This is a genomic window from Dorea sp. AM10-31 (assembly GCF_003435815.1).
In the GTDB taxonomy this organism is placed as follows: domain Bacteria; phylum Bacillota; class Clostridia; order Lachnospirales; family Lachnospiraceae; genus Dorea_D; species Dorea_D hominis.
In genome coordinates, this window is the sequence record NZ_QTUV01000009.1 from 57,672 (window position 1) to 104,447 (window position 46,776).

Sequence of the window (46,776 nt, forward strand, 5' to 3'; positions counted from 1 at the left end):
AATGGCTCATAAATTAGGAGCGTTCCACCATCTGCCACATGGTGTTGCAAACGCAGTTATTTTAACAGAAGTTATGCGATATAATGCAGCAGAAGTACCGACAAAGATGGGAACATTTTCTCAGTACCAGTATCCACACGCACTTGCCCGCTATGCAGAGCTTGGACGTTTCGCAGGATGCCAGGGAAATACAGATGAAGAAGTATTTGAAAACTTCCTTGCAAAACTGGAAGTACTCAAAGAGAAGATCGGTATCAAGAAGACGATCAAAGACTATGGTATCGATGAGAAATACTTCCTTGATACATTAGATGAGATGACAGAGCAGGCATTTAACGATCAGTGTACAGCAGCTAACCCAAGATATCCACTGATGAAAGAAATCAAAGAAATGTATCTGAAATGCTACTATGGTAAATAAAACTGTAGTAAATAAGAACAAATAACGGTAGTCAGCCGGGATGTGAATTTTGTATGTGATTTCTATAAAATTCATATTCCGGCTTTCTTTACTTTTCAAGGTCGTGCTGTGTTGCTATAATTGACATATACCTGCCGCTGACCGGAGCGTCAGTTTCAACTGTAAGGCTGAGGGACAGCGCCAATTTTATGGCAGAAAGTCAACGCCGGTGAAGTCCTTTACATCCGTTGCCGTTCCTGGCAGGAGGCGACTTCTTATGAACTATCTGTAAAGAAAACAGAGAAGAAGCTGGATACCACAAATTATGAGCACGCCAAAGCTGTGCGCAGTACAACAAAGGTGAGTCGGGATGTAAATTTTGTATGTGATTTCTATAAAATTTACATCTTGACTTTCTTTTTTTGATATGTTATAAATATGACATACATGGTGTGTAACTGAGTAAGCAGGCATTAACTGTGCATAAGTATTTTGATATTTATGTAGGGGTAATGTCTTTTTTTTGCTGTATATATGATACTTTGTTTTTCTTGCATAAACCTCTCTGAAAAGATGCCCACTCGCGCGAAGCGGGGAATTCTCCTATATAAATGTTAAAAACGGATACACTATAACAAGAAACTAAAGGAGAAGAAAAACTATGAAAGACAAAATTTTCGGAGTTTTGCAGAGAGTAGGAAGATCCTTCATGCTTCCGATCGCAATTCTTCCGGTAGCGGGACTGCTGCTCGGGCTTGGTGGATCGTTTACCAATGAAACAATGTTGAAAACGTATGGACTGATGAAGATTATGGGACCGGGTACGGTGCTGAACTTGATCCTGCAGGTTATGAGTGCAGCTGGAAATATTATTTTCACGAATCTGCCGGTGATTTTTGCAATGGGTGTTGCAATCGGTATGGCAAAGAAAGAGAAAGAAGTTGCAGCACTTGCATCTGTAATCTCATTTTTTATCATGCACGCTTCCATCGGGGCGCTGATTACGGCAAACGGTGGAGCAGACGCGATGTTAGAAGGAGCAGTTGCAGATGTATGTGGAATCACTTCCCTGCAGATGGGTGTGTTCGGTGGAATTATCGTAGGGCTTGGAGTTGCGGCGCTGCATAACCGCTTTTATAAGATCGAACTTCCGCAGGTGTTATCATTCTTTGGCGGAACGAGATTTGTACCGATCATTTCCGGTCTGGTCTATGTAGGAGTCGGAATTTTAATGTTCTTTGTATGGCCGGTGATCCAGTCTGGTATTTACCACATCGGAGATCTTGTTTTGAAATCCGGATATGCAGGAACATGGGTTTACGGATTTATGGAGCGTCTGCTGATCCCGTTTGGATTGCATCACGTATTCTACCTTCCATTCTGGCAGACCGGTGTAGGCGGAACATTAGAGGTGGCTGGAAAAACTATCGAAGGTGCGCAGAATATTTTCTTTGCACAGCTTGCAGATCCGTCTGTAAAACATTTTGCAGTATCTGCAACAAGATTTATGAGTGGAAAATTCCCGCTTATGATCTTTGGATTGCCGGGAGCCGCGCTTGCAATGTATAAGACAGCAAAACCGGAAAAGAAGAAAGCAGTTGCAGGTTTATTATTATCCGCAGCATTGACTTCTATGTTGACAGGAATTACAGAGCCATTGGAATTTACATTCTTATTTGTCGCACCGGTGCTGTATGGAATTCACTGCGTATTCGCAGGACTTGCTTATATGCTGATGCACGTCTTTAAAGTCGGTGTTGGAATGACATTCTCCGGTGGACTGATCGATATGTTCCTGTTTGGAATTTTACAGGGAAATGAAAAGACAAACTGGATCTGGATCGTGATCGTCGGAGTTGGATATTTTATCGTTTATTATTTCTTGTTTAGTTTCCTAATCAAGAAAATGGATTTGAAAACACCGGGACGTGACGATGTGGAAGAAGTAAAGCTTTATACGAGAGCAGATGTCAACGCAAGAAAAGAAGGTGCAGCAGCAAATCCAGAGGATGCAGTATCAGAAGGAATTCTTGTAGGACTTGGTGGAAAGAAAAATATTTCTGACGTAGACTGCTGTGCGACAAGACTTCGCTGCACAGTTTATAAACCGGAGCTTGTACAGGATAGCATTTTGAAAGCGACAGGAGCTTCCGGAGTGGTTCATAAAGGAAATGGAGTGCAGATCATTTACGGACCGAAAGTTACAGTGATCAAGTCAAACTTTGAAGACTATTTAGAAACAGCACCGGACGAAGAAATCGTTCCGCAGGCAGAAGAAGTTGCTGTAACAAAAGAAGAAAATACAACTGCAGAAAATGAAACAAAAGAAGTAAAAGAGACAATTATCGTGTCCAGTCCGATCACAGGTCTGGCAGCCGACCTGTCTACTGCACCGGATGAAGGATTTGCCGGACGCATGATGGGAGATGGAGCAGTTGTGACACCGGAAAATGCACAGATTGTTGCGCCGGAGGACGGAGAAGTCGTGTTTGTATTTGATACGAAACATGCAATTGGATTTTTAACTGACAGTGGCTTATCTTTATTGCTTCATATCGGAATTGATACAGTAAGCCTGAACGGTGAAGGCTTCCAGGTATTTGTAGAAAATGGACAGAAAGTGAAAAAGGGCGAAAAACTGATGGAAATTGATATTGATTTTCTGAAAGCACATGCCCCGTCTCTGTGTTCGCCGGTCCTTTGTACAGAACTGGAAGACAGTGATAAAGTAAGACTTCTGGCAGAAGGCGAGATCAAAGCAGGAGAACCATTATTTGCAATAGACAGATATTAAGAAACCCGTTGGAGGATCCAACATTATATAAAGAAAAATGAAAAAAGGAGATTAAACAAATGAAAGAATTTATGTACACAGTAAAAGACGAACAGGGAATCCATGCAAGACCGGCAGGAATGCTTGCGAAAGAGGCAAAAAAATACGAAAGTAAGATTACGATTTACAAAGATGAAAAATCTGCAGAAGTTACAAGATTGATGGCTTTAATGGCACTGGGAATCAAATGCGGACAGGAAGTACGTGTGACAGCAGAAGGACCGGATGAAGAAGCGGCAGCAGATGGAATCAAAGCATTTTTGGAGGCAAATCTGTAAAAGTTTGCAGAATGCAAAAGAGTGGAAAATATCGTTGAGGTAAAAACTATGGCACAGGAATATAAAGGAAAACCGGTATTCAAGGGCATTGCCCTTGGACCGGTTACAGTCCTTAAAAAACAGGATGTACAGGTAAAAAGAGAAAAAGCAGGGGATCCGGAATCGGAGATTAAAAAAGTAGAAGAAGCAGTTGAGACATCGAAAGAACAGCTTCAGCATTTATATGAAAAAGCATTAAGTGAGGTTGGTGAAGCGAGTGCGGCAATTTTTGAAGTGCATCAGATGATGCTGGAAGATGAAGATTATCAGGATGCCATCCGCAATATGATCCGTACAGAAAGAGTCAGTGCTTCTTATGCCGTCGCAGTGACAGGTGATAATTTTGCAGAGATGTTTGCGGCAATGGATGATGATTACATGCAAGCAAGAGCTGCGGATGTCAAAGATATTTCTAATCGTCTGGTTGAGAATTTAAATGGAAACAGCATAGGAATGGAAGCAGGAGAGGAAGCATCTATTATTGTTGCAGATGATCTTACGCCGAGTGAGACCGTGCAGTTGGATAAGGAGAAAATTCTTGGATTTGTAACTGTACATGGCTCTTCCAATTCCCATACGGCAATTCTTGCGAGAATGATGAATATTCCGGCAATGATCGGAACAGAAATGGATCTGGATAAACTGGAAAATGGAATGACCGCTGTCCTGGATGCGTTTGCAGGAACATTTATCACAGAGCCGACAGAAGAACAGTGTGCGGCTGCAAAGGAAAAGATGCAGGAGGAAGAGGAAAAAGAAGCACTTCTGCAAAAATACAAAGGAAAAGAAACCTGTACGAAAAATGGAAAAAAAGTACATCTGTATGCAAATATCGGAAACGTGGGCGATATTCCTTCCGTACTGGAAAATGATGCAGAAGGTGTGGGCCTGTTCCGGAGTGAGTTTTTGTATCTGGGAAGAGAAGATTTTCCGACGGAGGAAGAGCAGTTTCGTGCATACCGTCAGGTATTACAGACAATGGCGGGAAAGAAAGTGATTATCCGTACACTGGACATTGGAGCAGATAAACAGGTGGATTATTTTGGACTGGGTGAAGAAGAAAACCCGGCAATGGGATATCGTGCCATCCGTATCTGCCTGAAACAGCCGGAAATCTTCAAAACACAGCTTCGTGCACTTCTTCGCGCAGCGGTATATGGGAACTTGTCTGTGATGTATCCAATGATTACATCGGAAGAGGAAGTTGCCAAAATCCAGAAAATTGTAAAAGAAGTAGAAAACGAATTGACAAAAAAGGGAGTTCCATATCAGATTCCGGAACAGGGAATTATGATTGAAACACCGGCAGCAGTGATGGTCAGCGACGAACTGGCGCAGATGGTTGATTTCTTCAGTATCGGAACGAATGATCTGACGCAGTATACGATGGCAATCGACCGTCAGAATGCAAAGCTGGATGATTTTTATAATGCCCATCACAAGGCAATTATCCGTATGATCCGAATGGTGACAGAAAATGCGCACAAACATGGAAAATGGGTTGGAATCTGCGGTGAGCTTGGCGCAGATCTGGAATTGACGGATACTTTTATGGAAATTGGCGTGGATGAACTTTCCGTAGCACCGTCTATGGTGTTAAAACTTCGAAAACAGATTTGTGAATATGAAGGATATATGTTAGACTAGGAATAGTGAAGGAAATCTGTCAAAGGCAGATAAAGGTGGGGAAAACATGTATCGTATTAGCAAAGTGTTAAATCACAATGGTGTGATCGTAATTGACCTGAATGATCAGAAAGAATATGTTCTACTCGGGAAGGGAGCAGGATTTGGAAGAAAAATCGGTGAACGGATGGAGAAACCGGAAACCTGCACCGTTTATTCCCTGCAGGAAACATCTTCTAAAGGTGACGCGGCAGATTTGATCAAAAGTGTAGCACCGGAGTATTTTCAGATGGCGAATCAGATCCTGAATGCAGCGGAGGAACAATTTGGAAAAGTAGACAGAAGTATTTTATTCCCGATGGCAGATCATATTGCATTTGCTGTAGAGCGAATTAAACGCGGTGAGCAGATATCGAATCCATTGACGGAAGATATACAGGCTTTATTTTACAGTGAATTTAAGATTGCCTGCATGCTGAAAGAGATGCTGAAAAAGGAAAAAAATATAGAGATCGATGATGATGAAGTCGGTTATGTGGCGCTTCATATTCATTTTGCGTTGGAAGAGGAGTCGGTTTCTGTTTCGATGCAAATGGCGAGAGCTGTGCGAGAGTGTGTATCCCTGATTGAAGAAAAGAAAGGTATCCATATTAATATTATTTCACTGAGTTATAACCGTCTTATGAATCATGTCAAATATATGGTGGCAAGAGCGCTTAACGGAGAATCTTTGAAAATTAACATGAATGATTATGTAGAGTATAAGTTTCCAGAATCCTATGCACTGGCGAAGACTGTCTGTGAGCATATGAGCAAGGCACTCCGGGTAACTCTGGAAGATATGGAGATCGGTTATCTTGCCATGCACATTGAGCGTGTGAGCATGGGTGAGGAATCATAATATAGGAATAATAAAAAGCAGAAGGCAGCCTGTCCGGTGGGCAGGAAGTCCTTCTGCTTTTTGTTATCTCGTCTCTGTTGCCATAGCAGCCGGAGAAAAGTGTCGGTGGCAGGAACTGTGGTGTGCTTGACAAACACAGGCAGGGATAGTAAGATTCATATGGATTAACAGAATGAAAATGGTCGTCTGTACAGATGCAGGAAAATACAGAAGCCCGAACAGATTTTGCAGTGGCTTATTATATTTTTCAAGGAACATGCGGTGAGATTCCGCCACAGACTTTATCCCTACTGTAATCAGGACGAAAGCGTCAGATCCATTGAGAACGAGAGGTTCTTGAGAAGGGACGTGAGTAGGTTGGAACTGCGAGACAGGATACAGGTATCTGGAGATCATAAAAGAGAAGTCCGGAGGCATGAAGACGGAGGCTTATTTTTTATACTTATTTATAATAGTTTATAACAGGTTAGAAGGTCTGATTCTGAATGAGTTTGTTTGTAAGCAGAGGAGGCAGAAATATTGGGGATAAAAAGTAAGAACAAGGTGGAAAAATGATAAAAATAAAACAGAAATTGTGGAAAATCACAGCGATATTGAGCGTTTGTCTGCTGCTGGTAGGATGTGCACAGGAGACACCGGACAGAGCCGGATCTTCAAAGACCAGTGAAGAAAAGATGGACGTATCTGTGGAAATCCGTTGTGATACGGCGATTAAAAAGGGTCTGACAAAACAGAAAAAGTGGAAAGGTGTGCTGCCGAAAGATGGCTGCATGCTGAAAAAGGAAAAAATGCAGGTGAAGAAGGGCAGTTCCGTATTTGATCTGCTCTGCGAAGTGCAGGATGCCAAAGGAATACAGATGGAATATTCCGGCGGCAAAAAGACAGCCTATATTCAGGGAATCGGCAACCTGTATGAACAGGACGGTGGACGTTGGAGCGGTTGGATGTACAGTGTGAACGGCAAATATGCAAAAGTAAGCTGTGGTGAATATACATTAAAAGATGGCGATGAAGTGCAATGGAATTACAGTTGTGATCTTGGTGCTGATCTGAAAGGAACCGATAAAGAGAAAGCAAAAGAGTGGAAGGAAAAGAATGAGTAGTTTTGAAGAATTACACCCGGCATGTTTATTTTCATATTTCGTGGCAGTGATGATACTGTTTTTTCTCTGCCATCATCCGCTGGCAATGGTGCTGGCGTGTGCATGTGCACTGTTTTTTCTATATAATATAGAAGGAAGACGTGCATTTTCGTGGTGTAAATGGATGCTTCCAGTCGTGCTTTTTATAGCGGTTGTCAATCCGCTTCTGAATCACAGAGGTGTGACACGGTTATTCAAACTTGGAAATCAATGGATCACACTGGAAGCGTTTGGGTATGGTTTGACATCGGGCTTGTCGATGGCGGCGATTATTTTATGGTTTGCCTGTTATCAGAAAGTGATGACAAATGATAAATTTCTTTATCTTTTTGGGAAAATTGCTCCATCCAGCGCACTCCTTATTACAATGGCATGGAATTATATCCCGGATCTGACTAAAAAAATGAAAAAGATCCGTGACAGTCAGAAGATGTTAAAAGGAACGGAAGAAGAGCGTGGGTGGAAACAGATACTTTCACGGACAAAGGACGCACTGCAGACAGTTACGGTACTGCTTGGGTGGAGCCTGGAAAATGTAGTGGAGCAGGCGGATTCTATGAAAGCAAGAGGTTACGGACTGCGAAAAAGAACAACATTTCATCTGTTCCGGTTTGAACAAAAAGATATTTTCTTTTCAGGCATAGTGGGTGTAATCGTGATTTTTTGTTTCGTACTTCGGGGCATGGGATGTATGACGATGGAATTTTACCCGCAGATACAAAGTGGAGGAAGCAAAAAAGCAAATATTTTGTTTCTTGTTTTATTTTTGATACTTCTCGGAATCCCGGGACTGATACAATGGAAGGAAGAAAAAGCATGGAACTCTTACGATTTGAAGGGGTAGGTTTTACTTATCCGGAAGCGGAACAAAAAGCGTTAGATGAACTTACCTTTTCGATGGGAGAAGGAGAGTTTCTTGTTGTGTGCGGGGCATCTGGGTGTGGAAAGACAACACTTCTGCGGATGGCGAAGCCACAGATGCAGCCGGCAGGAAAATTTGCAGGAAATATTTATTATAAGAATAAGCCATTGCAGGAGTTTGACGAACAGATCAGTGCATTTCGCATTGGGTATGTGCAGCAGAATCCGGACAATCAGATCGTGACGGATACGGTGTGGCATGAATTGGCATTTGGACTGGAAAATGCGGCATTGCCGGTACAGACGATCCGCCGGCGTGTGAGTGAGATGGCGAGCTTTTTCGGCATGGAGACATTGTTTCACAGAAAGACAGGCGAATTGTCCGGTGGACAGAAGCAGATGTTAAATCTTGCCTCTGTGATGGTGATGAATCCGGAACTTCTGCTCCTGGACGAGCCGACCAGTATGCTGGATCCTCTGGCGGCATCTAATTTATTGCAGATGGTTCACAAGATCAATCGGGAGCTGGGTGTTGCGGTACTTTTGTGCGAACACCGGCTGGAAGAAGTATTTCTGATGGCAGACCGTGTCCTTCTGATGGAAAATGGAAAGAAAAAAGCACTGAAAACACCGCAGAAGCTGGCAGAGATGCTGAGCTTTTCAATGGAAGAGGAGAACGATGAGCATACATCAAGAATCTATGAAGGACTTCCGGCAGCAGTACGGATATTTAAGGAATTAAAGAAAAGAGGAATCTATGACAGTGGGAAGCCGTTGCCACTTACAATCCGGGATGGCAGACTTGCTCTGACGGAGGTGCTGACTGACAGATGTAATAGACAGTCTGATATGAAATATAACGGAACAAGAAAAGCAGATAAAAAAGATTCACACATCGTCCTGCGTGCGAAGGAAGTCTGGTTCCGGTATGAGAGAAGCGGAGTGGACATTTTAAGGAGTCTGGATCTGTCTTTATATAAAGGAGAAATGTTTGCTCTTCTTGGCGGGAACGGAGCCGGGAAAAGCACATTATTAAAAATACTGACCGGAATTATAAAAGAGCGGCGAGGCAGAGTAATCCGGGAAAAGGGAGAACGTATTGCCATGCTCCCGCAAAGTCCGCAAGTACTTTTCCAGTATGATACTGTATGGGAAGAACTTCTGGAAAGTGCCGGACAGGATGTAGAACGTGCGAAAGAAATGGCAGAATTTCTGGAGCTTTCAGATAAGATTTCCATGCATCCATATGACTTAAGCGGAGGTGAGATGCAGAGGGCGGCACTTGGAAAGTTACTGCTTCTGGATGCGAAGATACTGCTTCTGGATGAGCCAACAAAAGGTCTGGATGCATATCTTAAGAAGAAACTTGCAGGCTTACTGAAGAAACTGACACGGGGTGGCATTGCGATTCTCCTTGTAACACACGATCTGGAATTTGCGGCAGCTTATGCCGATCGATGCGGTTTATTGTTTGACGGTCAGGTGATCTCCGAAGGAGAGCCGCACGCATTTTTTGCGGGAAACCGTTTCTACACAACAGCGGCAAACCAGATTGCCGGGAATGAAATTCCGGAGGCGATTACGTGCGAGGAAGTTGTAAGGGCAGTCTTGTAATTACCAGTAAAGAAATAAAAGCAAAGGGAACATAAATCATGGAAAGGAGGGACCAGTATGCAGAAAACAAAACGAAGAAGTGACATAGCAGCGATTTTCACATGCCTGCTTCTGCTTATTTTGCTTGCCGGATATACCTGGATGATGCGTACGCCTTCCTTTCTTTCTGGCAAGGCAGGAAAGCCGTTCCTGAACTGGATCATGCAAAATTCAGATCTGGCGCTGGCAGTGCTGTTTCTGATTCTGACATCGGTACCGTTCTATCTGACATTTGATAAAAGAAAAGCACAGGCAAGAGATCTCGTGCCGGTTGCTCTGATGGCGGCAATGTGCGTAGTGGGAAGAGCAGCATTTTCCATAGTACCACTTCCGAATTTCAAGCCGGTGACGGCGATCGTGATGATCACGGCGATTGCATTTGGTGCGAAAGCAGGATATCTTACCGGTGCGCTTGCGGCGCTTTTGAGTAATTTTCTGTTCGGGCAGGGACCGTGGACACCGTGGCAGATGTTTTCATGGGGGATGATCGGTCTGATGACCGGACTTCTGTACCGGATCGGTGTATTTGGTACAGTAGGACAGGTGCAGACAGATGAACATGGAAAGAGAAAGAAACCAGTCCGGCTGTGTGTGTTCGGATTTTTCTGCGGAATTGCTTATGGCTGGTTTATGAACCTTCAATATATTATCGGATATGTAGATCCGATCAACTGGAAAACAATCGGACTTGCCTATGCGCAGAGTTTGTATTTTGATATCAGTCACGGAGTGTGCACGGCGCTTGTGCTGTATCTGGCAGCAGAACCGTGGACGCGAAAACTAATGAGGATCAGAAGAAAATTTAGTCTGGGAGAGAAATAAATGGATAAGAAACGAATAAAAAAACTGTTGACAGGCATCCTTCCGTTTCTTCTGATTGTTGCACTTTTGTGGATGCTGCCGGGGCGGACTGTGAAACCGAATAATCCGATTTCGGATAAGACAACAAAGTTAAAGACGAATTTCGGAACCGGCGGTCAGTCAGGTAAGAAAAAAGAACAGTTAAAAAATGGAACTGATGACAAAGCGCAGAAGAACGGAAATGGTTCCGGGACGAAGACGCAGGAGATGTCAAAAGAGAACACCACACAGAAGAAACAGAAAAAGACAAAGAAATCTTCTGGTTCAAAAGCGCAGAAACAGAAAGGAAACCAGGAGACAAAGGGTGATAATGGCAAACCGGACGATAAAGTTCCGGGGAAGAATCCGAATGGAGATAATGATGCAGACAGTGGAAAACATAATCTGAAAAAGCCGGATAACGGAGATAATACCGGAAACAAAGACGGAAAACTGGTGACGGATCTTTACAGCCGGACAATCACTTATTCGGAGCTTACAGAAGATAAGCTGGATTTTTATGCGTATTATTCGAAGTCTGATGTAGACGCGAAGATAAAAGTAAATTACAAGCATGAGAATGATACCGGCAACGGAACTTGGCTGAAGTCAGAGAATCAGAAAGATTATCAGGCAACATTAAAGCACGGTAAAAATGTTATTACCATTTACTATACGGATGAAAAAGGAAACCGTGACTGGGCGCAGGCAGTGGTCGATTATGAGGCAGATAAGGCAGATAAAAATAATCCGACAGTAGGAAAGCATCCGCCATTGATAGAGACAAATCTGGATGACGGATTAAATACGATCCATACATCGGAATTTACATTTACAGTCAGTGCGAAAACATGGGAAGAAAAACGTATTTATTCGAATGCAATCCGTGTAATCATGGATGGAAAAGAAGTGACAAATCCGACCGGCAGTGGTGTATATGAATATGAATTACAGTTTAAACGTCCGAATGTGGGCGATACTTCCGACCATGTGATCACAGTGCTTGCGTGGGACAAAGACGGCAATTCCAAGTATGTGGAATATAAGCTTCGCTACCAGTATCATAATAAAGATGAGAAAATCGGAAGCGTTTCGGTTGTTATTGACGCGACAACCGTGGAATGTGGCGTTGTAGAAGAAGGAACGGTAGATGTAAAAGCCGGAGATACGGCGGCAGAAGCGGTGCTGAAAATGCTGGATGATTACGGGTATACTTATAATTCCGGCGGGTCTGTAAAACAGGAATTTTATCTGAGCAGCATTGCCCGCGCGGATGCATTTAAAGGTTGTAAGATTGGAGAACGACTGGAAAAATTGCTGAAGCGTGATGGTATTACGTTTACTTCGCCGGGCTCCAGAGACCGGCTGAGCGAATTTGATTTCACAAGAGGTTCGGGATGGTTGTATTTCATAAACGGAAGTTACTGCCCGGGTAAGGCAATGTCTGCATGGAAGTTAAACGGTGGAGAGAAGATCGTGCTCCGCTATACAGTTGCTTATGGAAAAGACGTTGGTGTGACAGCGACAACAGAAGGAACATTATCCGGTTATTGTGCAGTCTGGAGAGACGGCGAGATTATTGAACAGGGACACAGTTATAAAGAGACATCCCGCGTGGAACCTACAGCGACGAAAGATGGATATGTAGAGTATACATGTAAGCGGTGTGGCGAGACAAAGCGGGAAACACTTCCGGCGACAGGAAACTCTGAGAAACCGGATAGACCAGGTTCTACAGATAAGCCAGATTCATCAGACAAACCGGGTTCCACAGATAAGCCGGGATCCACAGATAAGCCGGGATCCACAGACAAGCCGGGCTCCACAGATAAGCCAGATTCATCAGACAAACCAGGTTCCACAGATAAGCCGGATTCATCGGATAAGACGCAGCCGACAGATAAAGAAGAAACAACTGCAGATACACTAAAGTGAGAAAATGAAAAAACCAACAATTTCTGATACGCCAGACAAAATAGGGGAAACAGAAAATTAAGAGATCACAGAGAATAAAAGTCTCTGCCAGGGAGAAGAAGATGAGAAAATATGGAAAACGCCTGCTTGCAGGAATCCTTGCATTTACACTTGCTGTTGGAGGTGCCGGATGTGCAAAGGAAGAGACGCAGGTAAAAAAAGATTTGAAATCGCAGATTGCACAGAGCGCGGAAAGTCTGGATACATTTTACGAATCACAAGAAAAATCTGTCCTGCTGGATGAAAGTACGCTCCCGGCGGGAGACGGAACGAGCGACTGGACGGCGGTTGCGCTGACATTCTCGGGAAAAGCAGACAGCAAAGTGCAGGCGGCATATTTGAATCGGTTACAGAAGTATGTCGAAAAAGCATATGAGCGGGGCGGCGGTTTAAGTAAAGTAAAGGCAACCGAATATCACCGGATCGCACTTACGATGCTGGCGCTTGACGGGAATCCGGAAAAAGTGAAAAACGCATCCGGGAAAGTGATCGATCTTGTTGCGGACGGAACCTGGAATTTTACGAAAGGCGATCCGGGAATCCAGGGCGCAAATGGACTGTGCTATGCATTGCTTATGCTGGATGCCGGAGATTATAACAATCCAAAGAAGCCGGAGCTTAGAAAGAAGTTTATAACAGAGCTTCTGGAGTATCAAAAAGAAAGTGGTGGTTTTTGTATCGACAACAGTCTGGATCCGGAAGTAGATATAACAGCTATGGCGGTGCAGGCACTTGCACCTTATTATAAAGAAGACAAATGCAAGAAGGAAAAACTGGATGCGCAGAAGATGAAAGAAAGTATCGATGCAGCAGTAAAATGGCTTGCTGCGCAGGAGTCTGACGATGCAGAATTTCTATATGATAATATTGCAAGTTCTGAATCCATTTCCCAGGTGATCCTTGCACTGTGCGCACTAGAAAGAGATCCGGGAAAAGATGAGACATTTACGAAAAAAGAAAGCACACTGCTGGACGCGCTTGCAAAGTTCCGTAAAGAGGATGGCATATATATGCATGAAAAAGCGGACGAAGAAGGAAGTGCGATGGCAACGTATCAGGCAATGATCGCTTTGGAAGCGGTACAGAAATTGCGGACAGAGAAGAAATGGATTTTTGATTTTAAATAAAATGCAGAAGGATAGCAGGGAGAAAGGAACAGATATGCACGATAAAATAGTACAGATACAGGAAGAAGTGAAAAAAGCCATTGTCGGAAAAGATGATGTCATAGAGAAAGTTCTGATCGCAGTACTGGCACAGGGACATGTGCTGTTGGAGGATGTGCCGGGAACCGGAAAAACAACACTTGCGACAGCATTTGCGAAGGCGCTTGGCCTGGATAATAAGCGTATCCAGTTTACACCGGACACGATGCCGTCAGATATTGTCGGATTTTCTGCTTATGATATGCAGACAGGAGAATTGCAGTATAAACCGGGCGCGATCATGACAAATCTCCTGCTGGCAGACGAGATCAACCGTACGTCCAGCAAGACACAGGCAGCGCTTCTGGAAGCAATGGAGGAAAAACAGGTGACAGTGGACGGCGTCACGAGAAAACTGGAAGAACCATTTATTGTTCTTGCGACCCAGAATCCGGTCGGTACAGCGGGTACTCAGAAACTGCCGAATGCACAGCTTGACCGTTTCCTGATGAAACTAAAAATGGGATACCCGGATCGTGCCGGGCAGATTGAGATGATGAAAGACAGACATCACGCCAATCCGCTGGATGATGTACAGCCGGCAGTGGATATTCCGGAACTTCTCAGACTGATCGGAGAGGTGCAGAACGTCTATGTGGATGATCTGATTTACAATTATATTTCAGAACTTGTTGAAGCGACGAGGACACAGGAAAATATTCAGCTTGGCTTAAGTCCGAGAGCGGCGCTTGCAGTATGCCGGAGCGCGAAAGCATGTGCATTTATCAAAGGACGGGATTATGTGATACCGGCAGATGTGCTGGAAATCTTTGCACCGGTATGTGTGCACAGACTGTTGCTTTCTGCCAAAGCCAGACTGCATGAACAGTCTGCGGAGTTTGTCTTAAAAGAACTGACAGAACAGATTCCGGGACCGGAGATAAAGGAGTCAGTGATTCGATGAGAAAACAAAGGATCAAAGGAATGATCAGCTGGATATTTGTGCAGGCGGTACTTGGAACAGTTGTATTTTTTCGTGACAGTGCCATAGCATTTTATTGCGTGGTGTTCTGGTTTCTGATTCCGTTTATAAGTACAGCTTTGAATCTGTACATAAGAAAGAATCTGAAAATGGAGATTTTCTGCCCGGCGTCTGCCGAAAAAGGAAAAGAACAGTCTGCGGATATTTTTGTTGAAAACAGAGGAAAACTTCCGGTATTTCATAGTTTTGTCAGAGTACAGATGAAAAACAGGCTGACGAAAGAAATGACGGAACAGGATATTGAGATTCCGACAGTGACAGAGAAACAGACAAAAGAAAGTTTTTCCTTTCGCTCAGATTATTGCGGTTATCTGACGATGAAGATAACCGGAGTTTTTCTGATTGACTGGCTTGGTTTTCTTGCTGTCCGCTGTAAAGAGAGCGGGACACAGTCTGTGGCAAAAACGGTTGTACTGCCGGATACATTTGTACCGCAGATAGTTTTAGAGCCGGCAGCCGGAAGTACAGAGGATGCCGAAGAATGGTCGCCGTTCCGGAAAGGAAACGATCAGACCGAGACGTATGCGCTCCGCGATTATGCACCCGGTGACAGCCTGCGGCAGATCCACTGGAAATTATCATCAAAGAGAGGGCAGCTTATCATAAGAGAGCCGAGCCTTCCGGAAATAAAAACATTGCTTTTGTTCTGGAATAAGGAAGGACAGGCAGAAGCAGGAGAAATGGATACGATGGCAGAAGTTGTTTCATCTGCTGCTCAGATGATCTGGGAAATGGGTGAGACATTTACACTTGGATGGCAGCAGAATGAGGAGAGCTGTTATATGCCGGTCGGAACAGAGGAAGAACTGCAGCGGGCGATCGCGCAGATGTTAAAAGGAGAATTTCCGGTGGAAGAGCAGACGCAGAATACATATGCGAAAGTGATTTGTTTTGGACTGGAAAATCAGGAAGAAGGAAATCTTCCGGATGAGCTGAAGGAAGCGCAGGTGACAGAGGTGCTCTGCGCCAGAGAACCGAAACGAAGAATTGCGGAACCGGGCAGGATCATCTACTGCGCCGGAACTTACAGAGAAGATCTGATAAGAATGGAATTATAAAGAACAGATCACAAAGAAGAGATTATAAGAAACAGTCTGTAAAGAACAGCGTGTAAAATGCAGGAAGGATGTTATATTGGCAGGACTTTATATCACAAAGAAAAAACAGAATAAGAAAGCCATTTCTGACAACTGGTGGTTCGCAGGGCTCAGCATAATCCTGCTTCTTACAGCGCTGGTAAAGAGAAAGGCTGTGAAAAATGGTTTCAGCAGACAGGGAAATGTCTGGAGAGCATTTCTCACAGGAAAGACAGGGAAAATCTGGCTGGATTATCCGGTGCATGGAAAAGCAGGAAGTGTACTGGCAGCAGTTCTTCTTGCAGTACTTCTCGGAATGTTGCTTTTTGTTCTTGTGAAAAAGAAAAGAACAGGAATGCTCCTTGTGGTCTGGACAATCTGGATGGCAGGATATGGAATCGGATTTTTCCGGAAAAGATGGGGACTGTTTGCAGGAACACTCTTTCTTGCCATATATTTTGCGTGTCGTTCCGGTATGGCAGGAGATAGTTTACAAAAAAGATTCTGGAAGAACAGGATAGCACTTGCAGGTGCGTTGGTGCTGATAGCCGGCATCTGCCTCGCAGGGAGTGGAATCGTAAAAGAAATCCTGGAACGTATAGGTGCAGATACGCTCAATGCCGGACATGCAAGGTTGGAACTTGCAGGAAAAATGCATGCCATGCGTTACGATCATGGAGAGACTGCGCTGACAGAGGGTGTGCTTACGGATGTAAAACAGCGGACACAGAGTAAAAAGACAGCGCTTCTTGTCACGATGGAGCATCCGCAGAAACTTTATCTCAGACAGATGACCGGGGAAATCTATACAGGGAGTTCCTGGGAGCCACTGGATGCGAAAGATCGAAAAGAAGGAAAGGCTTTATTTTACTGGATGCACAGATCGGGCCTCTATGGACAGAACGTAACGGGCGAGGCACTTGGACTTTCCGGTAAGAAAAAAACAGCGTCCGTGATAGTTGAAAATGTATCGGCATGCGAGAAAAACAGGTATTTACCATATGGTTTGAAAGCAGGAACCACTTTTGTGGAAGATGTAATCGGAGATACAGAAAATCCGGCGCAGACCGGAAAAGAGAAACTGACATACTACACCGGAAGTACGGCGGACTGGTACAAACAGGCAGTCTGGATTGAAAAACACCAGAAGGAGCAAAAAGTACAGCAGTATCTTAAGAAGGAAGAGGCATACCGGAAATTTGTCTATGCAAAAGATCTCCGCCTTACGAACACGGCGATCGGCGTGATGGAAGAACTTCTGAAAAATGAAAAAAAGGAAGAACATTCGCTGACAGAGATCTTAAAGCTGGTGAAGGATACTTTGGCGAACCAGTTGAATTATAATGAAGCTGTACGAACAGATAATGGCAAACAGGATTTTCTGCGCTATACGTTTGAGCAGACAAAAAATGGATATGATGTACACTATGCGACAGCAGCTACATTGATGCTTCGCTATCTCGGAGTACCGGCGCGTTATGTGGAAGGTTATTATATGTCCGTAGATGAGATGAGAAATGTGAAAGCCGGACAGCCGGTGAAAATTAAGAAAAAACAGGCGCATGCGTGGACAGAATATTATCTGGACGGCGTTGGTTGGATCCCGCTTGAAGTGACGCCGGGTTATACAGATAAGGAAGATGAGCAGAAATTATCAGACATCCTGTCAGGCACAAACGGAAAAGGCGGAGCAGCAGGAAAATTATATCAGAAAAGCGGACAGACCTACGAGCCGCAAAAAGCGGACGGTCAGCAGGAGAAGAGTTCGAATGACAAACCTGTATTCCGTGGACAGACCGGGAAACATCTTCTGTGGTTGTTTCTGCTGATTCTGGTGCTTGTTATTGTGGGAATCAGCGTTATCATTTTATGGAAGAGAAGAAAAAAATTAGTTTCTTTTGAAATAGAAGTCAGTAAGATGGAACCAGCGGCAGCAGTTGCGGAATTGTATGGCTACAGTCAGAAGCTTATGGAACTGTGCGAGGTGAAAGTATGTGGCATGGAAGTGCCGGTGGCAGGTTTTGCAGGTGCAACGGAGGCTGACGAAACATGTGCGCAGGCAGAAAGCGAACGGATGCATTTCCTTAATCAGAAAGCGAGATTCAGCGGGCATACCGTAAGCGAAAAAGAAAGAAAGGAAATGCTTGCTTATGTGGAAAAAGTGATTTGCCTTTGTAAGAAACGAAGGAGTAAATGGAAATGTTTCCGGGATCATTATCTGTGCTGGAGATACAGATAAAGCTGGCAAAATGAGCTGGCTGATTCAAAAAGTACAGCAGGATAGCCAGAGAATATTTGAGCAGAAACAAACGAGATAAGAATGAAGGAGAATGCGCATGAAAACGAAACAGTGGAAACGATTACTTGCGGGAATACTATGTGTGACGATGGTAAGCGTCAGTACGGGGCCGGTTGTGTATGCGGCGGATGAGAGCACCACGCAGAGCAGTTTTGCAAAGGAAAGTTATGAGCAGGAAAGTTCTGCAAAAGACAGTCAAATGCAGAGTGAACCAGACAGTGCAAAAAAGCAGGCGGCAGATTTGACGGAACAGAAAGAAGAAACCGCGAAGAGAGCAGGAAGTTTCGTTCTGGCAGCATCCGGTAAAAATGAGAATCTGATCTTGCCGGTATATGTAACGTATGAGGCAGGAGATACCATCTGGACGGCTTTGCAGAAAAGTGGATACAAGTTCGAAAGAAGTGTAGATGACAGCTTCGTAAAGAAAATAGAAGGGAAAGCGGGAAACTATTGCGTGTTCTGCGACGATGGCAGTTATGATCTGGATGCGTCACCGGAAGACATTCAGGTAGTAGAATTTACTGAGATGACAGAATATGCAAAAAGCAGAAGTGCGCTGCTTTTTCGCATGGCAGAATACGAGAAGATGACGAACCATGTGCAGAAAGATCCGGCATGTGCAAAGGCATATGACAATGCAAGAAAAATGTACCGCAATGCCGAAGAGGATGTGGCGGCGTCTCTTTTAAAAGAATTGAATAATGCAATTGCCGCATATGAAAAATATCTGAGTGCGGCAGCCGTAAAGATTACGATAAATGCGACGCAGGACGGGAAAACACAGAAGAATCTGACGCTTAAGTTTACAGATGCGTATGACAACACCGTTACGGCAAAAGGGACAACGATCAATTTAAGACCCGGAACATACAGCTATGAAATATCCGATGGCGGTTATAACAGTTATGAAAACGCAGACGGAAAAGAGTTGAAGATTACAAAAAGTATGACCATTCAGGCGGAACTCCCGTCCGGGAAATGGTTTAGCGATGTGAAATTACTGAAAAGCCGGACAGATGCAGATGGAAAAAAACAGGCATATGCATATGAAACGGATGCGGATGGGCACAGCGTAACCTGTGAGGTGGACGACCGTGCCGGGAAAAATGAAAAGGTATACCTCTATGCAGAGCGTGGCCAGGATCTTCCGGACAGGGAAAATGCATCAGCAGTCCTTTCCTGGTGGGAAATAAAGGAAGATACGCAGGATTCGGAGCCATCCGCAGAGAGAGAAACCATTGCGTGGGAAAGTGAAAAGAACGATTGCACTTCCGGTGTAAAAGAAGGAATGACTGGTGGAAAACTTCAGTTGGAAGCACGTTATACGGTGAAAAACTCTTCCGGCACAAGTGGTGTGCAGGTGCAGAAATACCAGGTGACGTTTGAACGTGTCCCGACCGCAGACATTTCGCTGAAAGATGCAAAAGGTCGTGCGCTGAATCTGGGATTTGAGCCGGATATTACAGAATATGAGACAGATACAGTCAGCAGTAAAGTATCGGTAGAAACGAAAACCTATGGAACGGACGGCTACAGCGTGACGGTAAAAAATGGAGATACTGTTTCGGAAGATGGAAACTGTAATCTTTCCAAAGGCACAAATTCGGTTACTGTGACAGTTGCCCACACGAATGGAAAATCGCGTACCTATCATTTCAAAGTAAATCTGGTTGAAAAAGTACCGGTAACGCTGAAAACACCGGATGGCGTGAAAGCAGTCATTGTAGATGCGAAAGATAAAGAGATTGAACCGGAAGAGGATGGAACGTATGCATTGATTCCGGGTGCTTCCTACTCTTATATTGCATCAAAGGATGATACCTATTTTGCAAAAGAGACATTTCAGGTGAAAGCGGTTGCGGACGGCACAATGACGGTGACCGCCGCAGAACCGGAAGAAAAAGACGGACTTGCGGGATTCGCAATGTACAATGCTGCTATGGGCAGCAGACGGGAAGTGTTTACACCGGAGCAGGAATTTGAATCTGGTCGGCATATGTACCAGTACGCGGTACCGGATGCAAACAGCGCCATTTATGTACAGGCGAATACGCAAAATGATTATCAGGTGAAAGCAGTCTGGACAAAGCAATCCGATGGAACCCAGGCAGAGCAGACAAGAATTGCAGCAGTAAATACGAGCAAAGGAGCAACGGTGCTGGGGCATGTGATCGAAGCGTGTGCGTATGGAAATACAGTGACGATTGTCACTTACAAAGAAGTATCCGGTGTGACTTATTACCAGAATTATGAAATGAATATCCGGCGTTCTCTGCATTTAAAGTCATTGAAAGCATCAAACGCTTCCGGAGATCTTACATTTGTAAATGCAAATGGAACGGCAGAGGCGTTTGACCGGGAAATTTATGAATATCAGGTAAATGTTGCAAAAGGAACGAAATCTGTAAACCTTTCCGGAAGTTTCCTGAATGAAGAGAATGAAAACTGGTATGATGGCGGCTATTATGCAGTCATTGGCGATAAGACGTATTCTGATCTGTCGGATATAGAAGTCCCGATTTCTGAAAATGGAGCAGACGAGAAGATAAAAATCCAAGTTGCGCATGCGAATCTGGATACCGTGCAGAATACATACACAATCTGTGTGAAGAAAAAAGAACCGGTTCAGGTGACATTTCAGGTAGATCCGGAAGATGCAAATATTTTCATTCAGAATGAGACGGATCATACTACTGTTTATACGGAAAATGGAATCTGTAAACTGTTGCCTGGAATACCGTATTCCTATACGATTACAAAAAATGGTTACAAGGCAGTCAGGGTGACAGATTTCCGTGTGGAGGAAGATATCAAAGTTCCGGTCACACTGGAAGAAGCGCCGGAAAATACAGAAATTAAAGATCTGAATTCTCAGTGGCCGAGTTTCCGGGATGAGAATAATAACGTAGTCTTAGATGAGAAGACACCGGTCAAAGCAGAAGACAGCGTTCTCTACTGGGCAAATAAAGATGATTTTGACGGTTATTGCGGACATCCGATTCTTGTAGACGGATATCTGTACACATATGACAGTAAGAATCTGCTGAAAATGGATACGATAACCGGAAAACTGGTGAAACGCGGAGGTGCGCTTGCAAGACCTTCGTCCTTTGCAATCCAGCCACCGACTTATGCGGACGGAATGATTTTTGTCGGACTCAGCCAGGGAACAATCCAGGCATTCAATGCAAAGACAATGGAATCGCTGTGGGTTTATGAAGATCCGCTCGGTGGACAGCCGAACTGCCAGATTACGTATAAAAATGGATATATTTATACCGGTTTCTGGAATTCAGAGACAGCAGAAGCGAATTATGTATGTATTTCGGCAGCAGATGAAGACCCGTCCCAGACAAATGAAAAGAAAGTGGCAACCTGGACACATACCGGAAAAGGCGGCTACTATTGGGCAGGAACTTACGCGGATGAGAGTGGAAAATTCCTGCTGCAGGGAACGGAAGACGGAGAGAGTGGTTACAAGAGCGGATATGCACATGTGTTCTCCATGAATCCGAAAAATGGAAAAGTGATCGATGATCTGATCTTGCCGTTTACCGGAGATATCAGATGTAACATTGTAAAAGATACAGAAGGGGACAACCCGACGGGTGATTATTATTTCACATCAAAATCCGGTTATTTCTATCGTATTTCTGTAAATGCGGACGGAACGTTTGACAAAGATTCGCTGCGGTGGATCAAGCTGGAGAACAGCAAAGGCTCCGATCTTACAATGAGTACCTCAACACCGACGGTTTACAATGGAAGAGCATATGTAGGCGTGTCGGGATCAGAACAGTTTGGTGCATACAGCGGACATGGAATCGCGGTGCTGGATCTGAAAACAATGTCGATTGCATATGTTGTACCGACGCAGGGATATCCGCAGACGAGTGGTGTTCTGACAAGAGCATATGAGAAAGAGACCGGAAAAGTGTATGTCTATTTCTTTGATAATTACACACCGGGAAAACTCCGTGTGATCTCTGATGAACCGGGACAGACGGAAGCCACTGATCTGGAGCAGGAAACTGATAAAGGAAATACATATGATGTAGGAACTGTGCTTTTTACACCGTCTGATGCGCAGGCGCAGTATGCACTCTGCAACCCGATCGTGGACGAGTACGGAACTTTATATTTCCGCAATGATTCCAACCATATGATGGCGCTTGGAGCGACGATCAGTAAACTGGAAGTGACAAAGCAGCCGAAGAAGACATCTTATAAAGAAGGAGAAAAATTCGACCCATCCGGTATGCAGGTTATTGCGACCTATACGAACGGAAAGACGAGAGATGTGACAGAATATGTCAGCTACTCAGAAGAATCTCTTACACCGGATGATACGGATCTTACAATCACATTCCCATATGTGAAATATCAGAACAGAGACGGACAGGCAGGGTGTGATTACACAGCGCCGATCACAAGCGTTTCACTGGATATTTCCAAAAAAGAACCGGAAGTAGAGCCGGAAAAAGAGGTCATACAGGAAAAAAATGTAACTCTTGCGAAAACAAGTTATACATATAATGGAAAGGTGCAGAAGCCAACCGTGAAGGCGAAAAATGCCAAAGGGCGGATCGTTGCAACGAGTAACTATACCGTATCCTATGCATCTGGACGAAAAAATGTCGGAAGCTATAAAGTGACTGTAAAATTCAAAGGTGATTACAAAGGCACGGTCACAAAGACATTTCAGATTGTGCCAAAGGGAACGAAGATCACAACTTTGAAAGCCGGAAAGAAAAGCTTTACAGCAAAATGGAGCAGACAGAAAACCCAGACAACCGGTTATCAGTTTTCTTATACAACGGATAAGAAATTTAAAAAATCAGTAAAGACCATAACGATATCTAAGAATACAACAGTGCAGAAAACAGTGAAAAAATTAAAATCTAAGAGGCTGTATTATGTAAAAGTACGCACATACAAAACTGTGAAAATAAACGGAAAGACAACAAAGCTGTATTCAGGATGGTCATCTTACAAAAAAGTAAAAACAAAATAGTAGAAATATGAAACAAAATATTGTATCATTATGAAATGAATAAAAAAGAGAATAAGAAAGGTCAGTGCGTCCGGGATGATTGATAAAGAAATCCCCCGGCAGTGGAATGAGGTGAGAAGCCTCGCGAGACGGTCACTGTGAAGTCTGGAAATTATAATATGAAATTTTCACCATTATAATACACAGACTAAGTCAGATACACGGAGTGCTGCATCCTTGACTTTGCCCAATCCGAAGTTGAAATATTAGATAAAAGATTTGTTGTGCTGTGCGAAGAAAAACAGATGTTTTTCTTGTGTGTGCATATAACCGGCTTTTGAATTGGGTGATTCAGGAGCCGGTTTTTTATTGTTGTTGTGCTTATATCTCAGAATTTATCTGAGGTTTTATATATAAAGAAAAGAGAAAAGGGAGGAAATAAGATTTATGAAGTTTAAAAACAAAATAATGACTGCTATAGTTAGTATCTGTATGCTTGCATTTATCCTGCCAATGGCAGTATCTGCTGCAGATAACGCAGATTCATCAGACAAGAATACAATTACCTGCTATGTAAGAGCAGAACAGGATGACGGAACCATTCTTCCGTATACGAAAGTAACAATGAACAAAGACGAGGTACCGTCTTTCCAATCCTACAAGATTAAAAATGCACCGGATGATGCGGATTATATCACACCGCTTCATATCTTACTTCAGGCATTAACAGATAAAGGAATGACAGACGAACTTGCAACTGTAGATATCGGATCCAGCGGATGGATCACAGATATGTTTGGATGGGGAATGGATCAGCTCTGGTGCTTAAATGGTATTGATGCGCCTACGGTAAGTGCAAAGTATAAAGCAAAAGACGGAGACAAATATACATTCTATCAGGCAGCCGGAAACTGGGGCGCAGGATATGGATATCCTGGATATGGTTTCTTTGGAGAATATGGACCGGGACAGGATTACACACCTTACAGCGCAATTGAGACAGACGACGTTACAACGGGGGTTGGGTCTGATGTAGAACTGACTTATCGTTATACAAGCTCTATGCACACACCACAGTATGGACCATGTAATAATGAAGATGGTGCATATACAATGATTTTCGTCGGAAAGAATGGAGCAGATAAGGTTACAGATGAAGATTACCGCGAAGATATTGAAGTAGATAAAGATGGTAAATTCAAAGTATCTTTTGATAAACCGGGAACTTATGTAGTATCTGGACGTTATTATAATAACGATAATACAAGAGGTGCCTGCAATGCATATTGCAAGGTTACAGTGCTGGATGCTGTAGAATATGCACAGAAGACAATTGATGCTCTTGATGATATTACATTAAATTCTGAAAAAGCAATTGAAGAAGCTAAGAAAGCTTACAATTTACTGACTGACGAACAGAAAGAACAGATTAAAAACGCAGATGCAATTAAAACGGCTGAGGAAAAACTGAGCAAGCTTCAGGTAGAGAATGCTGAAAGCAAAATTAGCGCGATCGGAGATGTAACACTGGACTCAAAAGATGCGATTAAGGATGCAAGAGATACATATGACGCATTGACAGATGACCAGAAAAAACAGGTAACGAATTACGATGTATTAGAAACAGCAGAAGCAAAACTGAGCGATCTTCAGGTAGAAAATGTTAAAAATAAAATTGATGGAATCGGTGAAGTAACACTTAGCTCATCAAGTACAATCAAAGCTGCAAGATCAGCATATAATGCATTAACCGCAGACCAGAAAAAACAGGTAACAAATTATGATGTATTACAGAAAGCAGAAAGCGAACTGAGTGATTTGCAGAAAGCAGATGCTGTAGTAACCAAAATCAAAAATATCGGAAAAGTTACACTGAAATCTGAGAGCAAGATAAAACAAGCAAGAACAGCTTACAATAAATTAACAGATAAACAGAAGACTCTGGTAACAAATTACGATGTATTAGAGAAAGCAGAAAAAGATCTTGCAGATTTGAAAGCAGCAGATCAGGTTTCTAAAAATATTACAAATATTGGCACAGTAACACTGGAATCCGAAGATGCGATCAAAGAAGCAAGAACAGCTTACGATGCACTGACAGATGCACAGAAAGAACTGGTAAGCAACAAAGATGTGCTTGAGAAAGCAGAAAAAGATCTTGCAGATTTGAAAGCAGCAGATCAGGTTTCTAAAAATATTACAAATATTGGAACAGTAACACTGGAATCCGAAGATGTGATCAAAGAAGCAAGAACAGCTTACGATGCACTGACAGATGCACAGAAAAAACTGGTAAGCAACAAAGATGTACTTGAGAAAGCAGAGAGTACACTGAAAGAATTACAGGATGCAAAAGCAGCCGATGTTAAGGCCGCAGAGAAAGTTACAAATAAGATCGACGCGATCGGAGATGTAACACTGGAATCCGAAGATGCGATCAAAGAAGCAAGAACAGCTTACGATGCACTGACAGATGCACAGAAAGAACTGGTAAGCAACAAAGATGTACTTGAGAAAGCAGAGACCACATTGAAAGAGTTAAAAGATGCTAAAGATGCAGATGATGCAAAAGTAGCGGCCACTCCGAAGTCAATTACACTTTCCAATACAAGATACATTTACAATGGCAAAGTACAGAAACCGCAAGTAACAGTTAAGAACGCAAAAGGCGAAGTAATCAAAGGCTACACTGTAAAATATGCAGGTAACTGCAAGAACGTTGGAAAATACAAAGTAACTCTTACATTCAAGGGTGATTACAACGGAACAAAGACAAAGACATTCAAGATTGCTCCGAAATCTGTAACAGTAAAATCATTAAAAGCCGCAAAGAAGAGATTTGATGTAAAATGGAGCAAACAGACGACACAAGTAACCGGATATCAGGTACAGTATTCTACAGATAAGAACTTTGTAAAAGCTGTGAAGAATAAAAAGATCACAAAGAACTCGGTTGTCACAAAGACAGTGAAAAACTTAAAATCTAAAAAAGTTTACTATGTAAGAGTTCGTACTTATACGACAGTAAAATACAATGGTGAGCAGATGAATTTACATTCTGACTGGTCTAAGGTTAAAAAAGTGACCGTAAAATAGTTTGCAGATACTACAGACATAAAATGAAAAGCAGGAGGCACTGTGCAGAGAGCACGATGCCTCCTGTTATTTTGAAAAAAAGTTCAAATTGGGTATTGACAAGCTAAATATCGCTATGCTATAGTTAAAAATGCGCTATTGTGGAAAGTTATGCCATGATATTGCACAAAAACCAGTAAAATACGAAGGTTTTTGCCGGAATTTTCAATATTTAAGGGCATTCGTAAAGCCCGCCAAAAAATAAACGAGGAGTGAAACGTCAATATGGAGAAAAACAGAATTCGTCCTATCAAAAGCGGAAAAAGTTCACGTATGAGCTATTCCAGACAAAAAGAAGTGCTTCAGATGCCGAATTTGATCGAAGTCCAGAAAGATTCTTATCAGTGGTTCCTGGATGAAGGATTAAAAGAAGTATTTGATGACATTTCCCCAATCGCCGATTATAGCGGTCATCTCAGCCTGGAATTTGTAGATTTTACTTTATGCGAGAATGAAGTAAAATATACGATCGATGAGTGCAAAGAGCGTGACGCAACATATGCAGCACCGCTGAAAGTGAGAGTGAGACTCCACAACAAGGAGACAGACGAGATTAACGAGCATGAGATTTTCATGGGTGACCTGCCGTTAATGACTGCAACCGGAACATTTGTGATTAATGGTGCAGAGCGAGTAATCGTAAGTCAGCTCGTTCGTTCACCAGGTATTTATTATGCAATTTCACATGATAAAGTTGGTAAAAAACTGTATTCCGCTACTGTTATCCCGAACCGTGGTGCATGGCTGGAATATGAGACAGACTCCAATGACGTTTTCTATGTACGTGTAGACAGAACCAGAAAGGTGCCGATCACAGTATTGATTCGTGCACTTGGTGTCGGTACAAATCCGGAGATCCTGGAAGTGTTCGGTGAAGAGCCGAAGATCCTTGCAAGTTTCGAGAAAGATGCCGCTACCAATTATCAGGAAGGTCTTCTGGAATTATATAAGAAGATCCGCCCGGGCGAGCCGCTTGCAGTGGACAGTGCAGAGAGCCTGATCACAAGCATGTTCTTCGATCCGAGACGTTATGATCTGGCGAAAGTCGGACGTTATAAATTTAATAAAAAACTTCTGCTGAAAAATCGTATTTCAGGACAGATCCTTGCAGAGGACGTAGCAAGTGTTCTGACCGGAGAAGTGATCGCAGAAGCCGGAACTAAGGTTACAAGAGAGATTGCAGATGAGATCCAGAATGCAGCAGTTCCATATGTATGGATCGAGTTGCCGGAAGAGGACAGAAAAGTCAAAGTTCTGTCGAACCTGATGGTAGATCTTAAGACTGTTGTTGACATTGATCCGGCAGAGGTTGGGGTAACAGAACTTGTTTATTATCCGGTACTGGCTAATCTGTTAGAAGAGTCAGCAGGAGACATTGATGAATTAAAAGACGCGATCAGAAGAGACATCCATGATCTGATCCCGAAACATATCACAAAAGAAGATATTTTTGCGTCTATCAACTATAATATGCATCTGGAATATGGACTTGGAAATGATGATGATATCGACCACCTCGGAAACAGACGTATCCGTGCTGTCGGTGAGTTGCTTCAGAACCAGTACAGAATCGGTCTTTCAAGACTGGAGAGAGTTGTACGTGAGCGTATGACAACACAGGATCTGGAAGGTATTTCACCACAGTCCCTGATCAACATCAAACCAGTAACAGCAGCAGTAAAAGAATTCTTTGGTTCTTCTCAGCTGTCACAGTTCATGGATCAGAACAACCCGTTAGGTGAGCTGACACATAAGAGACGTCTGTCAGCCCTTGGACCGGGTGGTCTGTCAAGAGACCGTGCCGGATTCGAGGTTCGAGATGTTCACTACTCCCATTACGGAAGAATGTGTCCGATTGAGACACCTGAAGGTCCGAATATCGGTCTGATCAACTCTCTTGCAAGTTATGCAAGAATCAATCAGTATGGATTCGTTGAGGCTCCGTACCGTAAGATTGATCACTCCGATCCGGAAAATCCGCGTGTAACAGACGAAGTTGTTTATATGACAGCGGATGAAGAAGATAACTACCATGTAGCACAGGCGAATGAACAGCTGGATGCAGAAGGACATTTTGTTCGTAAGAATGTATCCGGTCGTTATCGTGAAGAGACACAGGAATATGAGAGAAAGATGTTCGATTACATGGATGTTTCTCCTAAGATGGTATTCTCTGTAGCTACAGCCTTGATTCCTTTCCTGGAGAATGATGATGCGAACCGTGCGCTGATGGGATCCAACATGCAGCGTCAGGCAGTACCGCTTCTTATTACAGAGGCTCCTGTAGTCGGAACCGGTATGGAAGAGAAGACAGCCGTTGACTCCGGAGTATGTGTTGTTGCTGAAGAAGGCGGTATCGTAGAGAGATCTACATCCACAGAGATTCAGATTAAGCAGGATGACGGAAAACTCAGAAAATATAAACTGACGAAGTTCCAGCGAAGCAACCAGAGCAACTGCTACAACCAGAGAGCGATCGTGTTCAAAGGTGACAGAGTAGAAGCCGGAGACGTTATCGCAGACGGACCGTCTACATCAAACGGTGAACTTGCGTTAGGTAAGAACCCATTGATCGGATTTATGACCTGGGAAGGTTATAACTACGAGGATGCGGTACTCTTAAGTGAAAGACTTGTACAGGATGATGTATATACATCCGTTCATATTGAAGAATACGAAGCAGAAGCACGTGATACAAAACTCGGACCGGAAGAGATCACAAGAGATATTCCGGGAGTTGGAGATGAAGCTCTGAAAGATCTGGATGACAGAGGAATCATCCGCATTGGTGCAGAAGTGCGTGCCGGTGATATTCTGGTCGGAAAAGTAACTCCGAAGGGAGAGACAGAACTGACAGCAGAAGAGAGACTTCTTCGTGCAATCTTCGGTGAAAAAGCACGTGAAGTACGTGATACATCTCTGAAAGTACCACATGGTGAATACGGAATTGTTGTAGATGCGAAAGTATTTACAAGAGAGAACGGTGACGAGATGTCACCTGGTGTAAATCAGTCCGTTCGTATTTACATTGCACAGAAGAGAAAGATCTCCGTTGGAGATAAGATGGCTGGTCGTCATGGTAACAAGGGTGTCGTTTCTCGTGTACTTCCTGTAGAAGATATGCCATTCCTGCCAAACGGACGTCCGCTTGACATCGTACTGAACCCACTGGGTGTACCATCACGTATGAACATCGGACAGGTATTGGAGATTCACTTGTCCCTGGCAGCAAAAGCACTTGGATTTAACATTGCAACACCGGTATTTGACGGTGCAAATGAGAATGATATTATGGATACTCTTGATCTGGCTAATGACTATGTCAACTTAAGCTGGGAAGAGTTCAAAGCAAAACACGAGCAGGAACTCCTTCCGGAAGTCTTGGATTATCTGTATGAGAACAGAGACCACAGAAAACTGTGGAAGGGTGTACCGCTTTCAAGAGACGGTAAAGTACGTCTTCGTGATGGTAGAACAGGAGAGTTCTTCGACAGCCCGGTAACAATCGGACACATGCATTACCTGAAACTGCATCATCTGGTAGATGACAAGATCCACGCACGTTCAACGGGTCCTTACTCACTGGTTACACAGCAGCCATTAGGTGGTAAGGCACAGTTCGGTGGGCAGCGTTTCGGAGAGATGGAGGTTTGGGCACTGGAAGCTTATGGTGCATCTTATACTCTGCAGGAGATCCTGACAGTCAAATCCGATGATGTTATCGGTCGTGTGAAGACATACGAAGCGATCATCAAAGGTGAGAACATCCCTGAGCCAGGTATTCCGGAATCCTTCAAAGTATTGCTCAAAGAGTTACAGTCTCTCGGACTGGATGTGCGTGTACTGCGCGATGACAATACAGAAGTTGAGATCATGGAAACCTCAGAGATGGGTAATACAGATTTCCGCTCATTGATTGAAGGAGACAGAAGATACGGACAGGACGATGACTTCGGTAAACATGGATATACCGAACAGGAATTCCAGGGAGAAGAACTCGTTGATGTAGAAGAAGAGCCGGAAGAGGATGACTTCTCAATCGATTTTAATGAAACTGATGACTATGCATATGATGCAGATAACGAATAGAAAGGGGTGCCAGTATGCCAGAAAATACTAAGGAACAAACATTTCAGCCTATGACTTTTGATGCAATCAAAATCGGTTTGGCGTCACCTGAAAAGATTCTGGAATGGTCAAGGGGAGAAGTAACAAAACCGGAGACAATTAACTACAGAACTCTGAAACCGGAGAAAGATGGTTTGTTCTGCGAAAAGATTTTCGGACCAAGCAAAGACTGGGAATGCCACTGTGGTAAATACAAAAAAATCCGTTACAAAGGTGTCGTTTGTGACCGCTGTGGTGTAGAAGTTACAAAAGCAAGCGTACGACGTGAGCGTATGGGACACATTGCTCTTGCAGCTCCGGTATCCCATATCTGGTACTTCAAAGGAATCCCGAGCCGTATGGGACTGATCCTGGATCTGTCTCCAAGAACATTGGAGAAAGTTCTGTATTTCGCATCCTATATCGTGCTGGACAAAGGGGATACAGACCTTCAGTACAAACAGGTATTGTCTGAACAGGAATATCAGGAAGCAAGAGAAAAATGGGGAAGTGCTTTCCGAGTAGGTATGGGTGCTGAATCCGTACAGGAACTGCTGGAAGCAATCGACCTTGACAAAGAATACAATGAACTGACAGAAGGCTTACAGGGAGCTACCGGACAGAAACGTGCAAGAATCGTAAAACGTCTGGAAGTTGTAGAAGCTTTCCGTGAGTCCGGTAACAAACCAGAGTGGATGATCATGAATAACATTCCGGTCATCCCACCGGATCTGCGTCCGATGGTTCAGTTAGATGGTGGACGTTTTGCAACATCTGACCTGAATGATCTCTACAGAAGAATTATCAACAGAAACAACCGTCTGAAACGTCTGCTTGAGTTAGGCGCTCCGGACATTATCGTAAGAAACGAAAAGAGAATGTTGCAGGAAGCAGTAGATGCACTGATCGACAACGGACGCCGTGGCCGTCCGGTTACAGGACCAGGTAACCGTGCTCTTAAGTCCCTCTCTGATATGCTGAAAGGTAAATCCGGACGTTTCCGTCAGAACCTGCTTGGTAAGCGTGTTGACTACTCCGGACGTTCCGTTATCGTCGTAGGACCGGAACTTAAGATTTACCAGTGCGGTCTTCCGAAAGAGATGGCGATCGAGCTGTTCAAACCATTTGTAATGAAAGAACTCGTTCAGAATGGAACTGCTCACAATATCAAGAATGCTAAGAAAATGGTAGAGAGACTTCAGCCGGAAGTATGGGATGTTCTGGAAGAAGTGATCAAAGAGCATCCGGTTATGTTAAACCGTGCCCCTACACTTCACCGACTGGGTATCCAGGCATTTGAGCCGATCCTTGTAGAAGGTAAGGCGATCAAGCTTCATCCACTCGTATGTACCGCGTTCAACGCCGACTTCGATGGAGACCAGATGGCTGTACATCTTCCGCTGTCTGTAGAAGCACAGGCTGAGTGTCGTTTCCTTCTGCTCTCACCGAACAACTTACTGAAACCTTCCGATGGTGGACCGGTAGCTGTACCTTCACAGGATATGGTACTTGGTATTTACTATCTGACTCAGGAAAGACCTGGAGCGATCGGAGAAGGTAAGTTCTTCAAGAGCGTGAACGAAGCAATCCTGGCATATGAGAACCAGGTAATTACTCTGCACTCACGCATTAAAGTACGTGTAACAAAGACACTTGCCGACGGAACAGATAAGACAGCTACTGTTGAGTCTACACTGGGAAGATTTATCTTCAACGAGATCATTCCACAGGATCTCGGATTCGTAGATCGTGAAGTAGAAGGCAACGAACTGTTACTGGAGATTGATTTCCACGTAGGTAAGAAACAGTTAAAACAGATCCTTGAAAAAGTTATCAATACACATGGAGCAACTGCTACAGCAGAAGTTCTTGACCATGTAAAAGCAATCGGATACAAGTATTCTACAAGAGCTGCGATGACCGTATCTATTTCAGATATGACAGTACCGCCACAGAAACCAGAGATGATCCAGAAAGCACAGGATACAGTAGATAAGATCACAAAGAACTTCAAGCGTGGTCTGATCACAGAGGAAGAGCGTTACAAAGAAGTTGTTGAGACATGGAAGACAACTGACGATGCTCTGACACATGCCCTGCTGACAGGACTTGATAAATACAACAACATCTTCATGATGGCGGATTCCGGAGCCCGTGGATCTGACAAACAGATTAAACAGCTTGCCGGTATGCGTGGATTGATGGCAGATACAACCGGTCATACGATCGAGTTGCCTATCAAGTCAAACTTCCGTGAAGGTCTGGACGTATTGGAGTACTTCATGTCTGCGCACGGAGCACGTAAAGGACTTTCTGATACAGCCCTTCGTACAGCCGATTCAGGATACCTGACCAGACGTCTGGTTGATGTATCCCAGGAGCTTATCATCCACGAAGTAGACTGTGCACCGAAGGATGGTCCGATCCCTGGAATGTATGTACATGCATTCATGGATGGAAATGAAGAGATCGAGAGCCTCCAGGAGCGTATTACAGGACGTTACCTGTGCGAGGATATCGTAGATAAAGATGGCAATGTACTTGTTAAGAAGAACCATATGGTTACTCCGAAACGTGCAGAGCTGATCATGAAAAAAGGTGTCGACGAAAATGGTGAGACACTGAAGAAGATTAAGATCCGTACAATTTTAACATGTCGTTCACACAGCGGTATCTGTGCAAAATGTTACGGAGCCAACATGGCAACCGGTGAGCCGGTACAGGTTGGAGAGGCTGTTGGTATTATCGCTGCCCAGTCCATTGGTGAGCCTGGTACACAGCTTACTATGAGAACATTCCATACCGGTGGTGTAGCCGGTGGGGATATCACACAGGGACTTCCTCGTGTCGAGGAGCTTTTCGAGGCTAGAAAGCCGAAGGGACTTGCAATTATCACTGAGTTTGCAGGAACTGCAACAATCAGCGACACGAAGAAAAAGCGTGAGATTATCGTTACAAATGAAGAAACAGGAGAATCCAAAGCATATCTGATCCCTTACGGATCACGTATCAAAATATTAGACGGAGCAAAACTGGAAGCCGGTGATGAACTGACGGAAGGTAGTGTAAATCCTCATGATATCCTGAAGATCAAAGGACTCCGCGCCGTACAGGATTACATGATCCAGGAAGTACAGCGTGTATACCGTCTGCAGGGTGTTGAAATCAACGATAAGCATATCGAGGTTATCGTTCGTCAGATGCTGAAGAAGATCCGTATCGAAGAAGCAGGAGATACAGAATTCCTTCCGGGAACAAATGTAGACATTCTGGAATTTGAAGATACAAATGCAGCTCTGGAAGCAGAAGGCAAAGAGCCGGCAACCGGAGAACAGATCATGCTTGGTATTACAAAAGCATCCCTTGCTACAAACTCCTTCCTGTCAGCAGCATCCTTCCAGGAGACAACAAAAGTTCTGACAGAAGCAGCAATCAAGGGCAAGATCGATCCACTGGTAGGTCTGAAAGAGAACGTTATCATTGGTAAACACATCCCAGCCGGTACAGGTATGAGAAAATACCGTGATATTAAACTCGGTTCCGATTACGCATTAGATGATGAGTTATCATTTGATGAAGGTGATGATATAGAAATCGGTGAGATGAATGATGTTGATGATATAACAGAAAATGTTGTAGAAGAAGACGGAGTTATAATCGAGTAATTCAGGAATCTAACAGAATAAAGAACAATTAAGGAGCAGGAAGCGCAAGTTTCCTGCTCCTTTTTTTCGTTCGCCTTGCAGCGCACGTCACTCATGGAGGAGAGTTCCTAATCAGCCCTGGTAGTGGGAAGGATACACGTCCATGCTTGACTATTATCTGGTAGTTTGTGAAAACGAAAGAACCGCTGTATACGGAACCGTACGTCAGATACTAAAATTAGTGATTATTGGCACATATTACCGAAAATCAGTTGAAAACATATAAAAATTAAGATATATTGACTATAGTAGACTTTAAGAACGGAGGACAATAGAATGTTAGAAGAACTGAAAAAGAAGGTGTACGAAGCCAATATGATGCTGCCGAAGTATGGACTGGTTACATTTACCTGGGGTAACGTGAGCGGAATTGACAGAGAAAAAGGTCTTTTTGTAATCAAACCAAGCGGAGTAGAATACGATAAACTGACACCGGATGATATGGTAGTCGTTGATCTTCAGGGCAACAAAGTAGAAGGAAAATACAACCCTTCATCCGATACAGATACTCACATGGTATTATATAACCGTTTCCCGGATATCGGGGGAATCGTACATACCCATTCCCCGTGGGCTACAAGCTGGGCGCAGGCAGGAAGAGACATTCCATGCTACGGAACCACACATGCAGATTATCTGTATGGAGAAGTTCCATGTGTGCGCAATCTGACAAAAGAAGAGATTGAAGAAGCTTATGAAAAAAATACAGGTGTGCTGATTGCGGACGAGTTTGAAGCACGCGGAAAAGACTATATTGCAACACCGGCAGTTCTTTGTAAGAACCACGGTCCGTTTACATGGGGCAAAGATGCCAACGAAGCAGTGCACAACGCAGTAGTATTAGAAGAAGTTGCAAAGATGGCGTGCCGCTGTGAACTGATCAATCCGGAAAATAAGCCGGCACCACAGGAACTGCAGGACAAGCATTATTACAGAAAACACGGAGCAAATGCATACTATGGACAGGGGGGACACTAGATGAACAAGGAGAATGTAAAAACATTGATTGAAGCCGGAAAAGCAGTAGTAGGTATTGAACTCGGCTCGACAAGAATCAAAGTGGTTATGATCGATGAAAATCATCAGCCGGTAGCAACAGGAAGTTATGACTGGGAGAACAGACTGGACGGACATATCTGGACATACGATCTGGAAGACATCTGGAAAGGACTGAAAGCCAGCTATGCTAATATGGCGGCAGACGTAAAGGAAAAATACGGTACTGAGATCAAAAGCCTTGCCGGCATCGGATTCAGTGCAATGATGCACGGCTATATGGCATTTGACAAAGAAGGAACACTGCTCGTTCCATTCCGTACCTGGAGAAATACGATCACAGGACAGGCAGCAGAAGAGCTGACAGAGCTGTTCCAGTACAATATTCCGCAGAGATGGAGCATTGCACATCTGTATCAGGCGATTCTTAATAAAGAAGAACATGTGAAGGATGTGGCATATTTTACAACCTTATCCGGATATATTCACTGGCAGCTGACCGGTCAGAAGGTCTTAGGAGTCGGTGATGCATCCGGTATGTTCCCGATTGATCCGGCTACATCCGATTTCTACGATGGAATGATCGAAAAATTTGACAAACTTGTCGAAGACCGTGGATATAGCTGGAAACTCCGTGAAATCATGCCGAAAGTCCTCTGCGCAGGCGATGATGCAGGATGCCTGACAGAAGAAGGTGTCAAATTATTAGATCCGACCGGAACACTTCAGGCAGGAATTCCGGTGTGCCCGCCGGAAGGTGATGCCGGAACCGGTATGATTGCAACAAACAGTGTTGCAAAGAGAACCGGTAATGTATCTGCCGGAACATCTGTATTTGCTATGATCGTACTGGAAAAAGAACTTTCCAAAGTATATACGGAAATTGATATGGTAACAACACCATCCGGAAGTCCGGTGGCAATGGCACATGCGAATAACTGTACTTCTGATCTGAATGCATGGGTGAATATTTTTAAAGAGTATTCAGAAGCAATGGGCATGAAAGTAGATATGAATACATTGTTCGGAACATTATATAACAAAGCACTGGAAGGTGATGCTGACTGTGGTGGTCTGTTATCATATGGATATTATTCCGGTGAAAATATTATTCCGATTGATGAAGGCAGACCGGTATTTATTCGTACACCAAACAGTAAATTCAATCTTGCAAACTTTATGCGTACACATTTGTATGCGGCGCTCGGTGCACTCAAGATCGGAATGGATATCCTTGTAAAAGAAGAACATATTCAGATTGATAAGATCTTAGGACACGGCGGACTCTTTAAGACTCCGGGAGTTGGCCAGCGCATCATGGCAGCTGCAATGCAGGCTCCGGTTTCCGTAATGGAGACAGCTGGCGAAGGCGGTGCATGGGGAATTGCACTTCTGGCTGCATACGAAGTTGGAAAAGCAAACGGCGAGACGTTGGAAGACTATCTTGACAACAAAGTTTTTGCCGGAAATGAGGGCAGCAAGATGGAACCGGTGCCGGAAGATGTGGACGGATTCGAGAAATTTATAGAGCAATTTAAACAGGGATTAAGCGTAGAACAGGAAGCAATTGCTAAAATTAAATAAAAGCCAAAACACATTGATAAAAAAGTAACAAAAAATATGCTGAAAACAAAAAAAGATTGGAGCTTTTTGACATTTACGAAGAGTGCAGGCTGTGTTATTATACAATCAGAAAAAAGATAAACAAATTTTTAACAATCTAAAGTATGAGGTGACAAGTATGATGACATTAGTAGCAACAATTTTATCCGTTCTTTTTGTAGCAGCAGGAATTTATGTAATGGTTAGAGATTTTTACAACATTGGAGCAGCACTGGCATCAGGCATTACAGCATCAGGAGTTAAGGCAGATAAGAAAGCAACATCTGTTGAACTCAAACATGCATACGTTACAAGATAGTAGATGGCTAAAAATTAAAGATAGACATGCGTAGAACCTGACGGTAAATATCGTCAGGTTCTTTTTTTGTGTAAATGTGACAAAAGTCACGGAGGTGGAAAAATGTCATTGATATATTTGCACAAAGAATATATAATTGAAACAGGCAAAGGAGGACGTGAATATGGAACGGTATGTAATAGGACTCGATAATGGTGGTACATCGACCAAGGCTGCGATCTTTGATCTGACCGGAAAAGAGATTGCAACAGCCGGCAGATCAACGAAAGTGATCACACCAAAGTCAGGCTATACGGAAAGAGATATGGAAGAGCTTTGGCTTGCAAACTGTGACTGCATCAAGCGTGCGATCAATAAAGCGGGAATTAATGGCGAAGATGTTCTGGGTATTGCAGTGTGCGGTCACGGCAAAGGCTTATATCCTTGGGGCAAAGACGGCAAACCGGCATATAACGGAATTATTTCCACAGACAGCCGTGCGTGGAAATATCCGGAGAAATGGCATGAGAATGGTGTATATGAAGAGATCCATGACAGAACATGTCAGGAGATCATGGCATGCCAGCAGGTATCGTTACTTGCATGGTTTAAGGATCACCACAGAGATATTTACGATAATATCCAGTATGCATTTTCAGTAAAAGATTATGTAAGATTCAGACTGACTGGAGAGGCTTACAGTGAAGCAACGGATATTTCCGGATCAGGACTTATGAATGTCAGAGATGTCAGATTTGATAAAGATATTTTAGAGAAGATGGGAATTGGAGAAGTATATGATATGCTTCCGCCAATCCGTTATTCTTATGACCTGTGCGGTACGATTTCCAAAGAAGCATCTGAACTGACCGGACTTCCGGAAGGGACGGCAGTGGCAGGCGGTATGTTTGATATTGATGCCTGCGCAGTTGCGGTAGATGTTACATCACCGGACAGAATGTGTACGATCGCAGGTACATGGAGTATTAATGAATATATTGCAAAAGAGCCGGTTATGGATGGAACGATCGCCATGAACTCTCTGTTTGCAATGCCGGGATATTATCTCGTAGAAGAATGCAGTGCAACTTCATCCGGTAACCTGGAGTGGTATCTGGAGAACTGTATGGAGAATGAGAAGATTCCGGAAGGTGAAAATATCTACAGTGTAGTCAATGCAAAAGTAGCTTCCGTAAAACCGGAAGAATGTGATGTATATTTCCTTCCGTTCTTATATGGATCGAATGCACATCCACTTGGAAAGGGAGCATTTATCGGACTTACAACTTACCATAACAAAGCACATATGCTACGTGCGATTTATGAAGGTGTTGTATTTTCACATAAGACACATATTGAGAGGTTATTATTATCCAGAGAACGCCCGGAGGCAATTCGTATGGCGGGAGGTGCTGCAAATTCAGAAGTTTGGGTACAGATGTTTGCGGATATTTTAGGATTCCCGATTGAGACGGTAGATGCCAAAGAATTAGGTGCACTCGGATGTGGTATGGCAGCAGCGATCGCAGCTGGTGTATACAAGGATTATAAGGATGCGGCAAAACATATGGTACACGTATCAGGAAGAGTAGAACCGAATCCGCAGATGCATGAGATTTATCAGAAAAAATATGAGAAATATCATGCAGTGAGCAAAGCTCTCGATACTGTCTGGGGACAGTTTGAAGTATAACAAGAAATATATTTTTTAAGAAAGAGGTGTTTGTATTATGGCAACAAAAGGAAGTACTCCAAAAACAATGAAAGCGCTGGTAGCATATTCAAAAGACGATTATCGTTTTGAACCGGAATATCCAACACCGGAATGTGGACCGGACGACATTATCATCAAGACAGAGGCTTGCGGAATCTGTGCAGGTGATTTAAAGTGCAGCCACGGTGCAGCAATGTTCTGGGGAGATGATGTACAGCCATCATGGGTTAAACCACCATTTATTCCGGGACATGAATTCTTCGGAAGAATCGTTGAGATGGGTGAGAACGTAGAAGGATATGAGCTGGGCGACAGAATCATCGCAGACCAGATCGTTCCTTGCGGAAAATGCCGTTTCTGTAAAGACGGACATTACTGGATGTGCCAGCCACACGACATGCTCGGATTCCAGTCATACAACAACGGTGGTATGGCAGAGTATGTAAGATATCCTAAGAACTGTGTATTAAGCCGTGTACCGGAAGATATGTCTATCGAGCAGGCACTTCTGGTAGAGCCTTATGGATGTTCCAAACATGCAGTTGACCGTGGAAGCATCACAAACGAAGACGTAGTAGTTATTTCCGGAGCAGGTACTCTCGGACTTGGCATGATCACATACGCAAGAATGAAGAATCCAAAACTCTTAATCGTTCTGGATATGCAGGATGGAAGATTGGAGAAAGCGAAAGAATTTGGCGCTGACCTTGTATTCAACCCAGGAAAATGCGACATTGACAAAGAGATCAAAGCTCTGACAGATGACTATGGATGCGACGTTTACATCGAAGCAACCGGACATCCTTCAAGCGTTATCCAGGGACTGACTGTAACACGTAAACTTGGACGTTTTGTAGAGTTCAGTGTATTTGGATCAGAGACAAAAGTTGACTGGTCTATCATCGGTGACCGTAAAGAACTGGATATCCTGGGATCACACTTAAGCCCGTATGCATATCCATTCGTAATCGAGAACATGATGAAAGGCAACTTAAAGACAGACGGTGTTGTATCCAGCATCTTCAAGATTGAAGAGTGGGAGAAAGCATTTGACTATGCATCAGGAAAATACGGCGACTTCAAAGTTGCATTCAAATTCGACTAATGCATCGTAGAAAATAAGATATCGTTTAGTTCCTTTCTAATAATAAGGACATTAAAAAATCTGTGTAAGCATAGCTTGCACAGATTTTTTGATGTCATAGTATCTGAAGAAATATATCAGTGACAGTTCTTTGCGTGCAGTTACAATTCAGACTTTAACTTTCTTCGGTCTTAGGTCTGTATTTTTTAAATACCTTCTCAAAAAGCACCAGTGTACTGTAAACGATAAGAGCCGGTCCGAACAGTACTACGAGCATTCTGGTGAGCAGGAAGCGGATAAATAAAAATCCTGCGATTCCATAGAATACCACTGCGATCAGTGTGACAGGTGCGTACATAAAAGCGAAGATAAATGCATTGAAAAATAACTCCTGTAACTTTCCGGAGAAATTCACCATTGTCGGATAGATCCAGATCACTATTAATAATAATGTAAGGAAAGCCATGCCGGAGATGACCATCAGTACCGTATGATAAGGAATACGTGCTGTCTGGAACAGGTAGGATGCCATACCGAAGATGGCACTGAATACTGCGGTGATCAGCCAGATCACAGTTCCTTTTTTCCAATATGTACGGAAACCGGTTTTGTAATTCCCGAAAACATGACTGTCACCGTTCATAAGCTTCGCTGCGCTGTAATGCATGGCGGCTGTCGAGGCACCGATGGTGACAACCGGGATACAGGCAATCAGCCAGATCAGATTTAAGAGTGTCAGGCGGCTTAGAAGAATTGCAAATTTCATAAAGCCACTGTCGTATTCAAATGCTTTCATGATGTATACCTCCAAAGTGTCCAATATGTTACTAATGATACACGAAAAGCGTATTTAAGGCAACTATAGTCATTTTTTTAGTGGATAAATAAAAATTTAACAAAAAAATCACCAAAAAAATGAAAAAATAGTGCAAAAACACCATGAATTTTTTGTGAAACATTACATATGTAAAACACCTGGACAAAAGTCAGCTTTGTGCTATAATAATATTAAACAATTTGTACAAAACGTTCAGGCAGGTAAACTGATACGTAAACAAAGTGTACAAAATTAAAATCCATAGAAAAGGGAGGAAAGAAAGGTATGAAAAAAAAGGTTATAAGCGCACTGTTATGTATGACAATGGTTGCTACAATGCTCGCTGGTTGTGGCGGATCCACAGGAAGTGATTCTTCTAAGAGTGACGCGCCGGACAAAGGAAAAGCCGAAGATTTCGACTGGCAGAACTACAAGGGAAAAACAATCAACGTAATGTTCAATGAGCACAACTACTCAAAAGCCGTTATCAAGAAGATCCCGGAATTTGAGAAGAAGACAGGAATTAAGGTTAAATATTCTTCTACACCAGAGTCTAACTACTTTGACAAGTTGAACACTTCTCTTAGCAGCCACTCAGGTGACACTGATGTTTACATGACAGGTGCTTATCAGGTTTGGGAGTATGCACCGGCTGGATACATGGAGCCATTGGATGACTACATTAACAATCCGGCTCTTACAGACAAAGATTACAACTATGATGATTTCATTCCAGGTGTTGTTGGGGCATTGAAATGGGATCTGACAGCTGGACACAAAGTTGGAAAAGGTTCTCAGTGGGCACTTCCAATGGGATGGGAATTAAACAACATTTCCTATAACAAGAAAGTATTAAAAGAAAAAGGAATCGCGGTTCCGAAGACAACAGATGACCTTCTGAAAGCTGCTAAAGCATTAAAGGGATTCAACGGATCCGGAACATATGGAATCGCAGTTCGTGGTACTCGTGAGTGGGCAACAATCCATCCTGGATATATGTCATTATTCGCAACATGGGGAGCTCAGGACTTTGCAATCGAAGATGGCAAGTTAGTATGTAAACTTGATTCTAAAGAAGCTATTGATATGACAGATTACTGGGTTAAACTTATCAAAGAAGGCGGATCTACTCAGTGGGCAAACGCTACATGGTATGAGTGTGGTAAAGACCTCGGAGCTAAGAAAGCAGCTATGATGTTTGATGCATCAAGTAACGCTTACTTCAACAACTACAAAGGCGCTTCTGCAGAATCCGGAAATATTGCATGGTCAACAGTTCCGCTTCCGGAAGGAAAGACAGATGCTGACGCTAAGACAAACCTCTGGATCTGGTCACTGGCTATGAACAAAGATTCTAAGAACAAAGAAGCAGCTTGGTACTTCATTCAGTACTTCACAAGCCCAGATTACATGCTTTGGTCAGGAACTGAAGGAGCTTCTCCGGATACTCCTCGTACATCTGTTATGAACAGTGATGAGTACAAATCTATCGTTGGTAAAGCAGATAACTATCTCGAGTCTATCGCAGCTCTTGAGAAGAACGCATCTATCTACTTCACACCACAGCCGTACTTCTTCGAGTGTACAACAAAATGGGCAGAGACTCTGCAGGATCTTGTAACAAGCAACAAGTACAAATCTACAGAGCAGGCTATGAAACAGCTGAAGAAAGATCTTGATAAGATCGTAGCTGACATTCAGATCGATGAATAATATTGGGAACGTTTAGATTATTTGTGATCGATGATTAATTGAGAGATTAAAAATTGAAGTACGAAATGGACATAATCGTACATATTAAGGGTTAGAGTCGAGGAGGGGTTACCTGACCCTCCTCGATTTTACTTTTGAAATTGTGAGAACTCCGTACCGGATGTTAAATATTTTTGATTGGAGGAACTAGGATGAAAGAACAGAATAAGAACAGTGCCGCTGCGAGTGAGCTGAATGTGGTGCCTTTTAAAACAAAAGCACTTCCGTATATGATTGTGGCACCTGCTCTAATCATTACTATAGGTATTATGATTCCTTTCGTAATGGCAATTTACTATTCACTTACAAACTTCTCTTTCAGAATGCCAACATATAGTTTTGTAGGATTAAGAAACTGGACACAGATTCTGGCATCGAAAGAATTCTTAAAAGCAACATGGGTAACAATTAAATATGCATTCTTTAGTACAGCAATTGAGATGGGATTAGGAATGGGGGTAGCAATTATCCTCAACAACCTGAACAACAGATTTTCAAAGATTATGAGAGTTGCATTGATCTTCCCGCTGATGGTTGCACCTGTAACAGCTACGATCATCTGGCAGTTGATGCTGAACAACTCCGTTGGTATTATCGAAAAATTCTTGAACATCTTTGGTATTGTCGGATTCCCTTGGGCAGCAAGTCCGAAGACTGCACTTATGACAGCAGTTATGATCGATGTATGGGTTAACACATCATTCTGTATGTTACTTGTACTTGCAGGTCTGCAGTCACTGCCGAAGTCACCATTCGAATCTGCTAAGATCGATGGAGGAAGTACAATGTTTAACTTCCGTAACCTGACACTGCCAATGTTAAAACCAAGTTTATATATTGCACTCCTGTTCAGATTGATGGCAGCATTACAGGAATATGCCGTTATCTTCGCTCTGACAAAGGGAGGCCCTGGAGATACACTTATGAACCTGTCACTGACCGCTTATCAGACAGGATTCCAGTTCCAGAAATTCGGATATGCACTTCCGTACATCCTGGTATTGTGGGTATTCATTAATATCATTGCAAAACAGATCGTTAAGAGACAGAGAGCTGCACAGAAACAGGCAGCAGGTCTGGAAGAATAACAGGTTACTGGAAAACAAGATTATTTTCACATAGAAAGGATGTTAAGCATGAGTACAGCTTCAAAAAGATTAGGCCGTATAGTTCAGAATGGACTTTTAGCCATATATTCAATATTTGCTCTGTTTCCGCTGATCTGGATGCTGATCCTGACATTTAAGTCAGATGCGGAGATGTATACAACAACATTTGTATTTACACCAACACTTGCAAACTACAAGGAAGTATTACTTCACACAGATTATATGAAATATATGTTAGATAGTTTGATCGTATCCGGAGGAGCAGTTTTGATTTCCGTACTTGCAGGTGTACCGGCAGCATATGCCCTTGCAAGATACAACTTCAAGAAGAAAGAAGATATCGCATTCCAGATTCTTTCTTTCAAATTCGCACCTGAGATCCTGGTAGTATTACCACTGTTCATGATCTATCAGAGATTAGGAATCTATGATTCTTACTTTGGACTGATCTGGGTATACCAATTAATCTCTATGCCGCTTCTGATCTGGGTAGTAAGAGGATACTTCGAAGATATTTCTGTTGAGATTGAGTATGCAGCCCAGGTAGACGGATATTCCTGGTATCAGATCTTCTTTAAGAACCTTGTACCACTTATCAAACCGGGTCTTGTATCCGCTGCGCTCCTTGCATTTATCTTCGCATGGAACAGTTTTACATTCCCGTTGATGCTTGGAGGTACAAACGTTCAGCCGATCACTGTAGCGATCACAAAGTTCCTTGGAACAGACAGTGCACACTATGGACAGCTTGCTGTAGCAGCAGCCGTATCCGCTCTGCCGGCAATCATTTTCGCACTGTGTATCCAGAAACATCTGGTTCGTGGTCTGAGTTTCGGTGCAGTAAAGGGATAGAGGTGAGAATATGTCAAGAATACAATTGGAAAATGTTACTAAAAAATTCGGAAAAGTTACAGCTCTTGATGGAGTAAGCCTGGATATCAAAGATAAAGAGTTCTTCGTATTGTTTGGACCTGCCGGTGCAGGAAAGACAACAATCCTGAACTGCATTGCCGGAATCCAGCTTCCGGAAGAGGGTGTGATCAAATTTGACGGAAAGGTTGAAAACCTGACTGATGCTGCACACAGAGATACAGCAATGGTATTTGAGAACTATGCATTGTATCCGCAGATGACAGTTTATGATAATATGGCATCTCCGCTTAGAAGCAAATTATACAAGAGAGATGAAGAATATATCAAAAAGAAAATTACAGAAGTTGCTGAGATGATGAAGATGGACTATCTGTTAGAGCGTCTTCCGAGTCAGTTGTCCAATGGACAGAAACAGCGTGTTGCCATGGGACGTGCACTTGTACGTTCTCCTAGAGTATATCTGATGGATGAGCCTTTGGCACATCTGGATGCAAAACTTCGTAACTCCATGCGTACTGAGTTAAAAGAGATCCAGGCAAACTTCGGAACAACATCTGTATACGTAACACATGACTTCATGGAAGCTATGTCACTTGGTGACAGAATTGCTATTATCAATGAGGGTAAAGTGGTTCAGGTTGGTACCGGAGATGAGATTTATTATATGCCATGTAACGAGTTCGTTGCAGAACTGATGGGTGATCCGGAGATCAATATCATCACCGGAGCAATCAAAAAAGCCGACGATACATATAAGTTCACGCTGGAAGCAAATGGAAAAGAATATGATCTTCCTCATGAGGATGATCTGTATGCAAAACTGGATGAACTTGGACTGGATCGCGTAGATATCGGTATGAGACCACAAAATCTTACTTATTCATTTGAGCCGAAGGAAGGCTATATGAAGTGTAGCGTTTACAGTTACGAAAGTATCGGTAACAAAGCCGTTATCGTAGCTGACGTAGAAGACGGACTGCAGCTTCGTATGATCGCACCGAACGGACTGACAGTTAAGATTGACCAGGATATATATGTAGATATGAAGTTAGATCATGCTATGTTCTTTGACGCAGAGACTCAGGAATATTTGACAAGATACAGAGAAGCGGCTGTGAAAGCGTTAGCAGCAGAACAGGAGGGATAAGAGTATGGCAGGATTAACTATCAAACATCTTTATAAACGTTATGACAATCAGGGTAAGAAGAAAAAAGGTGCAAAACCAAATGATTATGCGGTAAAAGATCTGAATCTTGTCGCTGAGCAGGGTGAATTTATCGCTTTCCTCGGACCTTCCGGATGTGGTAAGACAACAACGCTTCGTATGACAGCCGGTCTGGAGGACATCACAAAAGGAGAGATATACATCGGAGACACACTTGTAAATGATCTTCATCCGAAGGACAGACATATCGGTCTGGCGTTCGAAGATTATGCGATGTATCCGCCTCTTACCGTATATGATAATATTGCTTTCAACTTAAAAGCAAAAGGTGTAGACAAAGCAGAGATCGACAAACGTGTCCGTGAGATCGCACCACTCATGCAGTGTGATGACCTGCTTGACAAAATGCCGGTTAAATTATCCGGTGGACAGAAACAGCGTGTAAATATTGCTCGTGCAATTATCCGTCGTCCGGAACTGCTGCTCATGGATGAGCCACTTTCCCACTTGGATGGTAAAGCACGTCAGGCAATGCGTACAGAGATCAAACGTCTGATCAATGATATCAAATGTACAACGGTTTATGTAACACATGACCAGTTAGAGGCGATGTCGCTGGCAGATAAGATAGCGATCATCAACTTTGGTGTCCTTCAGCAGTATGGAACACCGGCAGAAGTATATGATGATCCGGTAAATGAATTCGTTGCATCCTTTATCGGTGAGCCTCCGATGAACATTTTGGAGACAACGATTGTTGGAGACGGGGAGCACTTCTTCTTCACATTCGAAGACAGTAACCTGAAGATCCAGGTTCCGGAACGTTACTACAATGTAGTAAGCAATGGATTCAAATGTAAAATGGGTGTTCGTCCTATGGACGTTATGATCGGAGGAGAGCACTCCAAAGGAACACCGGAAGAGGTTGCAACATTTGAGAACCTCGGTGACGAGAGAAGAATTGGTATCCGTGTAGGAAAATCGCTTCTGATGATTATCACGGATGATGAGACAAGATATAAAGCCGGAGATATTATCAAACTGGAAGTTCGTGGAGAAAAAACACACTTGTTTGATATTGAGACCGGAGATCGTATCCGTGAATAGTTAGATATTATAATGCCAGGGACAAGAGAAAAGAGTTTCGTAGCTTTTAGGACTTTTGTGCCTGGCGTTATGTATAAATAGCAAAGTATACAAAAAGACTGCGCAGGGCAGATCTTTTTGATATAAGTGTATGTTTCAAGTATAGGAGGGAAAAAATATGAGCAATTTACCAGAGAAAATGAAAGCAATCGTTGCGTATGCACCTGGAGA

The 46,776-nt window shown here is 43.2% G+C and carries 29 protein-coding genes and 1 riboswitch (1 of these 30 cut by a window edge); of the genes, 28 read left to right on the top strand and 1 reads right to left on the bottom strand.

All coding sequences use genetic code 11. From position 1 onward, the window contains the following. The 23 genes from adhE to DW125_RS12295 form a co-directional block, all read left to right on the top strand. A protein-coding gene (gene adhE, locus DW125_RS12185; protein WP_117538315.1) for a bifunctional acetaldehyde-CoA/alcohol dehydrogenase crosses the window boundary here: on the top strand, positions 1–421 show its end. It extends 2,195 nt beyond the left edge of the window; only the last 421 of its 2,616 coding nucleotides appear in the window; its start codon lies beyond the left edge, outside the window; it ends in the stop codon at positions 419–421. Positions 422–1,061: 640 nt separating this feature from the next. Next, a complete protein-coding gene (locus DW125_RS12190; protein ID WP_117538316.1) occupies positions 1,062–3,194 on the top strand; it encodes a PTS transporter subunit IIABC in 2,133 nt (710 codons plus the stop codon). Between the two features lie 59 nt (positions 3,195–3,253). Beyond that, positions 3,254–3,511, top strand: a complete 258-nt coding sequence (locus DW125_RS12195) for an HPr family phosphocarrier protein (RefSeq protein ID WP_021860209.1) — start codon at positions 3,254–3,256, stop codon at positions 3,509–3,511. 48 nt (positions 3,512–3,559) lie between these two features. Beyond that, positions 3,560–5,197, top strand: coding sequence for a phosphoenolpyruvate--protein phosphotransferase (gene ptsP, locus DW125_RS12200; RefSeq protein ID WP_117538337.1), 1,638 nt, complete (start codon positions 3,560–3,562; stop codon positions 5,195–5,197). 46 nt (positions 5,198–5,243) lie between these two features. Beyond that, the gene (locus tag DW125_RS12205; protein WP_117538317.1) at positions 5,244–6,077 is read left to right on the top strand and encodes a PRD domain-containing protein; all 834 of its coding nucleotides are present in this window, start codon (positions 5,244–5,246) and stop codon (positions 6,075–6,077) included. Between the two features lie 215 nt (positions 6,078–6,292). Further along, positions 6,293–6,477: riboswitch (cobalamin riboswitch) on the top strand. A gap of 151 nt (positions 6,478–6,628) precedes the next feature. Beyond that, positions 6,629–7,180, top strand: coding sequence for a DUF4430 domain-containing protein (locus tag DW125_RS12210; RefSeq protein ID WP_117538318.1), 552 nt, complete (start codon positions 6,629–6,631; stop codon positions 7,178–7,180). Further along, positions 7,173–8,063 (top strand): energy-coupling factor transporter transmembrane component T, encoded by an 891-nt coding sequence (locus tag DW125_RS12215; protein ID WP_117538319.1) that lies wholly within the window; start codon positions 7,173–7,175, stop codon positions 8,061–8,063. Before DW125_RS12210 ends, DW125_RS12215 begins: the two co-directional genes overlap by 8 nt. Beyond that, the gene (locus tag DW125_RS12220) at positions 8,036–9,694 is read left to right on the top strand and encodes an ABC transporter ATP-binding protein (RefSeq protein WP_117538320.1); all 1,659 of its coding nucleotides are present in this window, start codon (positions 8,036–8,038) and stop codon (positions 9,692–9,694) included. Before DW125_RS12215 ends, DW125_RS12220 begins: the two co-directional genes overlap by 28 nt. Before the next feature lie 57 nt (positions 9,695–9,751). Then, a complete protein-coding gene (locus DW125_RS12225) occupies positions 9,752–10,555 on the top strand; it encodes an ECF transporter S component (RefSeq protein WP_117538321.1) in 804 nt (267 codons plus the stop codon). Next, positions 10,556–12,508: a DUF4430 domain-containing protein gene (locus DW125_RS12230; protein WP_117538322.1), complete on the top strand. Its 1,953-nt coding sequence runs from the start codon at positions 10,556–10,558 to the stop codon at positions 12,506–12,508. It abuts the gene before it with no gap. Positions 12,509–12,609: 101 nt separating this feature from the next. After that, on the top strand, positions 12,610–13,674 hold the full coding sequence (locus DW125_RS12235) for a prenyltransferase/squalene oxidase repeat-containing protein (protein ID WP_117538323.1): 1,065 nt from the start codon (positions 12,610–12,612) through the stop codon (positions 13,672–13,674). 34 nt (positions 13,675–13,708) lie between these two features. Further along, positions 13,709–14,656, top strand: a complete 948-nt coding sequence (locus DW125_RS12240) for an AAA family ATPase (protein WP_117538338.1) — start codon at positions 13,709–13,711, stop codon at positions 14,654–14,656. Then, the gene (locus DW125_RS12245; protein ID WP_117538324.1) at positions 14,653–15,792 is read left to right on the top strand and encodes a DUF58 domain-containing protein; all 1,140 of its coding nucleotides are present in this window, start codon (positions 14,653–14,655) and stop codon (positions 15,790–15,792) included. Before DW125_RS12240 ends, DW125_RS12245 begins: the two co-directional genes overlap by 4 nt. Before the next feature lie 76 nt (positions 15,793–15,868). After that, positions 15,869–18,049, top strand: a complete 2,181-nt coding sequence (locus DW125_RS12250) for a transglutaminase-like domain-containing protein (protein ID WP_117538325.1) — start codon at positions 15,869–15,871, stop codon at positions 18,047–18,049. A gap of 97 nt (positions 18,050–18,146) precedes the next feature. After that, the gene (locus DW125_RS12255; RefSeq protein WP_158549925.1) at positions 18,147–23,123 is read left to right on the top strand and encodes a bacterial Ig-like domain-containing protein; all 4,977 of its coding nucleotides are present in this window, start codon (positions 18,147–18,149) and stop codon (positions 23,121–23,123) included. A gap of 426 nt (positions 23,124–23,549) precedes the next feature. Further along, complete coding sequence (locus DW125_RS12260; RefSeq protein WP_117538327.1) at positions 23,550–26,198, top strand: fibronectin type III domain-containing protein; 2,649 nt, start codon at positions 23,550–23,552, stop codon at positions 26,196–26,198. A gap of 264 nt (positions 26,199–26,462) precedes the next feature. Beyond that, positions 26,463–30,326 (top strand): DNA-directed RNA polymerase subunit beta, encoded by a 3,864-nt coding sequence (gene rpoB / locus DW125_RS12265; RefSeq protein ID WP_021860193.1) that lies wholly within the window; start codon positions 26,463–26,465, stop codon positions 30,324–30,326. A 14-nt stretch (positions 30,327–30,340) separates the two neighbouring features. Continuing rightward, positions 30,341–34,009: a DNA-directed RNA polymerase subunit beta' gene (gene rpoC / locus DW125_RS12270; RefSeq protein WP_117538328.1), complete on the top strand. Its 3,669-nt coding sequence runs from the start codon at positions 30,341–30,343 to the stop codon at positions 34,007–34,009. Between the two features lie 315 nt (positions 34,010–34,324). Then, on the top strand, positions 34,325–35,026 hold the full coding sequence (locus DW125_RS12275) for an L-ribulose-5-phosphate 4-epimerase (protein WP_117538329.1): 702 nt from the start codon (positions 34,325–34,327) through the stop codon (positions 35,024–35,026). Further along, the gene (locus DW125_RS12280) at positions 35,027–36,628 is read left to right on the top strand and encodes a xylulokinase (RefSeq protein WP_117538330.1); all 1,602 of its coding nucleotides are present in this window, start codon (positions 35,027–35,029) and stop codon (positions 36,626–36,628) included. 157 nt (positions 36,629–36,785) lie between these two features. After that, complete coding sequence (locus tag DW125_RS12285) at positions 36,786–36,965, top strand: hypothetical protein (protein ID WP_021860189.1); 180 nt, start codon at positions 36,786–36,788, stop codon at positions 36,963–36,965. Between the two features lie 163 nt (positions 36,966–37,128). After that, positions 37,129–38,637, top strand: a complete 1,509-nt coding sequence (locus tag DW125_RS12290; protein WP_117538331.1) for an FGGY-family carbohydrate kinase — start codon at positions 37,129–37,131, stop codon at positions 38,635–38,637. A gap of 37 nt (positions 38,638–38,674) precedes the next feature. Further along, positions 38,675–39,763 carry an alcohol dehydrogenase catalytic domain-containing protein gene (locus DW125_RS12295; RefSeq protein ID WP_117538332.1) on the top strand — a complete coding sequence of 363 codons (1,089 nt, stop codon included), beginning with the start codon at positions 38,675–38,677 and terminating at the stop codon, positions 39,761–39,763. A gap of 154 nt (positions 39,764–39,917) precedes the next feature. Here DW125_RS12295 and DW125_RS12300 read toward each other — a convergent pair whose 3' ends face one another. Next, positions 39,918–40,538 (bottom strand): YesL family protein, encoded by a 621-nt coding sequence (locus DW125_RS12300; protein ID WP_117538333.1) that lies wholly within the window; start codon positions 40,536–40,538, stop codon positions 39,918–39,920. Positions 40,539–40,844: 306 nt separating this feature from the next. On the opposite strand from DW125_RS12300, the gene DW125_RS12305 reads away from it, so the two are divergent. The 5 genes from DW125_RS12305 (at position 40,845) to DW125_RS12325 (ending at position 46,566) form a co-directional block, all read left to right on the top strand. Continuing rightward, positions 40,845–42,272 carry an ABC transporter substrate-binding protein gene (locus DW125_RS12305; RefSeq protein ID WP_021860185.1) on the top strand — a complete coding sequence of 476 codons (1,428 nt, stop codon included), beginning with the start codon at positions 40,845–40,847 and terminating at the stop codon, positions 42,270–42,272. 191 nt (positions 42,273–42,463) lie between these two features. Beyond that, positions 42,464–43,399 carry a carbohydrate ABC transporter permease gene (locus DW125_RS12310; RefSeq protein ID WP_021860184.1) on the top strand — a complete coding sequence of 312 codons (936 nt, stop codon included), beginning with the start codon at positions 42,464–42,466 and terminating at the stop codon, positions 43,397–43,399. Positions 43,400–43,447: 48 nt separating this feature from the next. Continuing rightward, positions 43,448–44,272: a carbohydrate ABC transporter permease gene (locus DW125_RS12315; protein ID WP_021860183.1), complete on the top strand. Its 825-nt coding sequence runs from the start codon at positions 43,448–43,450 to the stop codon at positions 44,270–44,272. Positions 44,273–44,282: 10 nt separating this feature from the next. Then, positions 44,283–45,440 (top strand): ABC transporter ATP-binding protein, encoded by a 1,158-nt coding sequence (locus DW125_RS12320; protein ID WP_021860182.1) that lies wholly within the window; start codon positions 44,283–44,285, stop codon positions 45,438–45,440. A gap of 4 nt (positions 45,441–45,444) precedes the next feature. Further along, positions 45,445–46,566 carry an ABC transporter ATP-binding protein gene (locus DW125_RS12325; protein ID WP_021860181.1) on the top strand — a complete coding sequence of 374 codons (1,122 nt, stop codon included), beginning with the start codon at positions 45,445–45,447 and terminating at the stop codon, positions 46,564–46,566. The last annotated feature ends 210 nt before the right edge of the window (positions 46,567–46,776 follow it).

Bases quoted from the DNA above. Each gene is read 5' to 3' on its own strand.
- DW125_RS12195 (WP_021860209.1), top strand. From the start codon at position 3,254: ATGAAAGAATTTATGTACACAGTAAAAGACGAACAGGGAATCCATGCA.
- DW125_RS12315 (WP_021860183.1), top strand. From the start codon at position 43,448: ATGAGTACAGCTTCAAAAAGATTAGGCCGTATAGTTCAGAATGGACTT.
- rpoB (WP_021860193.1), top strand. From the start codon at position 26,463: ATGGAGAAAAACAGAATTCGTCCTATCAAAAGCGGAAAAAGTTCACGT.
- rpoC (WP_117538328.1), top strand. From the start codon at position 30,341: ATGCCAGAAAATACTAAGGAACAAACATTTCAGCCTATGACTTTTGAT.
- DW125_RS12205 (WP_117538317.1), top strand. From the start codon at position 5,244: ATGTATCGTATTAGCAAAGTGTTAAATCACAATGGTGTGATCGTAATT.
- DW125_RS12210 (WP_117538318.1), top strand. From the start codon at position 6,629: ATGATAAAAATAAAACAGAAATTGTGGAAAATCACAGCGATATTGAGC.
- DW125_RS12220 (WP_117538320.1), top strand. From the start codon at position 8,036: ATGGAACTCTTACGATTTGAAGGGGTAGGTTTTACTTATCCGGAAGCG.
- DW125_RS12295 (WP_117538332.1), top strand. From the start codon at position 38,675: ATGGCAACAAAAGGAAGTACTCCAAAAACAATGAAAGCGCTGGTAGCA.
- DW125_RS12255 (WP_158549925.1), top strand. From the start codon at position 18,147: ATGAAAACGAAACAGTGGAAACGATTACTTGCGGGAATACTATGTGTG.
- DW125_RS12215 (WP_117538319.1), top strand. From the start codon at position 7,173: ATGAGTAGTTTTGAAGAATTACACCCGGCATGTTTATTTTCATATTTC.
- DW125_RS12235 (WP_117538323.1), top strand. From the start codon at position 12,610: ATGAGAAAATATGGAAAACGCCTGCTTGCAGGAATCCTTGCATTTACA.
- ptsP (WP_117538337.1), top strand. From the start codon at position 3,560: ATGGCACAGGAATATAAAGGAAAACCGGTATTCAAGGGCATTGCCCTT.
- DW125_RS12260 (WP_117538327.1), top strand. From the start codon at position 23,550: ATGAAGTTTAAAAACAAAATAATGACTGCTATAGTTAGTATCTGTATG.
- DW125_RS12290 (WP_117538331.1), top strand. From the start codon at position 37,129: ATGGAACGGTATGTAATAGGACTCGATAATGGTGGTACATCGACCAAG.
- DW125_RS12225 (WP_117538321.1), top strand. From the start codon at position 9,752: ATGCAGAAAACAAAACGAAGAAGTGACATAGCAGCGATTTTCACATGC.
- DW125_RS12245 (WP_117538324.1), top strand. From the start codon at position 14,653: ATGAGAAAACAAAGGATCAAAGGAATGATCAGCTGGATATTTGTGCAG.
- DW125_RS12300 (WP_117538333.1), bottom strand. From the start codon at position 40,538: ATGAAAGCATTTGAATACGACAGTGGCTTTATGAAATTTGCAATTCTT.
- DW125_RS12240 (WP_117538338.1), top strand. From the start codon at position 13,709: ATGCACGATAAAATAGTACAGATACAGGAAGAAGTGAAAAAAGCCATT.
- DW125_RS12325 (WP_021860181.1), top strand. From the start codon at position 45,445: ATGGCAGGATTAACTATCAAACATCTTTATAAACGTTATGACAATCAG.
- DW125_RS12280 (WP_117538330.1), top strand. From the start codon at position 35,027: ATGAACAAGGAGAATGTAAAAACATTGATTGAAGCCGGAAAAGCAGTA.
- DW125_RS12230 (WP_117538322.1), top strand. From the start codon at position 10,556: ATGGATAAGAAACGAATAAAAAAACTGTTGACAGGCATCCTTCCGTTT.
- DW125_RS12190 (WP_117538316.1), top strand. From the start codon at position 1,062: ATGAAAGACAAAATTTTCGGAGTTTTGCAGAGAGTAGGAAGATCCTTC.
- DW125_RS12310 (WP_021860184.1), top strand. From the start codon at position 42,464: ATGAAAGAACAGAATAAGAACAGTGCCGCTGCGAGTGAGCTGAATGTG.
- DW125_RS12305 (WP_021860185.1), top strand. From the start codon at position 40,845: ATGAAAAAAAAGGTTATAAGCGCACTGTTATGTATGACAATGGTTGCT.
- DW125_RS12320 (WP_021860182.1), top strand. From the start codon at position 44,283: ATGTCAAGAATACAATTGGAAAATGTTACTAAAAAATTCGGAAAAGTT.
- DW125_RS12285 (WP_021860189.1), top strand. From the start codon at position 36,786: ATGATGACATTAGTAGCAACAATTTTATCCGTTCTTTTTGTAGCAGCA.
- DW125_RS12275 (WP_117538329.1), top strand. From the start codon at position 34,325: ATGTTAGAAGAACTGAAAAAGAAGGTGTACGAAGCCAATATGATGCTG.